Origin of the sequence: Kribbella sp. NPDC058693, from assembly GCF_042715335.1 — a bacterium.
Taxonomy (GTDB): Bacteria; Actinomycetota; Actinomycetes; order Propionibacteriales; family Kribbellaceae; genus Kribbella; species Kribbella jiaozuonensis.
Genome location: NZ_JBHXSQ010000002.1, coordinates 1,364,772 through 1,419,873, shown reverse-complemented (window position 1 = coordinate 1,419,873; position 55,102 = coordinate 1,364,772). Strand labels below are relative to the sequence as shown.

The window sequence follows — 55,102 nt, the reverse complement described above, 5'->3', positions numbered from 1 at the left end:
AGCTCACGGTCGAGAAGGTGCCGGATCTGTATGTGATGAACGCGTTCATGGCAGCTGTCCACGATGCCGACCAGCCGCTCACGTCGCTGGAGTTCGAGGCGGGGACGGGGGACTACGGCGAGGATCTGAGCTCGCTGACTTCGCCGGAGACGGCCGAGTTGAAGACTCGGTTGTGCGTTGCTCAGGGCAATCGGTTGGTCAACTATTACTTGTTTGCCGGCGGCCACAATCCGCCGTTGGATGCGGCTGTTGGTGATGGCAACGATCGGATTGCGTTCACCGGTGAGCGGCACGGGTTCGCGGCGCCGGTGGATCCGGAGGGGCGGCTGAGTACGACGTACGCCGGGACGGCCTCGGCGGTGCGTGCCGTGCGGGGCGCGGAGCATTTGCTGGCGGGGATGGACGAGGAGTACGACGACGTCGTTCTCGGCTACGTGCCGGATCATTACCTGACGGAGTACTGCCATCCGGCGGCGTCGGTACGCCGGGATCAGGTCGGCGAGCTGGAGCGGTACCGGGGGATGGGGCCGCGGGACATCCTCGCTCGTGCCCTGCTGCTGGGCGGGTATTCCTTCCGGGCGGTCGATCTGTCCGGTGCGCCGACCTCGGCCGGTGCTGAGTTGGATCCGGCTGGTCCGGTGGTCGCGCTGGCGACGCCGCCAGTGCTTGGCCGGGCGATCCAGGAGCGGTTGGCCGCCTTTGTCCGGGCCGGTGGTCGGCTGCTGTTGCACGGTCGGGTGCCGGTTGCAGACGACGACGGTACGCCGTGCACGGTGCTCGCCGACGAACTCGGCGTGAAGGTCGACGACACGGTGCAGGGAACGCCGCACTACTTCCCGTCGGTACGAGCCACCGCCTGGGCGGGGCCTCAGCCCGAGGTGCGGGTGGGGATGCTGGAACACCTGATCGCCCCAGACGCGGAAGTCCTGGCGGTCGATGTCGCCACCGGTGCCCCGGTCGCTGTCGCGACCGGCGCCGCGGACGCTGCCGCAGCCGCCGCGCCGGAGGCGGTCGACGGCGGTGCGTCGGAGCGCAGCGCGGGTGGGCGGGTAGTTGTGATGGCGTGCGACTATCCGTGTCATCTCGGCTTCTGGCGGCAGGTGTTCGAGCGGGTCGGCGTGCGGCGGCAGATTGTTGCTGAGGGCAACACGCCTGGGTTGGTCGTCACCAGCACAGCTGATGCGGACGGGCAGCGGTTGGTCCACCTGATCAACGTCGCACCTGTCGCGCAGCAGTTCACCTTGACGGTGGGCGGGGTGGTGCTGGAGCTCGGCCTCGGTGCCCGCGAGGGACGGATGCTGCCGTTCGACGTACGCCTCGATGACGCCATCCTGTGCTGGTCGACCGCCGAACTGGACGGCGCGGGCGACGGCTCGACCGTGCTATTCCGGCGCTCTTCGGCAGCGGGCAGCGCGCGGATCGAAACCACCCGGGAAGTTGCCGTGGATGGCGTCGCGACCGCCGCTCGCGACGAGCAGGGCTGGCTCATCAGCTGGCCCGCCGGCGCGACCACCGACCGTCTGACTGTGAGGCTCTCATGACTCTGAACATCGGCGTACTCGGACTCGGCAGCGTCTTCTCCGGTCCGTACGCGAGCCTGATCACCAAACTCGAGCAAGAAGGTCGCGTCCGCCTCACCGCCGGCTACGACCCCGATCCCGCGAAACGATCGACTGCCGCAGAACGCTTCGGCATCAACACGTCGTACGGCGCCCCCGAGGAACTGCTCGCTGTCGACGACCTCGACATCGTGCTGGTCCTGACGAGCATGAACCAGCACGGCTCGCTCGCCCGGGTGGCTCTCGAAGCCGGCAAGCACGTACTCGTCGAGAAGCCGATGGCGACCTCGTTGGAGGAAGCTCGTGCGCTGCTCGACGCGGCCGCGGAGGCGCCGGGGCTGCTGGTGTGTGCGCCGCACATCGTCCTGTCCCCGACGTACCAGGAGATGCACCGGCGGGTCCGTGCCGGCGAGATCGGCGACCTCCACCTGGCCCGCGCCCGCTACGGATGGTCCGGCCCGTGGTGGGGCCGCTGGTTCTACGAGTCCGGGGGAGGGGCGCTGTTCGACCTCGGCGTCTACAACCTGACGAGCTTGTGCGGGTTCTTCGGCCCGGTACGACGCGTCACCGCGATGGTCGGCACCGCCGTACCCAAGCGCGAGGTCAACGGCGAACTCGTCCCCGCCCGCGCCGACGACAACGCCCACATCGTCCTCGACTTCGGCCAGGCGAGGTTCGCCTCGATCGCCACCGGTTTCACCATGCAGCAGTACCGCTCACCCGCGATCGAGCTGTACGGCGCGACCGGCGTACTCCAACTCCTGGGCGACGACTGGGCCCCCGACGGCTTCGAACAATGGTCCAACGCCCGTGGCTCCTGGGAGCTCGTCGGCGAGCGAGCCCCCCACTGGCCCTGGACCGACGGCCTCCGCCACCTCGTCGACTCCATCGAGTCCGGCACCCCAACCATCACCCGCCCGGAGCACGCCTACCACGCCCTGGAGGTAATGCTCGCCGCCAAACAATCCTCCACCGAAGGCCGAGTAGTAGACATCACCAGCCCCTTCCCCGACCTCACCTACAACACCCCCACCCCCACCGAAGCCCCCCACCCCACCCACGACCCCCGCACCTCATAACCGGCTTCAGGGGATGAGGACGACCTTCCCGGTGGTTGCGCGTTCTTCCAGGGCCTGGTGGGCGGTTGCGGCGTCGGACAACGGGAAGGACGTGGTGAGTGCCTTCCAGCGGCCGGAGATCGTCTCCTGGAGGGCTGTGGACTCCAGTTCGCGGAGGCGGGTGGCTAGTTTGGCGCCGATGGCCCAGCCGGCGGTTAGGCCGCGGGACATGAGGTCGGTGTGGGTGAACTCGATCGGGCCGCCGCCCGACCAGCCGAACATGAAGAGCCGGCCGCCGACACCGAGCAACTCGAATGCCTGCTGCCCGTTCGCCCCGCCAACCCCGTCGAGCAGGACGCTGACCTCGCGATCGCCCAGCTCGGCCTTCAAGCCGGCGAGCCAGTCCGGATCGGTGTAGTCGACCGCGTACTGCGCACCCAGTGACCGCACCAGCTCCACCTTCGCCGGTCCACCTGCCAGCCCGACAACGGTCGCCCCGACGTTCCGCCCGGCCTGGACCAGATAGCTGCCGATCCCACCCGCAGCAGCAGTCACCAGTACGACGTCGTCGGCGGTCAGCCGTGCCTGCGACAGGATCCCGGCCGTCGTCCGTCCCGTACCGATCGCCGCTACGGCCTGCGCAGCGTCGACATGCGCGGGAAGTTCGTACAGCGACTCGACCTTCGCCACCGCTCGTTCGGCGTACCCGCCTGGCACCATGCCCAGATGGACCACGACGCGCTTACCGACCCAGGAAGCGTCCACGTCCGGCCCGACCGCACTCACCCGGCCCGCGACCTCCCGCCCAGGGATCGTCGGCAGCTCCGGAACCGGGATCGGACTCCCGCCGGTCGACCCCGCCCGGATCATCGTGTCGACGAGATGGACCCCGGCGGCCTCCACCTCGACCAGCACCATCCCCGCCGACAGCACCGGATCCGGCACGTCTTCGTACACCAGGTTCTCCGCCGGACCGAACGCATGCAATCTGATCGCCTTCATGCCCAGCAACGCTAGAACCTCAACAATGATTGAGGTCAACCTCTGCCACTTCCTTACGTTGTGTACTAAAGTGCGATCCGAGGGAGGGTGACGTGGCGAAGATTCTGAGAGGTGCGACCGCGCAGGAGACCCACAGCGCGATCCTGGACCTGATCCGCTCCAGCGGTACGGTCACCCGCGTCGACCTCGCCGACCGGTCCGGGCTGACCGGTGCGTCGATCTCGCGCGTGGTCAAGCGACTGCTCGCCGACGGCCTGATCATCGAGACCGGGTACGGCGACCCCACCGGCGGCAAACGCGCCACGCTCCTGCAGTTCAACCCCCGCGCCCGGCACGCGATCGGGATCGCGGTCGACACCCCGAGCACGACGTACGTCGTCACCGACATGAGCGGCCGGGTCATCGAGCAGGTGTCGTCGCGCGGGATCGGCAAGGATGCTCCGGCGACCGCGGTACGACGGATCACGGCCGAGCTCGAGGACCTGATCGTGAAGGCCGAGATCGAGCCGTCGACGCTGGTCGGCGTCGGCGTCGCACTGGCCGGACGGCAGGGCCGGGGCGGGACGCGGCTGCTGCGGACGGACTCGGAGAAGTACGCCTGGGAGCCGTTCGCCGTACGGGACACCCTCAAGGACGCGATCGACCACCCGATCGTGGTGGAGAACGACTCGACCTGCGCGGCGATCGGCGAGTTCTGGGCGGGCAAGATCCCGTCGGTGAACGACTTCGCCACCGTCTACATGGCGGCCGGGTTCGGCCTCGGCCTCGTGACCAACGGCGATGTGTACCGCGGCTCGTCGTCGAACGTCGGCGAGATCGGCCACATGGTGCTCGACGTCAACGGTCCGCTGTGCTGGTGCGGCGGTCAGGGCTGCCTGGAGAGCCTCGCCGCACCGGCGGCAGTCGTCGCACGTGCCGGTGAAGATGAGCAGCTGGCGGACAAGCTCGGCCTCCGCGGCCGTCGGCTGTCCACCCGGTCCGACTTCGCCAAGATCGCCCGCCTGGCGGCCGCCGGAGACCCGCGCTGTGTCGAGCTGATCGAGGAGTCCGCGACCTACCTGGCCAAGGCCTTGCTCTCGATCACCAACCTGCTCGACCTCAACCAGATCATCCTGGCCGGCCCCGGATTCAGCGAGGCCGGCGACATCTACGTCCGCATCGCGGCCCAGGAACTCAACCGTCTGTCCTTCGTCCGCGCCATGCATCCGACCCGCGTCGAGCTCTCCAAGCTGGGCCCGAGCGCGGCGGCCCTGGGAGCCGCCTCACTCGTTCTCCACACCCAACTAACGCCGCACCAGAACACCCGCTCCTAAGCGGTCAAGTGGTCCTTAAGCCAGCGCCCGCTCTTCTTCACGGTGCGGGCCTGGGTCGCGTAGTCGACGTACACGATGCCGAAGCGGCGGCTGTAGCCCCAGGCCCATTCGTAGTTGTCCATCAGCGACCAGACGAAGTACCCCTTGAGCGGGAAGCCCTCGGCGACCAGGTCCTCGCAGACGGCGATGTGCTGCTTGATGTAGTCGAGCCGTTCGTCGTCCTCGATCGCGCCATCGGCGGTGACCGAGTCCGGGTACGCCGCGCCGTTCTCCGTCACGTACAACGGCAGCTCGGGCGCGAGCTTGTTGATCGTGACCAGGATGTCGCGCAGCCCGGTGGCCTGGATCGGCCAGCCCATCTGCGTCCGGGGCAGACCGGTGTCGACGGCAACGACGTTCTCGCTCCCCGGCTGCGTCGAGGCGACCGGCGACGAGATCGGTCCGTCCGGCGCGGCGACCGTGGTCGGGCAGTAGTAGTTGACACCGATGAAGTCGAGCGGCGCCGCGATCACCGGAAGATCCGCCTCCTGCTCAGCGAACCACCCAGTCATCCCGGTGTCTTCCAGCACCTCCGAGGGATAGCGCCCCGACAGCAGCGGCTCGAGGAACATGCGGTTCCGCAGCCCGTCGACCCGGCGCGCGGCGTCGCGGTCGGCGGGGGAGTCACTCGCGGCGTGGATCGGCGCCGGGTTCAGCGCGATCCCGTACGACGAACCCTCCGACCGAATCGCGTCGAGCGTCAGACCGTGCCCGAGCAGCAGGTGGTGCACGGCCTTCAGCGCGTCAGCGCCCTCCGTCCGACCCGGCGCGTGCTCACCGTTCCCGTACCCCAGGAACGCCGAGCACCACGGCTCGTTCAGCGTCATCCAGTTCTTGATGACATCGGACAGCCCGTCGTGCGCCAGCACCGCATAGTCACGGAAGCGTTCGGCCGTGTCGCGGTTCAGCCAGCCGCCGGCGTCCTCCAGCGGCTGCGGCAGATCCCAGTGATAGAGCGTCGCGTACGGCGTGACGCCGTTCTCCAGACACGCCTCGGCCAGTCGCCGGTAGAAGTCCAGCCCGGCCGCGTTGGCAGCACCCGAACCGCCCGGCACGATCCGCGGCCACGCGATCGAGAACCGGTACGCGTTCAGCCCGAGGTCCGCCAACATCCGGATGTCCTCGCTGAACCGGTGGTAATGGTCGTCGGCCACGTCACCGTTGGTGCCGTCCGCGATCTTGCCCGGGGTGTGCGCGAACGTGTCCCAGATACTCGGGCCGCGCCCGTCGGTGGAGACCGCGCCCTCGACCTGGTACGACGCGGTCGCCGCGCCCCACGTGAATCCGCTCGTCACGTCGTCTCCTTCTCAACCCAGTACTGCCTGTCCGGAAGTAGGCTACCTAACCGGTTAAGTAGCTCGCCGGGCAGGTCCGCCGCCAGCGCTTCCTGCAAGGCGTCGACCCGGGCCGGCTTGGTGATGCCGACGACCGTGCCCGCGATCCCCGGCTCGTCCACCGAGTGCCGCACGGCCGCGGTCGCGAGATCGAGGCCGTACTCCTGGCAGGCCTTCTCCATCTCGGCCACCGCGTCCAGGACGGCCGCAGGCGCCTCCCGGTACCCGTACTTCGTCGTGGCCGCGGGATTGGCGAGGATCCCGCCGCCGTAGATCGCCGCGTTCACCACCGCGATGTCTTCGGAACGAGCCCGCTCGAAGATGCCGAGCGCCGAGTGGTCCACGAGGCTCCACCGGTTGTGCACGAGGAGCACCTCGAACCCACCGAGATCCAGATAGCGAGAGAGCTCACGAGTGTTCCCGCCCGCCAGCCCGACGTGCCCGATCTCCCCGTCCGCGCGCAGCTGCATCAAGGTGTCGACCGCGTCCCGCATCGAGTCGAAGTCGTGGAACTCCGGATCGTGCAGGTAGACCAGCGGCAGCTCGTCCAGCCCGAGCCGTTCCTTGCTCTCAGCCACGCTGGCCCGGACCCGCGCACCCGAGTAGTCGCCGTCGCGGGCGTCGACCTTGGTCGCGACCAGGAACCCGTCCGGCAGGCCGCCGTGCTCCCTGATGGCCAGACCGATGCGCAGTTCGCTCTCGCCGTCGCTGTACCCGTTCGAGGTGTCGATCCAGGTCAGCGGGCTGTCGAACACGCGCAGCACCAGGTCGATCGCTTCTTGTCGGGTCACGTCGTACCCGAACACCGCGGGCATGCCTCCGAGGCCACTGCCGCCGGCGCAGACGGCGGACACGGTCAGACCGGTGGAACCCAGGGGCCGCAGCCAGTTCTCTGTCATGCCTCGGAGCCTACGGCGAACGCGAACCCGTCGCTGTCGACGTAGACCTTGGTGCCGTCCGGCGCGGTCTCGGCGGGTAGATCCGCTGGGTCGCCGGCGAGTTCGGCGTACGCGAAACCGGCGACGTCGAGCTGCGGGGCGCGGGAGCTCTTCTCGACCTCGTACGTGAACACCTCGAGGACGGTGTCGCCGCCCTTCAGGTAGCCGATGTGGAACCCGCGCTTGTCGTGCGGCTGCTCGATCGTGCCGATGAACGAGAAGCCGTAGTTCCGGTCGTAGTACGCGCTGGTGGCGTCCCGGTCCTCGATCGTCACCGCGACATGGTCGAACCGCGGCCGCGCCGGTACGCCGAGTGCCCGCTCGCGCGCGACCCCGTCCGCGTCGAGGATCTCGGCGTACTGCAGGTCGCCCTGGATCATCTCCAGCAGCGTGCCGTCCGGGTCGTAGAAGAAGCAGATCCGGACGTTGCCCTCGGCATCGAGCGGGTCGAGCTTGAACTCGACCCCGGCGTCCTTGAGTACGCCGGCCCGCTCGTCGATCCGGTCGACCTTGAACCCGATGTGCCGGAACCCCTTCTGCAGGTCGTCCGGCGACCACGTGCTCTGCTCCCGGCCGTTGCCCACGGCCCGTAACTCGATCGTCGCGGTGACGGCGTCCAGCACGGCGCGCTGTGCGGTCGGCTCGCCGACCACCTCCAGCTCGAGGAACCTGGTGTAGAACTCGACCGAGCGGGCGACATCGGTGCAGTTGACCACGACGTTCTTGATCGGCATACGACCTCTTTCGAAGGAGTCAGTTCTTGACCGCGCCGAGCATCATCCCGGCGACGAACTGCCGCTGCATCCGGACGTAGACGATCACGACCGGTACGACGGACAGCGTGAGGCCGGCGGTGAGGGCCGGCCAGTTCGTGGAGTACTGGCCCATCAGCGTGAACAGCACCGGCTGCAGCGGGAGTGCGTCGGTGTTGCGCAGAACCGTGTTGGCGATCAGGAACTCGTTCCAGGTGGAGAGGAACTGGAAGATCACCACGGTCGCGATCCCGGGCCGGGTCAGCGGCAGGATCACCCGCCGGAAGATCGTCAGCTCGCTGCCGCCGTCCACCCGGGCCGCCTCGATCAGCTCGTCGGGCAGGGTCTGGAAGAACGCCCGCATCAGGAACATCGCGAACGGCGCCGACCCGGAGATGTACAGCACAAGCAGCCCGGCCTGACTGTCGAGCAGCCCGAGCGACTTGAGCTCCAGATACAGCGGGATGATCAACGCCGTCGACGGCATCATCAGCGTGGTCAGCAGCAGGACGAACAACGTGTTCCGGAACGGGAAGTCCAGCTTCGCGAAGGCGTAACCGCTCAGCGTCGCGAAGATCAGCACCCCGATCACGGTGACCGAAGTGATCCAGACGCTGTTCCAGAAATGCAACGGGAAATCGATCGACGTCCACGCGTCCTTGTAGGCGACGCCGGTGAACTTCCGCGGGATGATCGGCCCGTTGAAGATCGTGTTCTGCTCCCGCAGTGACGTCAGCAGCATCCACACGAACGGGAACGCCATCAGCAGGCAGAACGGCAGGAGCACGAAGGTCGCGAAGGACTTTCCGAGCCAGCGATTCATCGGTCCGCCCTCCGCGTCAGCCAGAGTTGTGCGATGACCGCGAGCGTGCAGAGCACCATCGTCACCACGCTGAACGCACTCGCGTAGCCGAGCTGCGGGATCGAGCCGGACGTCGAACCGAACGCCAGCGAGTACAAGTACGTGCCGAGTACTTCGCTGGCGTGGTTCGGCCCGCCGCCCGTCATCACGAAGATGATGTCGAACGCCTTGAACCCGTTCAGCAGGCCGAGGCTGACGATCAGCCCGGTGACGATCCGCAGACTCGGCACGGTGATGTGACGGAACTGCTGGACCGTGTTGGCGCCGTCCATCGCGGCGGCCTCGTACAGGTTCGGGTCGATGCTCTGCAGGCCCGCGAAGTAGATCAGCATGTTGAACCCGAGCCCGCCCCAGACCGTCACCACCACGATGGCCGGCAGCACGGTCTTGTGGTCGGCCAGCCACGGATGCTGCAGGCTGTCCAGACCGATTGCCCCGAGCAACCGGTTCAGCGTACCGATGTTCGGGTCGTAGATCAGCTTCCAGAGCACCGCCGACACGACGAACGACACGATGCCCGGGATGAACAGGATGGTCCGGACGACAACGCCGACCTTTGACCAGATCACGTTCACCAGCACGGCGGTGACCATTCCGAGGAACGTCAGGATCGCGGTCGTCACGCCGGTCAGCACCAGCGTGACGATCAGCGCCCGGCGCGCCACCGGGTCGTGCAGCATTCGGCTGTAGTTGTCGAAGTGCACGAACCGCGGCGACCCGAACCCGCCCCACGAGGTCAGGCTCAGGTACGCCGTGTAGAGGATCGGCCAGAGCACGAACGCCAGGAACAAGGCGAACGTCGGCAGCACGAACAGGTAGCCCGCAAGCCGTTGCGACTTCCGCAGCGGCGACCCGAACCGGTACGACGTTCGCCCGGCTGATCGTCGTACGACGTCTTGCCGGGAGAGCGTTGTCGCCATCCGATCAGCCGCCCTTGGCGTTCTGGACCGCCTGCTGCATCGCCTTCGCGACCGCGGCCGGTTCGCCGGTGCCGTCGAAGATCTTCGCCAGCGGATCGCCGGCCGCGACCGAGCCCGGCCCGAACGGGATGTGCGGGCACCCGTCGCCGTCGAGCAGCCAGGACGTCATCTGCTTCATGATCGGCAGCTCGATCCGCGCCGCGGCGCTCTTGGTGGCCGGCATCGAGTTCGAGTCGTTCATCGTGGGGGAGTACTGCTCGGCGGAGTACATGAACTTCAGGAACTCCAGCGCGGCGTCCTTGTTCTTGCTGTTCGCCGCGACCGCCCAGCCGGCGCCGGCCTGGTTCGCGGTCCAGTGCCGCTTGCCCGGCGCGATCGCCGGTGTCTTCATCACCTTGTAGAGCTTGTTGAACGCGGGCGTCGCGTCCTTGGTCAGGCCCTGCGGCGTCCAGCTGCCGTTGAACAGCATCGCGGACTTGCCGGTGTAGAAGATCTGCGGGGCCTGGTCGCCGCTGGTGCCGGTCGTACCGGGCTGGAAGACGCCGCCCTTGACGATCTTCTGCTGCAGCTCGATCGCCTGGATCACCTTCGGATCCTCGTACGTCGCACCGTCCTTGAGCTGGTCGAGCTTCAGGTAGTACGTCGGGTCGTCGGCGACCTGCGTGATCAGCGGCAGGAAGAAGTCGAGCGAACTCGTCGTCGGGTTGCAGCTCAGCGCCACCGGGAACTTGCCGGTGGCCTTGATCTTCTGCGCCGCCGCGATCAGGTCGTCCCAGGTCTCGATACCGTCTTCCTCGACGCCGGCCTTCTTCAGCATGTCCGGGTTGTAGAAGATCCCGAACGTCTGCGCCATCCAGCCGACCGCGTACTGCTTGCCGTCCAGGGTGTACTCCTGGTTGGCCGAGTCGAAGAAGTCCTTCAGGAAGTCGTCGCCGAGCTCCTGCTTCAGGTCCGCGGAGATCCCGCCGGTGCCGTAGGTCAACGCCCGCGTGTGCGGCGCGAAGATCTCCGGCACGTCGCCACCCGCGACCGCGGCCTGCAACGCGGGCAGGTACTGGTCCGGGGTGCCGAAGATCCGGTTCTCGATCTTGATGTTGCTGTGCGCGGCCTCGAACGCGCTGATCAGCTTGGGGAACTGGTCCTCCTGGTCGTTGTACCAGGACCACATCCGGACCACGGCCTTGCCGCCGCTGGTCGTCCCGCCGCCGCTGTCCCTGCCACCGCAGGCGGCCAGTGTGGATCCGAGCGCGGACCCGAGGCCGAGCGCACCCACCGCCCCTTTGAGAACTGTCCGCCGCCGCACGTGCTGTTCGCCCATCGGAGACTCCTCGTCGTTCGTCTACTCAACTTCCTAACTGAAAGTAAGAAAGCGGTCAAGGTCACAGCTGAGTTTCCAGAGATTTCCCTCGCTTAGGGTTGGGCCATGGTGATCCGGTTGAGCGAGCAATGGCCGGAGGTGAGCCCCGACCGCCTGCTGTCGGAGTGCGTCCCTCCGCCGCGCTTCGCCGACGCCCGCTTCACCACCTACCGCCCGAACCCCGACGAGCCCTCGCAGTCCGAGGCGCTCGAGGCCCTGACAGCTCGCGCCGCCAATCTCGCCAAGCCTCGGCAAACCCGATCGCTCTGGGCCAGGCTCCGCGGTCGCTCCCAGGTCGAGGGCAAACAGGGCATCTACCTCGACGGCGGATTCGGCGTCGGCAAGACCCACCTCCTCGCCTCGCTCTGGCACGAGTCGGCCGGACCGAAGATGTACTGCACGTTCGTCGAGCTCACCAACCTGGTCGGCGCGCTGGGCCTCCGGACAGCAGTCGACAAGCTCTCGCAGTACCGCCTGATCTGCATCGACGAGTTCGAGCTCGACGACCCCGGCGACACCATGCTGATCTCCCGGCTGATCGGTCAGTTGGTCGAGGCCGGCGTCGAGTTCGCCGCGACGTCCAACACGCTGCCCGACAAGCTCGGCGAAGGCCGTTTTCAGGCCGTCGACTTCCTCCGCGAGATCCAGGCGCTCGCAGCGCACTTCGACGTACGCCGGATCGACGGCCCCGACTACCGCCACCGCGGCCTCCCCGTCGCCCCCGACCCCTGGCCCGACGAGAAGGTCGAACAGGAAGCCGCGCAACGCCCCAACGCGTCCTACGACCATTTCGTCGACCTCCACCGCCACCTCGCCGAGCTGCACCCGAGCAGGTACGGCGCGCTCCTCGACGGGATCGAGACGGTGGCGATCACCGACGTACGCCCGCTGACCGACGAGAACGTCGCGCTCCGGCTGGTTGTGCTCGCCGACCGGATGTACGACCGCAACCTCCCGCTGCTGGCCGGCGGCGTACCGCTTGACGAACTGTTCTCGCCCGACATGCTCAAGGGCGGCTACCGCAAGAAGTACCTCCGCGCCCTGTCCCGCCTGATCGCTCTCGCCCGCGCGGCGTGATCCCCGGGCGTGCTTCCCTGGACGGATGAGTCGGCGTTCGATCTCACTGTTGCTGCTGACAGTTGCCCTCGGGCTGCTGGTCGCCGGCGGGTTCGTCCAGTTCGACGACACGTCTGGCTTCGGCGCCGAGCAATGGATCCTGCCGCTCGGAGGGCTGGCGTTCGTCCCGGCTCTGGCGTCCGTCGTGACCGCGTGGCCGGACCCGAAGGCACGCCTCTGGCTGGGCATCGTCCTGGCCGCCCTGACCGGGCTCCTGATCTGGGAGAGCATCTCCGACGACGGGTTCCGGTTCATCTGGAGCCGGAGCGAGGGTGAGCTCGCCCTGCTGGAGTTCGCGACCGGCCTGGTCGCTTTCGTGTTGATCGCGAACGGCGTACAGCCCGCGGCGGCTGATGCGACAGCGATGGAGCCGGGTGTTACTCAGCAGCCTGGGCCGGGGCGGTGGTTGGTCCGTACGGCGGCGTACCTGTGCGGGACGATCTTCGTGGTGCTGGTGGTGATCAAGGCCGGGGCGGACTACTACGCGCGGACCGAATGCCCTGAGGAGGGAGACTGCCTGGCGCCGATCGCCGGGTTCGTCTGGGGTGCGGTCGCCGTCCCGGTCTGCGGCCTCGCCGTGCTGGTGATCGAGATCGTGTTGTGGCGGCGTCGGCGGCGCAATACCGCTGAAGTCGGGGGTGGATGAGGCAGGATGTGGAGATGGCGAAGCAGAAGAAGGGCGAGAAGGCTGCCGCGGGGATCCGCGAACAGCTGCGGGTGCCGGCCGGGCCGGTTGACCTGACGACGTACGACACGCGTGCGACGCCGGGCTTCGACGGCTCCAAGGACGACGGCAAGGTCGCGCTGGAGGATCTCGGCGCCGAGGTCTCGGACTGGCAGGAGCGGCTGTTCGCCGAGGGGCGCAAGGGCGGCGAGCGCAGCGTGCTGCTGGTGCTGCAGGGCATGGACACCTCGGGCAAGGGCGGGGTGATCCGGCACGGTGCGGGGCTGATGGACCCGCAGGGCCTGAAGATCACCTCGTTCAAGGCGCCGACGCCGGCCGAGAAGCGGCGCGGGTTCCTGTGGCGGATCAAGCAGGCGCTGCCGGCGGAGGGGATGGTCGGGATCTTCGACCGGTCGCACTACGAGGACGTGCTGATCGCGCGGGTGCGCAACCTGGTCACGCCGAACGTGTGGGACCGGCGCTACGACCAGATCAACGACTTCGAGGCTGAGCTGGCCGCGAACGGTACGACGGTCCTCAAGTGCTACCTGCACATCTCGCCGGAGGAGCAGCGCGCCCGGCTCGACGCGCGGCTCGACGACCCGACCAAGCACTGGAAGTACAACCCGTCCGACGTCGACGAGCGGCAGCTCTGGCCGGACTACATGGACGCGTACCACGCGGCGATCGAGCGCTGTAACACGCCCGAGGCGCCGTGGTACGTCATCCCGAGCGACCGCAAGTGGTACCGCAACTGGGCCGTCACCACGCTCCTCCTGGAGACGCTGCGCGAGCTGAACCCGGAGTGGCCGGTCGCGGACTTCGACGTCGAGAAGGAGAAGAAGCGCCTGGCAGCAACCTGACGCCACGGGGTGGCCCGGCCCCCGGGCCACCTACGGTTACGCCCATGGCGTTGCTGCTGGCGGTTCTCGCCGTCCTGGGGATGGGCGGCTACTTCTGTGTCTTCGTTGCGTTCCACCTGCTGCCGACCGGGTACCACCCGGTTCGCCACGCCGTCAGCGATTACGGCGTCGGCCGCTACGCATGGCTGTTCCGTTGGGCGCTCGTTGCGTCCTCGGTCGGCATCCTTGCGTTGGCCGCCGGCCTCGCACTTGAGCCCGGTACGCCGACCGTGACCGTGCTGCAGCTGGTCTTTCTGTTCCTGATCCCGGTCGCGCGGGTCGGGATGCTGAAGTTCCCGACCGACCTGGAGGGGCAGCGGCTGACCCGCTCGGGTCGGCTGCACTACCTGTTTGCGGTCGCCGCGTTCGCGTTGACGTACTCCGCGATCGCCGGGATGACGCCTGAGCTCGGATCCGTCGGCGCCTGGGAGTCCGTCAGCGGCTTGCTCTCGGTACTGCGCCTCGTCGCGCTGGTGTCGCTCGTAGTGCTGGTGATCGCGCTCGTGCCGCGGCTGCGGGTCGTGTTCGGTCTGTTCGAGCGCGGCTTTCTGGTGAGCACCAACCTCTGGTTCCTGACGGTAGGCATCTGCCTGCTGGTAGAGGCCGCCTAGCTGTCTGGGTCGATGTCATGCTGGCGGAGCAGGTCGCGGAGTTTCGCGACCTGCTCGTGCAGGCGCTCGTTCTCGTCCAGCAGCGCGTTGAGCTCGTGGATCAGGTGGTGCCGGCGGCCGTACGTCGTCCAGTTCGCAGTGGCGCTCTCGGTGAGCATGCCGGCGACGAGTGACTCGGAACGCTCGCGCCAGTTCATCCGCTCCTCGAGCTTGCGGCGTACCTGATCGATGTCGGCGGCAAGCTTCGTGATGATCTGCCCGCCGACGCCGTCACGGTCGTTCAGTACGCCGAGCAGCAGGTGCTCCGGCCGGACCTGCTCCGCCCCGCGCGCCCGCGATTCGCCCCACGCGTACTCGAACGTGCTCTTGGCCCGCGGCGTGAACGGGATCGACGCCCCCGCCGTACCGGAGTTCCCGCGGCCGATGATCTCCACCACCAGGTCCTTCACGGCCGGCGCGGTGATCCCGACCCCGTTCAGGACCCGCGCGGCGATGCTCTGCCCCTCGGTGATCAGCCCCAGCAGCAGGTGTTCGGTGCCAACGTACGCGTGGTCGAAACCGCGAGCCTCCTCCTGCGCGAGGACGATGACCTGCCTCGCCGGGTCGCTGAACTGCTCGTACATCCGAACTCCCCTCCACCATTCCTGCTCGACATCGAACGTCAGCGTCTCCTCGCTGAGCAGCAGATCGAGCCGCAGATGCTCCTGCAGATCCTCAGGCGACACCGGCCGGTGCTCGAGCCGGCTCCGGATGAACGCCCCCGCCTCCCGATGGCTTGCCTCGCCGGCCGCGATCCGGTCGAGCAGCTCGTCGACGTCGGCCACCGGCTCGAGTTGCAACTCGGCCCGGTTCAGCGTCACGAACTGCAGTACGACGGCGACCGCGACCACCCGGTTCGCCCCGTCGAACGGCCGCGCCCGCACCAGCCCCGCGAGCAGCACGCCCGCCGACTCGGCCAGCCCGCTGGTCAACCGGACGCTGTCCAGCACGCGCTCGACCGCGTTCAGATCGGTCCGCTGGACCGCGTCCGCCGAGCTGCAGCACAGCACGCGGGCCGCGATCGTCAGCACGTCGTACGGGCCGAGGTAGCGCATCAGTCGTCGCCCTTGAGCCGGCGCAAGGACTCCTCGTGCCGGGCGAGATTCGCTTCGAGCAGCTCGCTGAACTGACTGTCCTGCCGCCGCTGATCGACGAGCGCTGCGATCGCCTCCCGCGCCACATCGGACACCGAGCGGCCCTCCACCGAAGCCACGGTCTGCAGCCGCTCGGCCAGCTCGGGGTCGAGCCGCAGCAGGATGTTCTTGGTCGCGTCCTTCGCCATAGATATCAAGATATCACGCTATCTGACCGCCTCGCTGTGAAAGGCTTGGAGCCATGCGGACAGACGTCGTGGTGGTGGGGCTGGGCGCGTTCGGGTCGGCGGCGTTGTGGCGGCTGGCGGCGCGTGGGGTGAACGTCGTCGGGATCGAGCGGCAGGCGATCGGGCATCCGTTCGGGTCGTCGCACGGGACGACGCGGTTGTTCCGGGTGGCGTGTATGGAGCATCCGGGGCTGACCGAGATCGCGCGGAAGTCGCTCGCGCTGTGGACCGAGCTGGGGGAGCGGACCGGCGAGACATACGTCCGACAGACCGGCTCGTTGAATGTCGGTGGTCCGGGGAGCCGGCCGGTGAAGGGTGCGCGGCAGGCTGCGATGGATGCGGGCGCGCCGACGACAGTCCTCAGCCACGACGAGCTGGCCAAGCGTTTCCCGCAATACGCGCTGGCGTCCGAGGATGTCGCGGTCTGGGATCCGGGCGCGGGGATCTGTTACGCCGAGCCGACCGTTCGGGCGCATGTCGCGGAGGCGCAGCGGCTGGGCGCGACGGTGTATCCGCACACGATGGCGACGGCGATCGAGGTCGGTCGCGACGAGGTGACGGTCCGGACCCCGACGACGACCATCACCGCGGACCAGGTTGTGATCAGCACCGGCGCGTGGTTGAGCAAACTCGTTCCGACGGTCAGCCTGTCACCCCGCCGTACGCCGTTGTTCTGGTTCCAGCCGAAGGACCCGGCGTCGGACGCGTTCCAGCTGACGAACTTCCCGGCGTTCATCTGGGAGTTTGCCGACGGCAAGGGACTGTGGGGACACGGCTCCGACGAGGACTTCCTGGTCAAGGTCGGCCTCGACGGCGCCGAGCGCGACCGGGACGTCGACCCGGACGAGCTGGACCGCTACATCCACCCGCGTAAGGACATAGCCGAGCTGTCCGCGACGATCGCGAAGTCCTTCCCGGAGCTCGACCCGGAGCCGGTCAAGCTGATGCCGTGCATGGTGACGGACTCGCCCGACGGACAGTTCCTGGTCGGGCGGTACGACGAGCGTCTGGTGATCGCCGGCGGTGACAGCGGCCACGGCTTCAAGCACTGCGCCGGAGTTGGCGAGCTCCTGGCTCAGGTCACGACGAAGGAGACGCCGTACGCCGACGTCTCCTTCATCGATCCGCTGCGGTTCTAGGCGGTACGGACCAGCTCCGGGCGGGCGATGACCGGACGCGGAGCAGGCTCGAGCGTGAGCAGGTCGAGGCCGGCCACGCCGTACCGGAGCAGGACCAGGCGTGCGACCTCGGCGCTCACACCCAGCGGCGCCGACACCGCGACCGCACCCGCACGGCGGGCCGTCGACTCGGCGCGGTCCGGGAGTACGCCGGGAGCGAGGAAGAGCGACCCCACCGCGACGTGCCGACGGCCCTCGAGACGCCACTTGAGCACGGCCTCGGCGGGCGACGGCGACGCGGCGCAGACGAACGCGGCCGTGACCGGCAGCTTGTGCCGCTGACCCCACAGGCGTGCGAGCCGCGTGACGCTCGCGTTCGCGTGTGAGTCGCTCGACCCGGCGCAGGCCAGCACCAGCGCGTCCAGTTCGCGGACCCGCCCGTCCTTGAGCTCGGCCCGCATCCGGCGGTCGAGTACGTCGAGCAGCGTGTCGTCGTACCCGAGGACGTCGGACGCGATGATCCGTAGGCTCGGGAACCGCGAACGCGCCTCGTCGACGACGGCCGGTACGTCGATCTTCGCGTGGTACGCCGACGACAGTAGCAGCGGCAGGACGACGACCTCTTCCACACCTTCGGCGGCGAGCTTGCCGATCACCTGGTACGGCGTCGGCGGGCAGTGGTCGAGGAAGGAGGCTTCGATCCGCAGGTCGGCACGCATCTCACGCAGGCACTTGATCAGGGCGTGGACGGTGGCGGCCGAACGCGGGTCGCGGCTGCCGTGGGCGAGGACTACGAGAGCTGGCGCAGTCATAGCAGTTCCCCTTCTTCGTCGTCGATCATTCCGGCTGCCAGCGTCCACCCGTCGTGGGCGTCGATCAGCAGGAACGATCCGGTGATGGTGTTGCTGGAGTACGGGTCGGCAGCCAGCGGTGCGGCGATCTTCAGTTGCACCTTGCCGATGTCGTTCAGTGCGAGCTCGGTGGCGTCGATGACTCCGAGCGTGTCGAGGTCCAGCGCGCCGGTGATCTTGGTGACAATCGCCTGCGCGGTGGTGGTGGTGTGCTTGATCAGCACCCTGGCCCCGACGGTCAGTGGCCGGTCGGACAACCAACTCACGGTGGCGGCCAGCTCCCGGCGGGTACCGGGGGAGGCCTCGGCGGCCACGATGACCGAGCCGCGGGCCACGTCGAGGTCGTCGGCGAGCCGGACCGTGACCGCTTCGCCGGCGACCGCGGACGGCCGCTCGACCACGGCGGTGGACGTGGCGGTGACGACGGCGCGGTCGATCCCGGCGACCGACGTACGCCGGCCGGCCGGCAGCACGATCACCTGGTCGCCGACCGAAACGGTGCCGGAGGCAACGGTTCCGGTGTAGCCGCGGTAGTCGCGGTACTCGTCGTCGGTCTGCGGCCGGATCACGTACTGCACCGGGAACCGCAGCGGCTGCTGGGAGTTGTCGATCCGCCCGGTGGCGTTCTCGAGGTACTCGAGCAGCGTCGGGCCGTCGTACCAGTCCGTCCGGCTCGAGTGGTCCACCACGTTGTCGCCGACGAGCGCGGAGACCGGGATGGCCTGGATGTCCGCGATGCCGAGCTGGTCGGCGACCTCGTTGACGTCCTTGGCGATCTTGGTGAACACGGCCTCGTCGTAGCCGACCAGGTCGACCTTGTTCACCGCGAGTACGACGTGCGGCACCCGGAGCAGACCGGCCACGGCCAGGTGCCGCCGGGTCTGCTCGAGTACGCCGTGCCGCGCGTCGACCAGGATGATCACCACGTCCGCGGTCGAGGCGCCGGTCACGGTGTTGCGGGTGTACTGCACGTGCCCGGGGCAGTCGGCCAGGATGAACGAGCGCTTGTCGGTGGCGAAGTACCGGTAGGCGACGTCGATCGTGATGCCCTGCTCGCGTTCGGCCCGCAGACCGTCGGTGAGCAGCGCGAAGTCGAAGTCACCGCCGCGGGCTTCGGAGACCGTCTTCACGTGCGCGATCTGGTCGGCGAGGATCGCCTTGCAGTCGTGCAGCAGCCGGCCGACCAGCGTGGACTTGCCGTCGTCGACCGATCCGGCAGTGGCGAGGCGGAGAAGCGTGCTCATCAGAAGTACCCCTCTCGCTTGCGGTCTTCCATCGCGGCCTCGCTGGCGCGGTCGTCGGCGCGGGTGGCGCCGCGCTCGGTGATCTCGCTGGCTGCGACCTCGACGACGACCTCGGCGGCACTCCTGGCTTCGGAAGCCACGGCCCCGGTGCAGGACATGTCCCCGACGGTCCGGTACCGAACGGTGCGCTGGGCAACGGTCTCGCCGTCGCGCGGCTGCGAGTACGGGCCGACGGCAAGCAACATGCCGTCGCGCTCGAACACGTCCCGGTCGTGCGCGTAGTAGATGCTCGGCAGCGGGATCTGCTCGCGTTCGATGTAGTTCCAGATGTCGAGCTCGGTCCAGTTCGACAGCGGGAACACCCGAACGTGCTCACCGGGCCGGTGCTTGCCGTTGTAGAGCGACCACAGCTCCGGCCGCTGGTTCCGCGGGTCCCACTGGCCGAACTCGTCGCGCAGGCTGAAGATCCGCTCCTTCGCCCGGGCCCGCTCCTCGTCCCGCCGGCCGCCGCCGAACACCGCGTCGAACCGGTGCCCGTTGATTGCGTCGAGCAACGGAATGGTCTGCAGCTGGTTCCGGGTCCCGTCGGTGCGCTCACGCAGCCGGCCGTCGGCGATGTAGTCCTCGACCTTGGCCACCTCGAGTCGTAGGCCCAACTGCTCGACCGTCGCATCGCGGTACGCCAGGACCTCGGGGAAGTTGTGCCCGGTGTCGACGTGCAGCAACGTGAACGGCACCCCGGCCGGCGAGAACGCCTTCCGCGCCAGGTGCAGCATCACGATCGAGTCCTTGCCGCCGGAGAACAGGATCACCGGCCGCTCGAACTCCGCTGCCACCTCACGGAACACGAAGATCGATTCGCTCTCGAGAGCATCGAGCTCGGTGACTGTGATGCTCATGTGTGCAACCCGCATTCGACCTTGCCGGTGCCGGCCCAGCGGCCGCTGCGCGGGTCCTCGCCGGGGGCGACGCGCTGCGTGCACGGCTCGCAGCCGATCGACGGGTAGCCGTCGTACTGCAGGAGATTCACGAGTACGCCGTTGTCCTGGATGTACGCGTCCAGGTCTTCCTGCGTCCACGGTGCGATCGGGTTGAGCTTGACCATGTCCCGCTTGGCGTCGTACTCGACGACCGGCGTGTTGGCGCGGGTTGGCGCCTCCTCGCGGCGGATGCCGGTGACCCAGGCCTTGTAGCCGGACAGGTACCGGTTCAGCGGCTCGACCTTGCGCAGCGCGCAGCACTTGTTCGGGTCGCGGTCGTGCAGCTTCTCGCCGTACTCCGCGTCCTGCTCCGCGACCGTCTGCTTCGGGGTGGCGTTGATCAGGTGGATCGGCAGCGTCGCGGCGACCGCGTCCCGGGTCCCGATCGTCTCGGCGAAGTGGTAACCGGTGTCGATGAACAGTACGTCGACCCCGGGCGCCGCCTCGGCCGCGAGATGGGGGAGTGCGCCGTCGGCCATCGAGGCGGTCACGACCAGCTCGTCACCGAAGGTCTCCCGCGCCCACGCGAGCACCTCGACCGCCGACGCGTCGGCGAGCCGTTCGTTCGCCTCCTCGGCGATCGTCTTCAAGTCACTCATTCCACCGTCACCCGCAACCCGATCATCTTGAGCTGGAACACCCGTGCACACGGCCGGCACTCCCACGCGCCATGGCCTTCTTCGGAGGGCCTGAGGTCCTCGTCCCCGCAGTACGGGCAGTACAGAGGTGCCGCACGCTCGCTCATTGCAAAGCCTCCTGATCCGCACGGGTGACCCACTGGGCGAACCGCTCGCCCTCGTTGCGCTCCTTCAGGTAGTTCTGGGTGACGCGCTCGACGTAGTCCGTCAGGTCGTCAGCGGTGACCTTGTGGCCACGCAGCTTGCGGCCGAAGCCGGCGTCCAGGCCGAGGCCACCGCCGAGGTGCACCTGGTAGCCGGGCACCTGGTTGCCATTGGCATCCATCACCAGCTGGCCCTTGAGCCCGATGTCGGCGACCTGGATCCGGGCGCACGAGTTCGGGCAGCCGTTCACGTTCACGGTGATCGGTACGTCGAGCTCCGGGATCCGCTCCTCGAGCTCGTCGATCAGCTGGGCCGCCTTCGCCTTGGTCTCGACGATCGCCAGCTTGCAGAACTCGATCCCGGTGCAGGCCATCGTGTTCCGCCGCCACGCCGACGGCCGGGCCTGGAAGCCGAGCGCGTCGAGTTCCGTCACCAGCGACTCGACCTGTGCCTCCTCGACGTCCAGCACGAGCAGCTTCTGCTGCGCGGTGGTCCGGATCCGGTCCGACCCGTGGGCCGCGACCACGTCCGCGACCTGCGCGAGCTTGGCGCCCGACACCCGGCCGACGACCGGAGCGACACCGACGAAGAACTTGCCGTCCTTCTGCTTGTGCACCCCGATGTGGTCACCCTGTACGGCGGGAACCTCTGGCGCGGGTCCGTCGATCAGCTTGCGCTTGAGGTACTTGTCCTCGAGCACCTCACGGAACTTCTCCACACCCCAGTCCGCGAGCAGGAACTTCAGCCGCGCCCGCGTCCGCAGCCGGCGGTAGCCGTAGTCGCGGAAGATGCTGGTCACGCCCCACCACGCCTCGGCGACCTCGTCCAGCGGGATCCAGGTGCCGAGCCGCTGCGCGAGCATCGGGTTCGTCGACAGGCCGCCGCCGACCCACAGGTCGAAGCCCGGGCCGTGCTCCGGGTGCACGACACCGACGAACGCGATGTCGTTCACCTCCGGTACGACGTCGTGCGACGGGTGGCCGGTCAGCGCGGTCTTGAACTTCCGCGGCAGGTTCGAGAACTCGTCCGAGCCGATGTACTTCGTGACGATCTCGTCGATGGCCGGCGTCGGGTCGATGATCTCGTCCGCGGCGATCCCGGCCACCGGGCTGGCGATCACCACGCGCGGGACGTCACCGCAGGCCTCGGTGGTGTAGAGCCCGACAGCCTCCAGCTTCTGCCAGATCGCGGGCACGTCCTCGATCCGGATCCAGTGCAGCTGGATGTTCTGCCGGTCGGTGATGTCGGCGGTGTCACGCGCGTACGTCGTGGAGATCTCCGCGATCACCCGCAGCTGCTCGGCGGTCAGCTGTCCGCCCTCGATCCGGATCCGCATCATGAAGTAGCGGTCGTCCAGCTCTTCGGGCTCCAGCGTCGCGGTCTTGCCGCCGTCGATCCCGGGCTTGCGCTGGGTGTACAGCCCCCACCAGCGGAACCGGCCGCGCAGGTCGGCGGGGTCGATCGAGTCGAAGCCGCGGTGCGCGTAGACGTTCTCGATCCGGGCCCGGACGTTCAGGCCGTCGTCGTTCTTCTTGTTCTCCTCGTTCTTGTTCAGCGGCTCGCGGTAGCCGAGCGCCCACTGCCCTTCGCCTTTGCCCTTACGCGGGCGGGCGGGTTTACGGGCAGCCGGAGAGGTGACGCCAGCAGTCATCGGGGACGTGTCCTTGTCCTAGTGACAGGTGCTCACCGAGGTGCGGCGGGATCGAAGCGTCGTCGGTTCGATGCGTTCCGCGCGGTGCGCACCCAGCGGTGATCGGGAGGGATCAGGGGGCCGTCGTTGGCCCGGGCATGGGTCGCTGTCAGAACATCGAAGGACAACAGATGGCGCTGCGCATCCGCCCGAGGTCGACATGAATGCGACCTACGAGGTGGGTGGATCGGGCAGCGAGCATGTCCACAAGCGTCAGCGCCAGCGCCCGACTTTGCAACTGTCAATCCTGAAGTTTGAGACCCGATCTCACGATGTGGCTATGTCCACCAGTCTGCTGGAGATTGATCCAGGCGTCGAACACGTCGTACAAGAACTCTTGCACAAGAGTTCTTGTGGAAGCTACGGTGCTGTCCATGACACCCGCCAACCGCCGGACCGTGACGCCGTCCGTGCTCGCCGCGATCCACCATCCGCTCCGCCGCCGGCTGCTCGACCTGATCCACCTCGACGGCCCCGCGACCGCCTCCCGGCTGGCCGAGGCGACCGGCGAGCTGGTCGGCAACATCAGTCATCACCTCAAGGTTCTGAGCGCGGCGGGGGTGATCGTCGAGGCTCCCGAGCTGGCCAAGAACCGCCGCGAGCGCTGGTGGAAGCTCGGCGACACCTCGGAGTACTCGTGGTCGATCGCGGACGCCCAGGGCGATCCGGCCGATGAGCTGGTCGCGGCCACCGCCGAGGACCAGAACCTGGCTCATCACGTCGGCAAGGTACGGCAGTGGTTCGACATCCGGTACGAGTTCGAGGAGCCCTGGGTGCGGGCGGCGTACGCGACCGAGAGATGGCTCACATTGACGCCCGAGCAGCTCGTCGAGCTGAGTGAGCGGATCGAGGAGCTGGTCCGCGAGTACCACGACAATCCGGCCGAAGGTGAGGACGCCCACCGGGTCTTCTTCTTCGCTCACGCCGTACCCGCCAGGCCATGAGCACCACGGTCTTCCCGCCGCTCCGGAGAGACCGTCGGGTGCACGGATGGATCATGTCGGCCGCGGTGTCGCAGGCCGGCGACATGGCCTGGTTCGTCGGTCTCGCGTGGAGCGCGGCCCAGGTCACGACCCCGGCCGGCGCCGGTCTGGTGATGGGCATCGGAGCGCTGCCGAAGGCCCTCGTCCTGCTGTACGGCGGCGCGCTCGCGGACCGGTTCGACGGCCGGCGCACGATGATCCTGGCCAACCTGGCCCGGATCGTCGTCCTGGTGGTCGCCTCGGTCGTGGTCGCGGTGTGGGGACTGTCCCTCGCCGTACTGCTCGCGGTGGCGGTCGTTTTCGGCGCCGTCGACGCGCTGTACACCCCCGCCTCGGGCACGTTGCCGCGGCGGATGGTCCGGTCCGAGGATCTGGTGAAGCTGTCGGCCGGCTCGCAGTTGGCACAGCGGCTGGCGATCTTCGCGGGCGCGCCGCTCGGCGGTCTGCTGGTCGCGCACGGCGGACTGGTCACGGTGATGATCGCCGACGCCGCGTCGTACGTCGTCATCGCGGTGGCGCTGGCGTTCCTGGTGAAGCCGCGCCTCCCGCAGCCGGTCTCGACCGGCCGGTCGATCCGCGCCGACCTGCGCGATGGGTTCGCCTATCTGAAGCGGGACGGGCGGGCGCGGACGCTGGTGATCGCGTTCTCCGGCCTGAATCTATTTGTCGGTCCGGTCCTGGCTGTTGGGCTGGTGCAGCGGACGCACGTCGCCGGGTGGGGTTCGGCCTGGTTCGGCTGGTTCGAGGCGTGCTCGGGGATCGCGGCGGCGGCCGGCGCGGTGGTGGCGATGCGCTGGAAGCCGGCTGATCTGGCGCGGTCGGGTCTACTTGTGCTGGTCGTCCAGGCGGCTGGTTGCGCGATGATCGGCGTGGTGCCGAAGTACGGGATCTTCGTCGCGATGGCGATGATCGGCTGCACGGCCGGGATCGCGTCCGCGCAGTTGTCGGCGGCGTTCCAGCAGTCCGTCGACCCGGCGTACCTCGGTCGCAGCTTCAGCATCGTGAACCTGTCCGACGAGGCGATCATGCCGCTCGCGATGACCGGCTTCGGCGCGCTGATCAGTGTGTCGAGCATCCCGGTCGCCTGTGTCCTGGTCGGGGTCCTGTTCGCCACGCTGGTGCTGTGGGCCGCGGTCCGGGTGAACCGCTGAACTCTGTACTCGCGGAGGCCGGTGCGCTACCGTCCCGATCACAATAGGAAACTTTCCTAACGATTGGGAGGGAGACAATCGTGAGGTCCTGGCGTCGGTTCGGAGCCCTCGTGGTGGCAGCGGGTTTGGTGGTGGGACCGGTGAGTACGGCGCAGGCTGCACCGGGTGGAGCGATACGGGTGAATCAGCTCGGGTACGGCGCCTTCGACGGCAAGGCGGCGTACGTGCTGAGTCGTTCGGTGGCGACTCGGTTCTCCGTGGTCGACCGGTTCGGGCGGCGGGTGTTGAGCGGCTCGGTCGGCAAGGATGTAGGGGAGTGGAATGCGGCGTACCCGCACGTCTATCAGCTGGATCTGTCCGCGCTGAAGGTGCCGGGGCATTACCGCGTCGAGGTGCCGGGGGTCGCGTCGGCTGGGTTCGACGTGCGCGCGTCGGCGGACCGCCTTCGTTCCTCCGCCAAGGACAAAGCCGTCGGTTTCTTCACGGCCCAACGAGACACCGTGCATCGCAATGATTCGAAGGCGCTCGTCTACGAGATCCCGGAGTTCGTGGATCCGGACAGTGATCAGACGGTCGGCGAGCTGAAGCGCATCGGTGGTCCGGTAGATGTCACCGGTGGGTGGTACGACGCGGGCGACTACCTGAAGTTCACCCACATCGCGGCGTACTCGGAATCGTTGCTGTGGGCATCGGTTCGGGACAGGCCGGACGGCAAGGTGCTGGCAGAGGCGCGGCACGGGCTGGACTGGCTGGACAAGATGTGGGACCAGCGGACGCGCACGCTGTACATCCAGGTCGGCGTCGGCGCGGGCAACGACACCGAGACGTATATCGGCGACCACGACATCTGGCGGCTGCCGGGCGTCGACGATCACCTGACGGATCCGTCCGAGCGGTTCCTGCGCAACCGGCCGGTGTTCCGGGCCGCGGCGCCGGGCAAGCCGATCAGCCCCAACCTGGCCGGACGTACGGCGGCGGCGTTCGCGCTGGCGGCACAGGTCGAGCCGAACCGTGCGGACGCGCGCCGGCATCTCGACACGGCCGCGCAGATCTTCGCGCAGGCTCAGACCAAGAATGTCGGGCAGCTGGTGACGTCGCTGCCGTTCGCGTTCTATCCGGAGACGGCGTGGCGGGATGACCTCGAGCTGGGCGCGACGGAGTTGGCGCTGGCTGCCAAGCGGTTGGGTGATCCGCGGGCCGGGGCGTGGCTGAAGCAGGCTGCGTACTGGGCTTCGCAGTACATCGCTCATGAGGCCGGCGGGGACACGTTGAACCTGTACGACGTGAGCGCGTTGGCGCACGCGGATCTGATCCGGGCGGCGCGGACCGATCGGCCGTTGGTTCGGGAGTTGGCCAGTGATCTGCGGGCGCAGTTGGAGATCGGGGCATCGCGGTCGGCGGCGGATCCGTTCCGGGCCGGGGCGCAGTACGCCGAGTTCGACGCCGTACCGCACACCTTCGGGCTGGCGACGACTGCTCGCCTGTATGCGCGGGCGACGGGCGACCATCGGTACGACGCCTTCGGTCAACACCAACTCGACTGGGCCTTCGGGGCGAATGCCTGGGGTGTCTCGTTCGTCATCGGCGTGGGCCAGACCTTCGAACGCTGCCCCCACCACCAGATCGCGAACATCACCGGCCACCAGCTGACCGGCGCGGTCGTCAACGGGCCGAACTCCGCCGACCTCTTCACGGACGGGCTCGACGACTACCTGGACGGGATGACTCACTGTCCGGCGGACGCGTCCGACCCGTACGCGCAGTACACCGGGCACGATTCGCGGTACGTGGACGACGTACGGTCGTGGCAGACGGCCGAACCGGCGGACGACTTCGCGGCGATCGCGGTCTACGCGCTGACGTAAACTCACGCGGGTGGCTGGCTGGGAGGACGTCCGGGATTTCACCCTCGGCAACGTGTCCCGCCGAGCCACCCGCATCGAGTTCGGCCCGAACGCCATTCGCGCTGTCCAAGGCCCGAACGACGACCGGGTGCTGGAGCCCTATGCGTACGTCGGCGCGAACCGCTCGCTCTACCTCGACGTCGAACTGACCCAACTCCTGTGCCGCGTCGTCGTCACCGGCGACCACACCTGGTCAGTCCAAGACGCCGACACCGCCGAGATCGGCACCATCACCCGCCTGCCGTCACCCCGCCGCTTCCTCCGCCCCAACTGGCAGATCACCCAACCCGGCCACCCCGACATCCTCGGCCGCACCGAATGGCTGACCGGCAGCCCAGCCCGCCTGGCCGCCAAGGCGGCGTCCCGCCTGATCGTCAGCGTCCTGGACGGGCTGACAGGCATCGGCGACGAGGGCGGCGACCAACCCACCAAGTCCCGCACCCTCGAATGGCGCACACCCTCCGAGCTGGTGATGATCACCTCAACCACAATCACCATCACGGCCGACTGGCTGGACCGCCGCCTCCCCTTCGCCTACACGCTCCTGGCCAAATGATCCGGCGTACCGCGATCGAGATCGCAGCTGCTGTTCGGTCCGGAGCAGTCGGCGCGTTGGACGTGGTCGAGGAGGCCATCGCGGCGGCTGGGCGGCTGGACCCGGTGCTGCATTTCCTGGATGAGTTGGATGCTGCGGGCGCGCGGGCGGCGGCGCAGCGGGTCAAGCCGGATGGGCTGCTGGCCGGCGTACCGTTCCTGATCAAGTCGCGTACGCCGCCGGACGCGCCGATCATCGCTCGATTGCTTGCGGCCGGGGCGATCCCGATCGGGTGGTCGACCCGGGCCCGGCCGGGCGCCACGTCGCTGACCTTCGGCTGGAACGGGACCGACTACACCCGGAACCCGTGGGACCTGTCCCGCTCACCCGGCGGTTCGACGGCCGGTGGTGCAGCAGCCGTCGCGGCCGGCGTCGTACCCCTGGCAACCGGTGGCGACAGCGGTGGTTCGCTTCGCATCCCCGCCTCGTTCTCCGGTGTCATCGGCTTCAAAGGGACGTACGGACGGATCCCGCGACCGGGCGGGCGTCCGCTCGGCGGGCTGACGACAGCTGGTGTGATCGGCGCCGACCTCGACGACGTCATCCTGGCAACGAGCATCGCCTCCGGCCCTCACCGCCTCGACCCCACCGCCCTCCCACCCTGGCCGGTCCCGGCTCGGTCGAGCGGGGGTCGAACTTGGCGGGCTGCCTATCGGTCGACGCTCGGGGCGTGTGCTGCTGACCCGGGTGTGGATCGGGTTGTGCGGGAACGGCTGGTGGCGGCTGGAGTGAAGGTGGTCGACGTACCGCTGGAGCTTGCGCCCACGGACGAGGCGTGGCAAGTGCTGTCCGACCTGGACAACGGGCGTGGGGTGGAGGAGTCGGCCGCGAAGCGGGCGCGGGAGGTGCGGCACTTCAACAACACGGCGCTCGCGGATCTGTTCGCCGAGGTGGATGTACTCGTCACGCCGACCACGCTGACTGTTGCCCACGGCTACGATCAGCACGAGGAGACGATCGTGACCGGCGATCCGTGCTGGGTGTTCAACGTGACCGGCCATCCCGCGGTGAGTGTTCCGGCCGGAAGGTCGCAGGGACTGCCGGTGGGCTTGCAGGTTGTTGCGCCGCATGGGGCGGACGAGGTTGCGCTCGCGGTGGCCCGCCTGCTGCTGGTCGAGCTTCCGCTGCCGCCGGTCCGCTGAGTGGCGGGTGAGCCCTCGCCGCGATGTCGGCAACTGGCGGTGGAAGGGCCTTCGCCACGGTGTTGGCGAGGTCGACAGCCGAGGCCTGCTTGCGGTCCGGCGTGGTTTCGCCGCGGGCAGTCGGGGAGCGCAGCAGCTCAGGCTTGGTGAAGTCGGAGAATGCGGCGACGACGGGTGGTGTGTAGAGCTCGTCGCGTACGGCGGTAGTCGGGGCGGTGGACGGGGCCGGTGAGTGGAGGGCTTCCTTCAGTTCGGTGCGGAAGAACTTGGTGAGTTCTTTTGCGCGGAGGATTCGGCTGCGGCGGAGGACGTGTTGTTCACCGGCGAGCGACGCCTTCTCGCGCCAGGTGATGTCGAACATGATGCGGCCGAGTCGGAAGCCGGGGTTGGTTTCGCCGCCGGGGTAGCCGCGGGCTCCGCCGTCGGTGAAGAACTCGCTGTAGAAGGCGCCCTCGTCCTCGAACTTGAGGACGTTCCAAGCCCGGAACGGATCCGTCGGCAGCTCGCCCCGCACCCACGCCTCGTCCATCAACGCATGTGACTCGGCGTTCAGCGGTCGATGCCCGACATAGCGGTACTGCGGACGCTCGCCCCGCCGGCGTCGTTCGTACTCCGCGATGATCTGCGGCCACTCGTCCGCCGAGATCGCCCGCGCCAGCCGTGACGCGAACGACGTCCGCGCCCGCAACTCGGCCCGCGAGGTGACCGGATGATCGGTCCGCCCGGTCATCGTCTCCAGCTTGTCCATCACGAAGGTCCGGCCGTGCGGCCCGACCCGCTCCCACTGGGTCACCTGCAGCGAAGGACCGCCGCCGGTCACAGCGTTCAGAGCCCGCAGCGCAGCGATTCCGACCCGGTAGAGCGGCACGCGACGGCGCATGATGCGCGTCTCCCAGCGGGTTCGCTCGTCGCTGTCCAACCACGCAGTACCAACGAGACGCGGGCTCATCCCGGATGGTCCGCGCGCCAGTTCTTGATCATTTGTTCCATGTCGGAGTGGATGAAGGCGAAGAAGTCCGCGGCCTCGGTCAGCCGGCGGGCGACGGGGGAGTCGGCGGCGAAGAGCGCGGCGCCCGAGCGGCTGGTCGACTCCCACTCGCTCAGCGCGAGGTTGCGGCGCTCGAGGATCGCGGCGAAGACGTCCTCGCGGATCCGGTAGTGGTCCTTGCGCGAACCGGGCAGCCGCTCGCGGGAGATGAACGACACCTGCAACAACTGCCGTACGGCGCCGGACACCGCAGGCTGGCTGATCTTCAGCGACTCGGCCAGCTCGGCGGCCGTCATCGTGCCGGTCGGGCTGACCAGCATCGCGCCCATCACCCGAGCCGACATCGTCGGTACGCCGCTGTTCGCCAGCACGCCCGCGAACCGCTCGACGAACTGGCTCACGGCCTCCGGGCTCGGTTCCTCCGCCATGGTTGAAGCTTACAGTAATCTGATCTATCGCAACTATCACAAACTTCTGATAATTTGAATCCATGACCACGACCACCGACACCGCAGCGCCGACGCTCACCGGCGGCCGCCGCTTCGGCGTACTCATCGCACTCTGTCTCGCCGTCCTCGTCCTCGGCCTGGACACGACCGTGCTCAACGTCGCGCTGCCGACGCTCGCCAAGGACCTGGACGCGTCGACCAGCCAGCTGCAATGGATGGCGAACAGCTACAACCTCGTCCTCGCTGCGTTGCTGCTGCCGGCCGGTCTGCTCGGCGACCGGTACGGGCGGCGCAAGATCATCGCGATCGCGCTCACGCTGTTCGGCCTTGCGTCGCTGGCGTGTGCCCTGTCCGACTCGGCCGGCCAGTTGATCGCCGCCCGCGCCTTCCTCGGGATCGGTGCGGCGATGATCGTCCCGGTCGCGCTGTCGCTGATCACCGTGCTGTTCCGCACCGAGGAGGACCGGAAGAAGGCGATCGGGTTCTTCGTCGTTGCCAACAGCATCGGTATGCCGCTCGGCCCGATCGTGGGCGGCCTGCTCCTCGACCACGCCGGCTGGCAGTGGATCTTCCTGATGAACGTCCCGATCGCCTTCATCGCCGCCCTCGCGGTCAGCTTGCTCGTCCCCGAGACGCGCAGCTCGAACCGCCCGGCGATCGACTGGCTCGGCATCGTGCTGTCGAGCACCGGCCTCGCGGCTCTGGTGTACGGCGTGACCAAGGCCGGCGAGTCGTCCTGGACCGACGGTGTCACGATCGTCTTCCTCGGACTCGCCGTCGTACTGATCGCCGGATTCCTCGTCTGGCAACGGCGTAACCGGGAGCCGTTGATCGAGCTGCGGTTGTTCAGCGAGCGGGTGTTCACCGGTGGCGCCGTACTGCTGACGGTGTCGGTGTTCGCGATCTTCGGGTTGCTGTTCACGATGCCGCAGTACTTCCAGGGCATCAACGGATCGGACGCGTTGCACACCGGGCTGAAGTTGCTGCCGTTCATCGGCGGGATGACGGTCGGTGCGAAGCTGGCGTCACCGGTCGAGTCGAAGGTCGGCACCCGGCTGGTGGTGATGACCGGGTTCGTCGTGATGGCGGTCGGGTTCGCGCTCGGCGCGTTCACCGATCTCGGGACCGGGTACGGGTACACGGCGATCTGGTTCGTCGTGGTCGGATTCGGCCTCGGCTGTTCGATGCCGCAGGCAATGAACGCGGCACTCGGCGTACTCGATCCGGAGCGGGCCGGGACGGGATCCGGGCTGCTGCAGGCGTTCCGTCAGGTCGGAGGTACGGTCGGCGTCGCCGTACTCGGGACCGTGCTGAACTCGGTCTACCGCCACAACGTCGACACGAACGGGCTCCCGGCGCAGGTCGCCGATGCGGTCGAGAAGAGCCTGGGCGGTGGACTCGCGGCCGCCGCCAAGGCCGGCTCGCCGGGGCTGCTCGCCAACGTGCGCGACGCGTTCATGACCAGCCTCAACACCACGATGTGGGTGTCGGCCGGGATCGCCGTTGCGGGTGCGATCCTCGCCGCGGTGCTGATGCCGAAGAAGAAAGCTGCCCGCCCCCAAGACTCTGGGAGCGGGCAGCGGGTGATCAGTTGAGCACGAGGCCCGGGTAGAGCGGGTGCTTGTCGAGGATCTCGGCCGAAGCTGCACGGGTCTTGTCGGCGACGCCGTCGGCGAGGACGTACTTCGCCTTCGACGGGGCGCCCGCGGACGTGGTCGTCGGGGTGGTCGCGGACAGCACGTCCACGATCAGCTCGGCGACCCGGTCGAACTCGTCCGCGCCGAACCCGCGCGTGGTCAGCGCCGGCGTACCGATCCGGACGCCCGAGGTGTACCAGGCGCCGTTCGGGTCGCGAGGTACGGCGTTCCGGTTGGTGACGATGCCCGCGTCGAGCAGCGCGGACTCAGCCTGCCGGCCGGTGATGCCGTACGACGAGACGTCGAGCAGGACCAGGTGGTTCTCGGTGCCGTCCGTCACGAGCTTCACGCCACGCTTCATCAGGCCCTCGGCGAGTACGACGGCGTTGTCCGCGACTGCCTGCGCGTAATCACGGAACGACGGCTGCCGCGCCTCGGCCAGCGCGACCGCCTTCGCGGCCATCGTCTGGCTCAGCGGACCGCCGAGCACCATCGGGCAACCGCGGTCGACGGACTCGGCGTACTCCGGCTGGCAGAGCACCATGCCGCCGCGCGGACCACGCAGCGACTTGTGCGTCGTCGTCGTGGTGACGTGCGCGTGCGGGACCGGGTCGAAGTCGCCGGTGAAGACCTTGCCCGCGACCAGGCCGGCGAAGTGCGCCATGTCGACCATCAGCGTCGCGCCGACCTCGTCGGCGATCTCGCGCATCTTGGCGAAGTTCACCTTGCGCGGGTACGCCGAGTAGCCGGCGATCAGGATCAGCGGCTTGAACTCGCGGGCCTTGCGGGCGACCTCGTCGTAGTCGAGCAGCCCGGTCTCCGGGTCGGTGCCGTACGAGTGCTGGTTGAACATCTTGCCGGAGATGTTCGGCCGGAAGCCGTGCGTCAGGTGACCGCCGGCGTCCAGCGACATGCCGAGCATCTTCTGGTCGCCGAGCGCCTTGCGGAGCTTGGACCAGTCGTCCTCGGACAGGTCGTTGACGTGCTTGGCACCCGCCTCGGCCAGCGCCGGGGACTCGATCCGCTGGGCCAGGATCGCCCAGAACGCGACCAGGTTCGCGTCGATGCCGGAGTGCGGCTGGACGTAGGCGTGCGGCGCGTCGAACAGCGCGGTCGCGTGGTCGGCGGCGGCCTGCTCGACGGTGTCGACGTTCTGGCAGCCGGCGTAGAAGCGATGGCCGATGGTGCCCTCGGCGTACTTGTCCGAGAGCCAGTTGCCCATCGTCAGCAAGGTGGCGGGGGAGGCGTAGTTCTCGCTCGCGATCAGCTTCAGCGAGGACCGCTGGTCGGCCAGCTCGGCCTTGATCGCGCCGGCGATGGTCGGTTCGACCGCGGCGATCACCTGCAGCGCGTTGTTGTACGCGGCCGACGCGGCGACCGCGTCGAAGGATGCGGTGTTGTCGATGGGTTGAGGCATCGTTGTCTCTCCTGCGGTTGCAGTGGGTCGAAGGCACCCAGGCGCACGGTGCCGACGGGTTTCGCTCCCCGGTGGTTATCCACCTCAGCGCGCCAGTCGCGACGCGCTCACCCTATCGCGCGCCGGACGATCTGATCGAACGGTGTCGTCCGCGGCAGCGTGCCGAACACGCCACCCCAGTCGTTGGCCAACCGGGACGCCACGAACGCGTCCGCGACGGCCGGGGTCGAATGCCTGACGAGTAGCGAACCCTGCAGGCAAAGGGCCATCTGGGCGGCCAGCCTCCGGGCGCCGGCTTCGGCGTTCTCGATGTCAGCAAGCGCTTGCAGGACGTCGTTCACCGCGGCGTCCAGCCGGGCATCGGCCCCTTGCACCGCAGCCATCTCACCCAGCCAGGCCTCGAGCGACTCCGGCCGGCGCAGCGCCCGGAGTACGTCGAGCGCGTTGACGTTGCCCGACCCTTCCCAGATCGAGTTGAGGGGCGACTCGCGGTAGAGCAGCGGGAGGCCCGACTCCTCGACGTACCCGTTCCCGCCGAGACACTCCAGCGCCTCGGCGACCATGAACGGCGTTCGCTTACACACCCAGAACTTCGCCAACGGCAGCGCGATGCGGCGGAAGGCTGCTTCCTTCGGGTCGGATGAGTCGACAGCGGCGGCGAGACGCATGGCCAGGGCGGTGGCGGCCTCGCTTTCGATCGCCAGGTCGGCCAGCACGTTCTGCATCGCCGGCTTGTCGGCGAGCAACCCACCGAAAGCCGAGCGGTGTTGCGTGTGCCAGATCGCCTCGACGAGGGCTTTCCGTTGCAACGCCGCCGAGCCCAGGACACAGTCGAGCCGGGTTGCCGCGACCATCTCGATGATCGTCCGCACCCCGGCGCCTTCATCGCCGAGCCGGTAGCCGATCGTGCCGTGGAACTCGACCTCAGACGACGCGTTCGACCGGTTCCCGAGCTTGTCCTTCAGCCGCTGCAGTGCGAACGGGTTCCGGTTGCCGTCGGCAAGCACCCGCGGTACGACGAAGCAGCTCAGCCCGTCCGGCGCTTGCGCCAGGACCAGGAACACGTCGACCTGCGGCGCCGAGCAGAACCACTTGTGCCCGTTCAGCTGATACTCACCGTCATCGCCCACCGGCGTCGCGGTCGTGAGATTCGCCCGCACGTCGGACCCGCCCTGCTTCTCGGTCATCCCCATCCCGGCGAGCACACCGCTCTTCGCCGCGACCGGCAACCGGCGTACGTCGTACTCCGTCGACGCCAGTTGCGGGACCCACTCCTTCGCGAGGCGCTCGTCTGCGCGCAGCGCCGGGACCGCGGCGTACGTCATCGAGATCGGGCAGCCGTGCCCCGGCTCGACCTGGGACCACAGGTAGAACCCGGCCGCCCGGGTCAGATGCGGCGACGGCCGATCGCTCGTCCACGGCGCGGCCTGGAGTCCGAACCCGACGGCCTGCTCCATCAGCCAGTGCCACGAGGGGTGGAACTCGACCTCGTCGATGCGGTTCCCGTACCGGTCGTGGGTGCGCAGTACGGGCAGGTTGTGGTTCGCCGGGAGGGCATGTGCGCGGGCCTCCTCGGAGCCCGCCAGCTCGCCGATCCGGCGTAGACCGGGGTCGTCGGCCAGGTCGGCGTACGGACGCAGAGCGTCACCGAGAGCCGCATCCTGGGTGAAGAAGTTCACGCCCCGCAGTGGGGGAGCCTGATTCGTTACCGCGAATGGGTCCGCCATGTCAGTACGGTAAGCGGTATGGCACGTATCGGGGCAGGACCCACTGGTGGGAGCTCCCTCTCATTGGCATGGGTTCGCCGGATCCCCGCGACGACCTGGAGTCTGCTGACGCAGACCGTCGGGGTGTGCTTGCGGTACCGCGTCACCGGGCTCGCGGCCGAGGGGGCGTTCTTCGCGATCCTCTCGCTGCCGCCGCTGATCTTCGGACTCGCCGGATCGCTCGGTTACATCGCGAGCAAATGGTTCGAGGTCGAGACGATCAACGACATCAAGCAGCAGATCGTCGATCTGGCCGCTCGTGCGCTGACCGACGACTCGATCAAGAGCGTCATCTCGCCGACCCTCGACCAAGTGCTGAACGGCGGCCGGCCGGACGTCATCTCGATCGGTTTCGTGCTGTCGCTGTGGTCCGGCAGCCGCGCGCTGAACGTGTTCGTCGACACGATCACGATCATGTACGGGATGGGCGGCAAGCGCGGCATCGTCCGGACCCGCGCGCTGTCGTTCAGCCTGTACTGCGCCGCGCTGATCATCGGTGTGATCGTCCTGCCGCTGGTGCTGGCCGGCCCGGACGCGGTCCAGGCGCTGCTGCCGCACCGGCTCGACTTCCTGAACCAGCTGTACTGGCCGGTCGTCACGATCCTGTCCGCGGGCTTCTTGAACACCCTGTACCACCTGTCGGTGCCGATCCGGACGCCGTGGGTCTCCGACCTGCCGGGCTCGTTCCTGGCGCTGTCGATCTGGATCCTGGGCAGCTTCGTCCTGCGCTGGGTCCTGCAGAGCACCGTCGGCGGTACGTCGATCTACGGTCCGCTGGCCGCGCCGATCGCCGTACTGATGTGGCTGTACATGACGGCTATCGCAGTACTGATAGGTGCGGCGTTGAATGCTGTCGTGGACCGGCTGTGGCCGCACAAGCAGCATGTCGCCGAGGTGAAGGCTGCGGCCGCCGACGAGGAAGAGATCGAGCCGGTGATGAAGGCGGAGCCGGAGCCGCATCACGACCACTCGCTGACGCCGGTGGAGTCGGACGAGCGGCCGGAGGCCGAGGTGGCGCGCAAGATCGAGGAACTCGCCGAGCGACCGCCTGCGCCCGCTGCTGCTGCGGTGCCTGAGGCTCCGGCGGCTCCTGTTGACGAGGAGCCCGCGGCTGAGGAGCCTGAGCGGAAGCCTGCGTCGGTCGGAAAATCCGGTGCGCAGGGTGACACCGACGACCTAGTCTGACCACATCAGAACGGTCCCTGGCTCGGGACCGACCGGACCGGAGGGAGGCAGCCGCCATGAGCTACTACCAGGCCCAACGGCCTGCTGTCTCCGACACCGTCCGTCCGCTGAGCTGAGCTCGCGGCCGGGCCCTCTGAAAGGTTCGCCGCATGTCAGCCACACTCCAGGCCCTGGGACTCGACAGTTCCACGGCCGAGTTCTTGCAATCCGTCCCGGAAGAGCTGGTCCCGGGACGCGTCGCCCGGGTCGACAAAGGCCTGGCGACAGTCTTCACCACCGACGGCCCGGTCCGCGCCAGCTGGTCCGGCGCACTGCTCACGGCGATCGCCGCCGACGCACAGGCCGGCCCATGTACAGGGGACTGGGTCGTACTGCGGTTCTGGCCCGACGACCGCATCACCGTCGAGTCCGTGCTGCCACGCCGTACTGCGATCGTCCGGGCGGAGGTCGGCGGGTCGTCGCGCGGGCAGGTGCTCGCGTCGAACGTCGACGTGATCGCCATCGTCGTCGGACTGGTCCCCGAGCCGAACATCGTCCGTATCGAGCGCTTCATGGCGCTGGCGTGGGAGAGCGGCGCGCGGCCGGTCGTCGTACTGACGAAATCCGACCTGGTCGGGGACGCCGATTCAGTAGCTGAGGACGTCGCCCTGGCTGCGCCCGGCGCCGACGTACTGGTGTGCAGTGCGACCACTGGCGCGGGGATGGACGACGTACGTGCGCTGGTGGCGGGAGATGCCACTCTGGCATTGCTGGGGTCGAGTGGTGCGGGCAAGTCGTCACTGGTGAACGCACTGGCCGGTGTGGAGCTCCTGGACGTGCAGGACATCCGTGAGGACGGCAAGGGCCGTCACACGTCGGTGCGGCGTGAGCTGATCGTGCTGCCCACCGGAGGGATCGTTATTGACACGCCTGGTCTGCGGGGGATCGGTCTGCAGGAGTCAGGGGAGGGGCTGGCAGCGGCGTTCCCGGACATCACGGCGCTGGCGGAGCGGTGCAAGTTCAAGGACTGCTCGCATGTGATGGAGCCCGACTGTGCGGTGCGAGCAGCTCTGGACGACGGCTCGTTGCCGTACCGGCGCTACGAGAGCTGGGTGAAGCTTCAGCGCGAGGCGGCGTACATGGCACGGCGGGCGGACATCCGGCTGCGCAACGAGATGAAGAAGGAGTGGGTCCGCGCCAGCAAGTCGTACCGCCGCGACCACAAGCCACGACCCTGATGAAAAGATCGTCTGCATGAACCGATCTGTGCTGGTGACAGGAGCATCCCGGGGGATCGGAGCGGCGACGGCCCGCGCCTTCGCCGCCGCAGGCGACCGAGTGGCAGTCCACTACAGCGCCTCAGCCGACGCAGCAGCCCAGGTCCTGAAGGAGCTACCCGGCACGGGCCACGTCATGGTTCAGGCAGACCTCGCAGACCCAGCAGCCATCGAATCGATGGTCGACGCGGCCGCGAGAGCCCTGGGCAGCATCGACGTACTGGTCAACAACGCCGGCCTCTACGTGCCACACCGCATCCGCGAAACGACGTACGCCGAGTGGCAGCAGGCGTGGGCGGAGACGCTCGCGGTGAACCTCGTCGGGCCATCCAACGTCACCTGGTGCGCGGTCCGGCACATGGGCCGCGGCGGGCGGATCGTGAACGTCTCGTCCCGCGGCGCCTTCCGCGGCGAGCCGAACCAGCCGGCGTACGGCGCTTCGAAGGCCGCGATCGTGTCGTTCACCCAGTCACTCGCTCGAGCCCTGGGCCCTGAAGGCATCGCCGTCACAGCCATCGCCCCTGGCTGGACGGTCACCGATATGGCCGCCGTGAACCTGTCCGGCGACGGCTACGACCGCCGCCGCCTCGAGAGCCCGTTGGAACGAGTAGCGGATCCCTCTGAGGTCGCGGCCGCCATCATGTATCTCGCTTCCGCGGAAGCCGAGTTCGGCACCGGCACCGTCCTGGACTTCAACGGCGGCTCGTACCTCCGCATGTAAAACCATTCGCCGCGCCTCCGTGGACTGGCTACTGTCCACCTCGTGCATCGCATCATCTGCCCGCCGGCCGCCGCTTAGCGGACGGCTTCCCAACGCTCAGGTCGCTCTGACCTGAGCTCCTTCGGCCTGTTCGCAGACGCCCCACCTTCACCGCGAACATCCCGGAGCAACCGATGCACTCCCGTCTCTCAACCAGACGTGCCCTCATGTACGTCGTCATCGCCGCCATCGCCTGGGGCACCGGCGGCCCGACCGGCGCACTCCTCACCCAACACGCCGGCCTGACTCCCACAGCGACGTCCTTCTGGCGCCTGGCCACAGCAGCCCTTTGGCTGGCCCTGGCCCGCCGCCTGTCAGGCCGAGGAGCCGCCCGACCGCATTTCACCGCAACCCCACTGCGCCATCTGGTCAGCGGAGCCGGCCTGGCCCTCTGCCAACTCGGCTACTTCATCGCCATCCCTCGAGTAGGCGTAGGCATAGCCACGGTCATAGCGCTCGGCGCCGCCCCCATCCTCATCACCCTCGCAACGAGAGAGCGCCTCACCAAGTCCATCCTCGTCGCCCTGATCGGCCTCACCCTCCTGACCTTCACCACCGGCCAAGCCAACCTCACAGGCGTAGCAGCAGCCCTGGCCTCAGCCGCCGGCTACTCAGCAACAACAATCCTCAACCGCAACACCCCAGACCCCCTGACCACCGCATTCGCAGGCTTCGTCACAGGCACAGCGTTCCTACTCCCCTTCGCCGCCCTACCGACCACCCCCGCCGGCTGGCTCCTGATCGCCTACTTCGGCCTGATCCCCACAGCCCTTGCCTACACCCTCTTCTACACAGGCCTGAGAGCCCTCAGAGCCTCCACCGCATCCCTAGTAGCCCTACTAGAACCAGTAGTAGCCACCGCTATAGGAGCAGCCCTCTTCCAAGAACACCTGTCAACGATGTCCCTGGTAGGCGGCGTACTGCTCCTGTTGGCCGTAACAACCCAAGCCAGGAGGTGAGGCGCAGCCTCACGAATGACGAAGGCGACCCGGCCGACGCTTTCCGTCGGTATGGGTCGCCCGTCGCTTTCGTGGACGATACTGGGATCGAACCAGTGACCTCTTCCGTGTCAGGGAAGCGCGCTACCGCTGCGCCAATCGTCCAGGAAACTCAACACTACTGAAGTTTCGAGGTGGAGACGGGATTCGAACCCGTGTACACGGCTTTGCAGGCCGTTGCCTCGCCTCTCGGCCACTCCACCAAAGAGACGTGCCACAAAGTTTGGGGCGAACCCTCTCCGAGCGGACGACCGGGTTCGAACCGGCGACCTCAACCTTGGCAAGGTTGCGCTCTACCAACTGAGCTACGTCCGCATCACCCCGAGCAGTTTCCCTCGGTGCGAGAGCAGAACAGTAGCGCACTTTCCGCCTGGACAAAAACCGGATTCCACGCCGTGAATCGGTCCCCATCCGTCACTCGAGTCACAGCGAACCTGTCCACTCGACACGCCGTCCGATCAGCCGTTCAACGACACCAGATCAACCGTTTGCAGGTACTCGGCATCGCCGCGGAGATCGATCGTCGCGACACGCCCGTCGACGACGGTGAAAGAGAACACAACGACCGGTTCACCGCGCTGCATCCACACCAGCCCGGGCATGCCGTCGACCAGCACGAGCTTCGCCGCCTGCGCCCGTCCGGTGAAGGCCCGCGCGACGCGGTCGTGCCCGGTGACCCGCGCCGCCATCCCGCGTTCCGCAGCGGTCGCGTCCGCACGCAGTACGACCTCGGGATCGAGTACTTCGAGCAGCGCCGAGAAGTCCGCGTTGCGCGCAGCGGCCAGGAACGCGCTGACGACTTCCTGCTGCCGAACCACATCCACGCTCGTCGGTTCCGGCGTACCGCGAACTCGCCGTCGCGCCCGGCTCGCGATCTGCCGCGCGGCAGCCGGCGACTTGCCGATGATGGGCGCGATGTCCTCGAACGGTACGGCGAACAGATCGTGCAGCACGAACGCGAGCCGCTCCGCCGGCGACAGCGTCTCGAGTACGACGAGCAGTGCGAGGCCGACCGAGTCCGCCTGCACCGCTTCGAGCTCGGGATCGGGTACGACGTCATCCGCGAGCACGGGGGAGTGCTCGCTGACCGGCAGCTCTGGCCGGCCGCGGCGGGTGCGCAGCATGTCGAGGCAGATCCGCCCGACAACTGTGGTCAACCAGCCGCCGAGGTTGTCGATCGTGGCGGTGTCGCTGCGGCTGAGCCGGATCCAGGTCTCCTGGACCGCGTCCTCGGCCTCCGGCTCAGAGCCTAGGATCCGGTAAGCGACAGCCCGCAGCCGGTCCCGGTTCTGCTCGAACCGTGTCGCCAGCCAGTCGTCCGCATCCATGTCCATCACCATTCCACCTGTCACACCACTCGGCCCAGCGCCGTCATCCCGATGACGAAGTACTCGGACCGCATGTGACAGCAGAACGAACAGGAGCCCGCCATGACGGCACCACCCCGCCCGCTGCCGGAGCGCAAGCAGGACATGCTGCGCCGGTTCGCCGAGGACGTCGACGCCTGGGTATCCACGGCGTCGCTCGACGGTACGCCGTACCTGATGCCGCTGTCGTTCCTGTGGACCGCCGACACCCTGCTGCTTTCCACCACCGTCACCAACCCGACCGCCCGCAACCTGCAGGCGAACCCGCTGGTCCAGCTCACCATCGGCGAGTTCCGCGACGTCATCCACATCACGGGCACGGCTGCAGTCACCGAGGCCACCGACGCGGAAGGCGAGTCCTTCGCCACCAAGGCCGGCTTCGACCCCCGCCCCCTGGCCAACTATCCGTTCTTCCGGATCACTCCCACCAAGATCCAAGCCTGGCGAGAGGCCAACGAACTCAAGGACCGCGTCCTCATGAACGACGGCGTCTGGCTCGTTTGACTTGACTTCGAGTGCGCTCCAGGAGGGAAGGTGGAGGGCATGTTGTCTCGAACTCTTGGGAACGGACGGAATGTCAGCGCGCTCTGCCTGGGGGCGATGAACTTCGGTACGTCGACGCCGGCTGATACCGCGATCGCGATCCTGGATCGGTTCGTGGAGGCGGGCGGGACGTTCGTCGACACGTCGAACAACTACAACCAGTGGCACGGGCACGGCGGTGACAGCGAGGAGCTGCTGGGCCGCTGGATGCGGGCCCGTGGCAACCGTGACGAGTTGTTCATCGCCACCAAATGCGGTGCACGGACCACGGTCCCCGGCGACCCCGATGACGCGCACTGGGAAGGGCTCAGCGCGTCTGCAGTAGGCGAGGCAGTCAAGGGCAGTCTCAGTCGGCTGGGCATCGAGCAAATCGATTTGTACTACGCGCATATCGACGACCGCAGTACTCCGCTGGACGAGACCGTCGCCGCGTTCGGGCGACTGGCAGCGGACGGGGTCGTTGACTTGCTCGGCTGCAGCAACACCGCCACGTGGCGGCTGGACCGCGCTCGGCAGACCGCAGCTGCCCAGGGCGTAGCGCAGTACTCCGTCATCCAGCAGCACTCGAGCTACCTCTGGCCGAACCCGCCTGCTCTGCAGGGCGTACGCCGTCACGGCACTCCGCACTACCAGCACGCGGGTGTCGAGCACTTCGACTACCTGGCCGAGCACCCGGACGTGACGCTCGTTGCGTACCAGGCTCTCCTCGGTGGTTCGTACGCGCGTGCGGACCGGCCGTTCCAGCCCCGTTACGCGCATCCGACGGCGTACGTTCGCTATGAGGCGCTTCGCCAGGCGGCCCACGACCTCGGCGTGACTCCGAATCAGGTCGTACTGGCCTGGCTCCTGCACCACAACGTCATCCCGCTGATCGGTGCGTCGTCGCTCGAACAGCTGGACGAGGCGTTGGCCGCGGTCGATATCCAGCTCGACGACGGCCTGGTAGATCAGCTGGACAACGCCTGATCGCGGATCCGGTAGCGGTAGCGCAGGGGTGACTCGCCGACCTCGCGTTTGAACGCCGTACTGAACGCACTCTCCGACGCGTACCCGAGCTCGGTCGCGAGTGATCCGACGCTGACGTCCGCGTCGCGGAGAGCGCGTTGGGCGAGCATCATCCGCCAGCGGTTGAGGTACGCGCGCGGCGGCATGCCGGCCACGTCGCGGAACCGCTCGGCGAACGACGTACGCGACATCGCCGCCGCGTGCGCCAGCTCGTTCAGTCCCCAGAGCTTGTCGGGCTGCGAGTGCATGAGGGTGAGGGCGGGGCGGAGGCGTTCGTCGGTCAGGACGCGCAACCATCCCGGTGGCAGCTCGGCTTGTTCGACGTACGTCCGGAGTACTTCGAGGAGCACCAGCTGGGCATGTTGCCGGATTGCGAACGCCGAGCCGATGCGGTGGCCGGCGACCTCGTCGAACAGCCGGTGAAGGCTGCCGCGCAGGTTCGCGCCGGTGGTGGGGGAGGCCCGCACGTGCGCGACCGGCGGCAATGCCTCGAGCAGCAGCGTCCGCCCGGCTTCGTTGAGGTCGATCCGGCCACCGAGGATGACGTCGTTCGTGCTCCAGCCCGTGAGCGACAGGCCGGTCTCGACGGGAACGACCTCGCGAACCGGTCCGTCGCCCGTGCCGCCGGAGAGCTCGAGTCGCGACCGGTTGTTGAGGATCGCGACGTCGCCGGGGAGAAGCTCGATCGGCGCGTCGATCCCGTCCGTGATCAGACGCGCCCGCCCGCTGACCACCGCGATGAACTTGAACGACTCGACCAGCGAGGCGCGTGACACCCATCGTCCGCTCACGTTGAACCCGCCGGACACCAACCCGCGGACCTCGACGAGCTCGAACACCTCGGACAACTGATCCATGCGCTGTACTCTCGCGAAGAAAATCTGAACTGATACTTATTCAGAGTACGCCGCCCGCGCGGCAGGCTGGGTGCATGACGAAACAGCACCCCATCGGCACGGGCTTCACCGCCGCCTCGACCGCGGACGACGTACTCGCAGGAATCGACCTGACCGGCAAGAACGCGATCGTCACCGGCGGCCATCGCGGCCTCGGCCTCGAGACCACCCGTGCCCTCAGCAAGGCCGGCGCCTCCGTGACAGTTGCCGTACGCAACCCCTCGAGCGCCGCCGCGGCGTTGGCGGGGATCGATCGCGTCGAGACCAGCGAGCTCGACCTACTGGACCCGAAGTCCATCGACGCGTTCGTCGATCGCTATCTCGCGACCGGCCGCCCGCTCCACATCCTGATCAACAACGCCGGCATCATGGCCGGCCCGCTCGTCCGCGACGCGCGCGGCTACGAGTCGCAGTTCGCGACCAATCACCTCGGTCACTTCCAGTTGACCCTCGGCCTACTTCCGGCCCTCCGAGCGGCTCATGGCGCCCGCGTGGTCAACGTGACGTCCGGGGGTCACCGCCTCTCCGACATCCGTTGGGACGACCCGCAGTTCGCCCACGACTACGATCCGCTCCTCGCGTACGGCCAGTCGAAGACTGCCAACGTCCTGTTCGCGGTGGAGCTCGAACGCCGGTGGTCGCAGTACGGCATCCACGCGTACGCCGTACATCCCGGCATTGTCATCACCACAAACCTCGGCCCGCACCTGGCCGAAGGCGAAACCCGCACGCCTTGGCTGACCACCGAGGACCTGCAGGCGATGGACCTGGTAGATGCCGCCGGCAACCAAATCGTCGACCCTGCCCGGGAGCGCAAGACTCCGTCACAGGGCGCCAGCACAGCCGTGTTCGCCGCGACCAACCCGCAGTTGGAGTCGTACGGCGGCACCTACCTGAGGGACAACGAGATCTCCCTGCTGGACGAGCCCACTCCGATCAACTTCACCGACCACGACGTCCGCTCGTACGTCGTTCCGCACGCGCTGGACGCCGAGTCGGCCGATCGCCTCTGGACCCTCAGCGAGGAGCTGATCAAGCGCTAAGCCACGGCTTGTGGGGCTGCGGCCGGGCTCCGGTTCCCGTTCCGATCCACGGCGCGGATGCCCATCTGCACGTTGTCCTTGGAGATGTCGAGCGTCACCGTGGTGACGTTCCCGACCGGAATCGCACTGGTCCAATCGGAATCCGTGGTCTCCCGCAACACCACCTCGTACCCGGTCAGGTTCGTTTCCGGGTTGGCGTCCCACGAAAGCGTGGTCAGGTTGGTGCCGGAGAGAGTGCCGGGCGGCGTCGTGTGGACCTGAGCGTTCTTGGGAGTGCCGGGTGAGGTGGCAAGCCCCCACAAGGCCGCCGCGTTCACCCGGGTCACCCGAGCGATGTAGTCGAAGTCCACGAAGTCGATCAGGTCGCCGAACTGCACGCCGTCGACCACCTGGACGTTCTGGTGCTCGTGGTTGAAGTTCTCCCGCGGCTCGGTGAACCTGGCGGCGGGATAGCCCAGGCTCTGGAACGAGACGTGGTCGCTGGAGCGCAGGAACCGGTCGCGCCGCCAGACCAGCCGGATGTCCATGCCGGTCAGGCTCTTCGGCGCGACCGAGTGAACGAAGCGACCGAGTTGACGGGCCTTCCCGTCGTTCTCCCCGCCGGCCGACTGCAACAGCGAGATCTGGGCAGCAGTCACGTTGGTCGGGATGCCCTCAAGGAACATCCGCACCGTGAACGGGTCAGGCTTGTGCCCGTCGAACGACCTGCTCGCCCCGATGATGTCGTTGCTGAACATCCCCTGTACGTCGTTGCCCGCGCCCGCCATCTGTTGCGCCATGAACGAGGAGCCGTACAGCCCTTGTTCCTCACCAGTGACCGTGGCGAAGACGATCGTGCCGGGGAACTGATGCGTCGCGAACACGCGGGCCAGCTCGAGCACACACGCAACCCCGGACCCGTCGTCATCAGCACCCGGCGCGTCGCTGGTGAAGTCCATGATGTCGGTCACCCGCGAGTCGAGGTGCCCGGTCACGACGTAGAACCGCTCGGGCGAGGCGGTCCCCTTCAACGTCGCGATGACGTTGGTGATCTGAGTCGGCACCGGGATCCGGCTGGAAACCGGCTGGATGAACGACTGACGCGCGACCGTCATCCTCCCGCCCGAAGTCGCTGCAATAGCGTCCATCTGCTGCCCGACCCACACCGTCGCCGCCCCGATACCGCGCACCGGATCGCTTTGGCTGGACAACGTATGCCGAGTCCCGAACTCCGTCAGCCGCTGAATCGTCGCGCCGATCCGCTTCGGATCCACGTTCCGCAACAACTTCCGCAACTCACCATCGATCTTCGCTGCCTGCAGCCCAACTGAACTTGCACCGGCCGCTTCGGCCGAGCCTCCAACCAGCGCGGCGCCAACAGCGCCGGCAGCCACGGCCCCCGAGCCGGCCAGGAACACCCGGCGACTGGAGCGCGACGAGGAGTCCGAAGAGTCCGAAGACGAAAATCGAGACGAACGGGAGCCAGACATGGCGCCTCCTGAGTGAGCGGACGGTATACGCCTCGCCCTCACTCTGGCACCGACCACCCACCCCGTCAGCCGCTCGCGAAAGAGGTTTTCCCTACCCTTTCTGCTCTTCAGACCCGAGGCGGCGCACCGGATAGCGCAGGTGAAGGACCCGGTCGCCCTGAATGATCTCGTCGGGATCCTCCAACAGGTGCTGCGCGTCGACCGAGCCGAAGTAGCGCTTGCCGGACCCGAGCACGACAGGTACGACGTCCATGCGCACCTCGTCGACCAGACCGGCGGCAAGCACCTGACCGCCGACGTTGCCGGCAGCGACCTCGACGATGCGGTCACCCGCAAGCTCCTGCGCCTTGGCCACGGCCGCCTCGACGCCGTCGACGAAGTAGAACGGCGCCTCGGGGTTCCAGCCCTCGGGCGCCGGCCGGTGTGTCACGACGACCACGTGGTCGATCCCGGCGGGAGGCTTCCCGTCCCAGCCGTCCGTGATGTCGAAGACGTGGCGGCCGGCGACTGTGACCCCGATCTGGTCCCAGTACGCCCGGGTGTAGTCGTAGGACACCTGCGACACCTTCACCAGGCCGCTGTCGTCCAAGGCGACGTCACCGCTGGACAACCAGTCGAACAGCGGTCCGGGCTGGTCGTTCTCGTCCGCGACGAAGCCGTCCACCGACACCGAGCTGTACATGACCACCTTGCCCACGGGGCTCTCCTTTGCTTCGGGGTGCCCTCAAATTAGCGTGTCGTGAGCTGTCGTTCTTGTAAGAAATCAATCGGCCGGCAGCGGCCACCCCTCCAGCGCATGGCCGGGATGTTCGCGCAGGAACCGCCGCCGTATTTCGACGTACCGGGTCGGCGTGAGACCGGTGAACGCACGGAACTCGTGACCGAAGTGGGCCTGGTCGAAGTATCCGGCGCCACCGGCGAGTTCGCCCCAGTCGACCGGACCGGCGGGGTCGATCGACAACACCGTCGCGGCGAAGCGGCAGGTGCGGGCCAGCCGCTTCGGCGTGACGCCGATGAGCTCCTTGAACCGCTGTGCCAGATGGGTGCTGCTGACACCGGCTGCCGCGCTCAGGTCACCGATCGCCACCGCCCCGCCGGTCGCCCAGATGAGACTGCTCGTATGGCTGACCAGCCCGAGGCCGGCGGTCTCGGACAGCCGTCGCATCAGCTCGTCCTCGAGCAGCGTCAGCATCTCGTCCGGTCCGTCCGCCGCGGCCAGCCGGTCTCGCAACTCGGCAACGGCCGCCCGGCCCCATACCTGCTCGATCGTCACCGGCCGGTCACACAGCTCGGCCGCCGGCATCGGCAGGAACGGCGCCAGTCCCCACGCCTTTACGTGGACGCCGACGGACCGTGTCGGAACCGGGTAGCCGAACTCGAACGCACGCGTGGGCATGGTGACCACGCACCCGTCGACGTACTCGGCCGTCTCGATATCCGCGCCGGCACGGATGCGGAACGGCGCCCCGAGATTGACGATGAGCAACGCCCCCGGCATCGGCGGCAACGTGAGCCGGGCGTACGGCGGCACACCCTCCAGGTAGTAAAGGTCGTCGATCAGCCCGTCCAGCGGCGGCCGCGGCACTCTGGACACGTACTCCATCTGCACAGCATCGCGCACCCAGTGGCGATGGCCCATACAAAAGGCCGGTCCCATGGGGACCGGCCTGGGGTGATTCCGGGGTGGGCGATACTGGGTTCGAACCAGTGACCTCTTCGGTGTGAACGAAGCGCGCTACCACTGCGCCAATCGCCCGGATGATGGTGCTGGTGTTTCTTGTGGGGTGGTGCGGGTGAAACCTTAGCGCATCATTGCAGCGACGATCTAATCGGGCCGGGCTACTCTTGCTGCAGGACGGAGATCCCGTCGCGTTGGAGACGTGATTGTGACTTTCTCGCACGACACCGAGCAGGCGCTCGGGACGCTGGTCCGGCTCGTCAACACCATGCCCGGACCGAACAGCCAGGTCGACTCGCTGGAGACACTCGAGGAACTGGAGAAGTTCGTCCAGGAGCGGGAGTTCAGCGCGGTCGACACGTTGACGGAGAAGGACCTGGCCGAGGTTCGCGATCTGCGGCCGTTGTTCGCGCCGGTGTTCACCACGGATTCCGACGCGTCCGCGGCAACGATGATCAACGCGATCATCGCCCGCGGTACGTCGACTCCGCGGCTCACCAACCACGACGGGCACCCGTGGCACATCCACTACTCCCGCGCCGGCGCGTCGCTGGCGTGCCGGATCACGGTGGAGTGCGGGATCGCGCTTGCCCAGGTGATCTCCGCCGGCGAACGCGAACGCCTCCGCCGCTGCGAGGCGCCGGATTGCGACGACGCCCTCATCGACCTGTCGCGGAACCGTTCCAAGCGGTACTGCGATGCCCGCACCTGCGGCAACCGGTTGCATGTGGCCGCCTACCGCGAGCGCCGCAAGGCATCCGGCGAGTGACGAACTGAGTTGGGGAGGATCTGCGAAGGTCCTCCCCAACGTCGTCAGGGGTTGGGTTCGTCGGCCGACCGGTCGGCGAAGATCTTCGCCACCTGCGCCGTGATCGTGCCCGGAGCGGTCAGCTCTCGGTCGTCGACGCGGTGGATGCCCTGGATGTCGCGAGTCGTGGATGTGAGGAAGATCTCCTCGGCCTCGAAGAGCTGCTCGAGCGGTACGTCGCGCTCGACGCCGCCGAACCATTCGAGGACCAGGCCGCGCGTCACGCCCGCCAGCGCGCCGGACTCCAGCGTCGGCGTGACGAGCTCACCGTCGTACACGCAGAAGATGTTCGAACCGGTGCCCTCGGCAAGGTTGCCGATCGTGTTGGCGAAGATCGCTTCGCTGCCGCCGCGTTCCTTCGCGTAGGCGAGCGCGCGGACGTTCTCGGCGTACGACGTGGTCTTCAGGCCGGCGACCGCGCTGCGCTCGTTGCGGATCCACGGGACCGTGACGATCGCGGAGGTGGCGGACGGGCGCTTGATCTCCTGGGTCGCGACCAGGATCGTCGGCCCCGACGTACCGCGATCGGACGACAACGGTGAGACACCACCCGTGTACGTGATCCGCAGCCGCCCGAACGGCATCCCGGGCTCGACCACGGCCTCGATACCGGCCTCGATCGCCGCGACATCCGGCGTCGGCAGGCCGAGCCCGACCGCGGAGCGAACGAGTCGCTCGAGATGCCGTCGTACGGCGAACGGGCGGCCGTTCTCGATCTTGATCGTCTCGAAGACGCCGTCGCCGGTGGTCAGCCCGTGGTCGAGCGGCGAGACGGTCGCCTCGTCGTCCAGCAAGGCGCCGTTGAGCCAGATACGCATGTGGTGCTCCTTCCGCGCAACACCTTAGTGCGCAGGGGATCCGGTACTGCGAGGTGACCGGCGGATGACGATACGTCGACCTGCCGGCGGACCCCGATTTTTGAAGTCGGCCCGGGATGGGCTAATGTTCTTTTCGCGCCGGGGGACACTCGAACCCGGTCGCACTGCGGACGTAGCTCAGTTGGTAGAGCGCAACCTTGCCAAGGTTGAGGTCGCCGGTTCGAACCCGGTCGTCCGCTCGGAGAGGGTTCGGCGGGCCTACTTCTCAGTGCCAGCTTTCTCAATGCCAGCTTACTCAGTGGTGGAGTGGCCGAGAGGCGAGGCAACGGCCTGCAAAGCCGTGTACACGGGTTCGAATCCCGTCTCCACCTCGAGAACCTCAGGTCAAACTGGGGATTTTTCGGACGATTGGCGCAGCGGTAGCGCGCTTCCCTGACACGGAAGAGGTCACTGGTTCGATCCCAGTATCGTCCACGAAGGCGATGGGCGACTCGTGCCGACGGAAAGCGTCGGCCGGGTCGCCTTCGTCATTTGTGCGGCTGCGCTTCGCTTGCCGCGTTGCGGGGGCTTCGCCACCCGCACCCCCTTGGGCCTTCGCTTCGCTCGGCGGTTCGGCTTGGGCTGGGTTTCGCAGTTCGCTCACCGGCTTGGCTCGGGTTGGGCGGTCAGTCACCAGCTTGGGTTGGGTTTGGGGCGGCTCGTTTGTGGTTGTGTTCGATGATCATCTAACTGATGTACGGTGATGGTCGAACATAACTGGAGGGTGCTGTCATGCGGGCTTTGGAGCAGGGGTCGGGGGATATGCGGTTGGTGGATGTTGGGGTGCCGGGGGTGGGGGATGGGGAAGTGTTGGTGCGGGTGGGGGCTGCGGGGGTGAACTTTGCTGATGTGATGCGGGCTCGGGGGACTTATGACGGTGGGCCGGTGGCGCCGTATCTGGCTGGGTTTGAGGCTGCTGGGGAGGTTGTTGCGGTCGGGCTTGGGGTGAGCGGCGTGGGGGTGGGGGATCACGTTGTGGGGACGGGGTATGGGGCGTTTGCGGAGTACATGGTGATGGGGGATTTTGTGCCTGTGCCGGTGGGGTGGCGGGATGAGGAGGCGCTGGGGTTGGTGTTGAACTGGGCGACGGCGCTTGGTGCGCTTCGGTCGCTTGGGCGGGTGAAGGCTGGTGACACGGTGTTGATCAATGCGGCTGCTGGTGGGGTTGGGCAGGCTGCGGTGCGGATCGCGAAGTATTACGGGGCGACTGTTATTGCGTCGGCGTCTGCTTCCAAGCACGACGTGGTGCGGCGGCTCGGTGCAGATCGGGTGGTCGGGACCGCGGATCTGGCAGCGGTCGCCTCGGGAAGTGTTGATGTCGTGCTTGAGTCGGTGGGTGGTGAAACGTTCCGTCGGAGTGTGGAGTTGGCTCGTCGGGTGACGGGGAAGGTCATCGTGATCGGGCTTGCTGCGGGGGAGGCTTCGATCAGTAACTGGGAGTTGAACTTCAGGCACCCGGTGCAGGTGATCGGGCATCACCTCACCACGTTCATTCAGCAGGCGCCGGAGTTGTTCGACGAGGTGATGGCTGAGTTGGGCAGGCTGATCGACGCGGGTGTGTATCCGCCTGGCACACCGACCGTTTACGACCTGGCTGATGGGCCGAAGGTGCTTGCCGAGCTCGAGGCCGGCGTGACGGTGGGGAAGCTTGCGCTCAGGCCGTGACAGATTGCGCGACGCGGAAGCCCAGGTCCTCGATCGCGAACGTCGGGTGCGATCGGCGGCGGACGGTCGAGCCGACGGAGCGTTCGGGGTCGTCGAAGCCGCCGCCGCGGAAGATGCGGTACGGGCCGTAGGTGTCGGGGTCGTACAGATCCCAGCACCACTCCCACACGTTCCCGAGCATGTCGTGCAGGCCCCACGCGTTGGCCGCCTTCTCGCCGACGGCATGCGCGTGCCCGCCGGAGTTCTCGGAGTACCAGGCGATCTCGTCCAGCTCTCCATAGCGGTACGCCGGTATGCCCGCCGTACACGCCCATTGCCACTCGGCCTCGGTCGGCAGGCGATACCCCGGAGAGGTCCAATCGCAGCTGACAGCGGAGCCGGAGATCTCGTAGGCGACGGGCAGTCCGGCATCGATCGACATCTGGTTGCATAGGGCAACGGCGTCGTGCCAGCTGATACCTGTGAGCGGTACGTAGTTCACCGTCACGGGATAACGCGCCAGCCGGAACGCGGGCAGGTTGACGTGCCAGCGGCGGCCCAGGCGATCGTCCCGAAGGAAGATGACGCCGGCCGGAACCTCAACCAGCATCAGTAGAACCGGCGGAGCTTCGGCCAGAGCGTGGACCATGGTTGCGCGGGTGACTCGCAGATGAACAGGGTGGCGCCGTCCTCGTCGTTCGAGACGATCGCGTGGATCGTCCCGACCTGCCTGCAGTCGCGGAACTCCGGCGTCGGCACGATGCCGACGAGGAGGACGGGGCCGGTGTTCGTGTCCGGCGGGCGTTCCCAGTCGGCGAAGCTCATGTGGCCGGAGTACGCCGTGGGCAGGCCGTGCGAAGGCCCGTAGCGGCGAAGCGCGCCGGCCTCGCCGTAGTTGCCGGTGAAGATCGTTGCCGTCGACCGCTCCGCCGGCGGGATCTGTCCCCACGCGGTCGCGACCGAGGCGGTGAAGGCGGGCCAGCCGATCTGTTCGCCTTGCTCCTTGTTGACCGGGATGACGAAGTCGGCAGCTGATGCAGGCAGGAGCGGCAACGTGAAGAGGGCCGAGGTCAATGCCGTGAGCACCAGACCGATGACGGCCTGGATCCGATGCCGGTCGACCCATCGGAGTGTCGGCTCGGCCCCGGCGGCGACGAGGACGAGCAGGAGCGGCAACGCGTAGTACGACTTCCCGCCGGCGATCAGGACTGCCACACAGAGGACGGGATAGGCCAGCGCGATCGAGCGCGCCCATGGAAGGTGCCGCCACAGCCGAAGGAATCCGGCGATCCAGATCGGGACGAGGAACGGAGACAGCTGCAGGATCTGCAGCGGGATGAACATGATCCGGTTCTCGGTGCCGTCGTCCTCACTGATCCCGCCGGCGACGGTGAGCTGCGGCCAGCCGTGCTGGAACTGCCACAGCACGTTCGGCAGCGCGACCACCCCGGCCACGCCTACGCCCGCGAGCAGCCACCACGAGCGCAGTACGCTGCGCGGTCCGACGATCAGGAGCGATACGAGCAGCGCGCCGACCGGCAGCACTACGAGGTACTTGTTCTCCAAGGCGATCCCGGCCGTCAGCCCGAGCGCCAGCCACCAGCGGCCGTCGCGCGTGCGCAGCAGCTTCACCGCGAACAGCGCGATCAGCATCCAGGCGAGCAGGTCGTACGTCGCCGTGGACACCATGTGCCCGACGCCCAGCACGAACCCGGACACGGCAGCGCAGATCGCGGCCAGCACCTGTCCACGCCGAGCGCTGCCGAACTCGCGCGCGAGCAGCGCGATGACGATGATCGTCGCGACGCTGCTCAGCGTCGACAGCACCCGCAGACCCACGACGGTGTCGCCGAAGATCGTCGTCGAGATACGCGCGATCAACGGCGTCAGCGGCGGCTGGTCGATGTACCCCCAGCTCAGGTGCCGACCGGCGACCATGAAGTACAGCTCGTCGCGGTGGTAGCCGTACCGCCCCGAGAGCGCAGTCAGCACAACACCAACGAGCAACGCCACGCCAACCACCGGTCGCGCGGCGAAAGGGTGGACCGGAGGGCGACTCATGGCGGCATGTTGTCAGTCGGAGGGGGTCCCCGCTACCAATTCAGGATCGACTCCGCGATTCAGCACCAGCACCCGGCCCGCGAGGGTCTCGTCCTCTACGAAACGAGCACACGCCTTGGCCGCGCTGTACTCCGGTGAGACGTGAGGCCCGAATCCCAACCCAGCAGTCGATCCCACGTTCACCACGACGCCGCCGCCTGCGTTGTTGACGAGGATCTGCGGGTTGGCATGCCATCAGCTCGGTGACCGCGTCATCGTCCCGCATGTCCACCTGCACGAACCGCGCCGACGGCCCGATCAGCTCCGCCGTACGCTCCCCACCAGAAGCGTCGATGTCCGCGACCACCACCGACGCGCCCGCCGCGGCGAGCCGTTGGGCGATCGCGCGGCCGATGCCGATCGCGGCTCCGGTAACTATTGCGACCTTCCCGGTGATGTCCATGCTCGAAGGCTGCCACCGCCCACCGACAGTCCGGGATGATTGGATATGTCAACCAGACAACGGGCGAGGAGACACGCAGGTGGCACTGCTGTACGAGCGGATCTGCGCTCACGTCCTGGAGCAGCTCCGGCGCGGCGCTCTGAGGCCGGGGGACCGGGTGCCGTCCGAGATGGAGCTGGCGGCCCAGTTCGGGGTCAGCAGGATCACCTCCAAGCGCGCCCTGGAGGTACTGCGCGAGGCCGGTCTGGTCGAGCGGATCCGCGGCAAGGGCACCTTCGTCGTACGGCGACTGCCCGACCTCACCGATCTGACCGTCCCGCTGCGTCCGACCCCGCGGCGCGAGGCTCGTTCGATCGCGCTCATCGTCCCGGACATGTCCGAGGCGTACGGACTCGACCTGCTCAACGCGATCGAGGAGCGCTGCGCGGAGTACAACGCCCACCTCGTCGTACGGCGAACCCATGGGCGCCAGTCTGACGAGGAGAAGGCGGTCGACTCGCTCGTAGCCACCGTGGACGGCCTGATCGTGTTCCCGGTGCACGGCGACTTCTACAACGCCAGCCTGCTCCGGCAGGTCCTCGACGGGTTCCCCGTGGTTCTGGTGGATCGGCATCTGGCCGGCATCCCGGTGGCCGCCGTACACACGGACAACGTGGCAGCCGCCCGCGCGCTCACGACCCGTCTGCTCGACCAGGGCCATGAACACATTGCTTTCGTATCGCCACCACCAGTGAACACGTCCTCCATCGAGGACCGGCTGGACGGCTTTCGCGCGGCGTTCACCGGCCGCGGGCACGCGTACGAGCTGACCGACCTCCGCAGCACGCTGCCCGGTTCGACGACGACTGAAAGCGTGCGCGCGGACCTGGACGTGATCCGCGCGTTCCGCGACCGCATGCCTCAGGTGACGGCGTACTTCGCCTGTGAGTACAACCTGGCCCGCATGGTGGACCGGGTCCTGGGCGACCGGGTCGTCGCGTGTTTCGACTCGCCAGGCGACTCCATCGGCGGACCGCCGTACCTGCATATCCGGCAGAACCAGACCGAGATGGGACGTCGTGCCGTCGACCTCCTGCTCGCCCAGCTCCGCGGCGAAGAGGTGCCGAACCTGTCGCTGGTCCCGTTCGAGATCGTCGAGGCAGCACCTGACTTTCGGCAGTAGGGCGACGTTCGCGCGACTGTGTAGCGTCTACGGCATGAAGTGGCGGCGCCTGGGGGACGTGGGTCTGTGGGCCGCGCTGAGCTTCCTCGTGCTCGCCGAGAGCGGCGCACGGCAGGATCCGTACTGGTTCCGGGCGGCCTGCATCGCCGTACTGGCGTTCGCCGTCTACGGCCGGCGCCAGTGGCCGCTGGCGGCCTTGGCCGTGGTGGCGTGGACAGAGATCGTCATCCTGGCGTTGGCGCTCGGTACGACGAACGGCATCCAGATCGCGCTCGTACCGGCGATCAGCCTGCTGAGCTACCTGGCCGGTCGGCGCGAGACACAGCTCAAGCACTTCGTCCTGCTGTGCAGCTGGTCGCTACTCGGGATGCTCATCCTCGCTCTGACCGTACGCCGGAGTGCGCAGGCCACCGAGGCCGTTCTGACCTGGCTGTTGATGCTCCTGCTCGCACTGCTGCTAGTGGTACTGCCCTGGTTGATCGGGCGGTATCGCGCGCAGCAGGCGTTGCTGGCGACGGCCGGCTGGGAGCGGGCCGAGCGGATCGAGCGCGAGCAGCAGATGGAGATCGACCAGGAGCGGCTGCGCGAACGGTCCCGGATCGCCGAGGACATGCACGACTCGGTCGGCCACGAGCTCAGCCTGATCGCACTGCGGGCCGCGGCGCTCGAGCTCGACCCGTCGCTCCCGGACGAGCACCGGCGGGCCGCGGGGGAGTTGCGGGAGTCAGCAGCCACTGCGACCGAGCGGCTGGGCGAGATCGTCGGCGTACTGCGTGACCAGGACGCACCGACGATGCCGCACGACGAAACCGTGCAGGCATTGGTGGAGCGCGCCGCAGCTTCCGGACTGGCGGTCCAGCTGACCGAGGACGTCGACGGCGAGCTGGCGCCGATGGTGGACCGCGCAGTACACCGCGTGGTCCAGGAATCGTTGACGAACGCGAGCAAGCACGCACCCGGCGCATCCGTGACAGTCAGCGTGAGCACAGAAGAGCAAGACGTACGCGTGCAGGTCGTAGACACCGGATCCGTCAGACCGGTAGCCGCACCGTCCGGCGGGCGAGGACTGGACGGTCTGCGGGAGCGAGTCCGCCTTGCCGGTGGATCGCTGACGGCCGGTCCGCAAGCAGGTGGTGGGTTTGCAGTCACCGCGACCATGCCCCGAGCCGGTGGCCGGCCGGAGCCGCCGACAGCTGCGGTCGAGCGAGCCACGGTCCGACGGAGTGCACAGCGCGGACTGATCACCGCCATTGCCGCACCGCTGCTGCTCGGTGCAGTAGTAGGTGTGGTTGCCCTTGGCTACTACCTCGTCGCGGGTTACAGCGCGATCCTGCGACCCGCGCAGTACGACGAACTGGCCATCGGCCAGTCCGAGGCCGAGGTGGCGAAGGTGCTGCCACGGATGCAGATGATCGACGCGCCGACCGAGGGATACGACCCACCT

At 67.9% G+C, this 55,102-nt stretch carries 51 protein-coding genes, 7 tRNA genes and 1 riboswitch (2 of these 59 only partly in view); of the genes, 28 read left to right on the top strand and 30 right to left on the bottom strand.

The window, feature by feature from the left end:
* A protein-coding gene (locus tag ACFWUU_RS16375) for a beta-galactosidase (protein ID WP_380176428.1) crosses the window boundary here: on the top strand, positions 1-1,541 show its 3' portion. It extends 961 nt beyond the left edge of the window; only the last 1,541 of its 2,502 coding nucleotides appear in the window; the start codon falls outside the window, past its left edge; its stop codon occupies positions 1,539-1,541.
* Complete coding sequence (locus ACFWUU_RS16370) at positions 1,538-2,638, top strand: Gfo/Idh/MocA family protein (protein ID WP_380176426.1); 1,101 nt, start codon at positions 1,538-1,540, stop codon at positions 2,636-2,638. Before ACFWUU_RS16375 ends, ACFWUU_RS16370 begins: the two co-directional genes overlap by 4 nt.
* 6 nt (positions 2,639-2,644) lie before the next feature.
* On the opposite strand, the gene ACFWUU_RS16365 is transcribed toward ACFWUU_RS16370, so the two are convergent.
* Positions 2,645-3,619: a zinc-binding dehydrogenase gene (locus tag ACFWUU_RS16365; protein ID WP_380176424.1), complete on the bottom strand. Its 975-nt coding sequence runs from the start codon at positions 3,617-3,619 to the stop codon at positions 2,645-2,647.
* 92 nt (positions 3,620-3,711) lie between these two features.
* Here ACFWUU_RS16365 and ACFWUU_RS16360 point away from each other — a divergent pair, with 92 nt between their 5' ends.
* A complete protein-coding gene (locus ACFWUU_RS16360; RefSeq protein WP_380176423.1) occupies positions 3,712-4,932 on the top strand; it encodes an ROK family protein in 1,221 nt (406 codons plus the stop codon).
* Here ACFWUU_RS16360 and ACFWUU_RS16355 read toward each other — a convergent pair.
* From ACFWUU_RS16355 to ACFWUU_RS16330, 6 genes are read right to left on the bottom strand one after another with little or no spacing between them, the layout of a single operon-like run.
* Positions 4,929-6,266, bottom strand: a complete 1,338-nt coding sequence (locus tag ACFWUU_RS16355; protein ID WP_380176420.1) for a GH1 family beta-glucosidase — start codon at positions 6,264-6,266, stop codon at positions 4,929-4,931. The two genes, ACFWUU_RS16360 and ACFWUU_RS16355, sit on opposite strands and share 4 nt — an antisense overlap.
* The gene (locus tag ACFWUU_RS16350; protein ID WP_380176417.1) at positions 6,263-7,204 is read right to left on the bottom strand and encodes an aldo/keto reductase; all 942 of its coding nucleotides are present in this window, start codon (positions 7,202-7,204) and stop codon (positions 6,263-6,265) included. Before ACFWUU_RS16350 ends, ACFWUU_RS16355 begins: the two co-directional genes overlap by 4 nt.
* Positions 7,201-7,977 carry a VOC family protein gene (locus ACFWUU_RS16345; protein WP_380176415.1) on the bottom strand — a complete coding sequence of 259 codons (777 nt, stop codon included), beginning with the start codon at positions 7,975-7,977 and terminating at the stop codon, positions 7,201-7,203. The genes ACFWUU_RS16350 and ACFWUU_RS16345 overlap by 4 nt, the downstream gene beginning before the upstream one ends.
* Positions 7,978-7,996: 19 nt before the next feature.
* Positions 7,997-8,818 (bottom strand): carbohydrate ABC transporter permease, encoded by an 822-nt coding sequence (locus tag ACFWUU_RS16340; RefSeq protein ID WP_137254982.1) that lies wholly within the window; start codon positions 8,816-8,818, stop codon positions 7,997-7,999.
* Positions 8,815-9,777, bottom strand: coding sequence for a carbohydrate ABC transporter permease (locus ACFWUU_RS16335; RefSeq protein WP_137254983.1), 963 nt, complete (start codon positions 9,775-9,777; stop codon positions 8,815-8,817). The genes ACFWUU_RS16340 and ACFWUU_RS16335 overlap by 4 nt, the downstream gene beginning before the upstream one ends.
* A 4-nt stretch (positions 9,778-9,781) precedes the next feature.
* Positions 9,782-11,095 carry an ABC transporter substrate-binding protein gene (locus ACFWUU_RS16330; protein ID WP_380176413.1) on the bottom strand — a complete coding sequence of 438 codons (1,314 nt, stop codon included), beginning with the start codon at positions 11,093-11,095 and terminating at the stop codon, positions 9,782-9,784.
* Positions 11,096-11,200: 105 nt separating this feature from the next.
* Between ACFWUU_RS16330 and zapE the strand changes: the two genes are divergently transcribed.
* The 4 genes from zapE to ACFWUU_RS16310 are packed head-to-tail and all read left to right on the top strand — an operon-like array spanning position 11,201 to position 14,427.
* The gene (gene zapE / locus ACFWUU_RS16325) at positions 11,201-12,211 is read left to right on the top strand and encodes a cell division protein ZapE (protein WP_380176411.1); all 1,011 of its coding nucleotides are present in this window, start codon (positions 11,201-11,203) and stop codon (positions 12,209-12,211) included.
* A 25-nt stretch (positions 12,212-12,236) separates the two neighbouring features.
* A complete protein-coding gene (locus ACFWUU_RS16320; RefSeq protein WP_380176409.1) occupies positions 12,237-12,896 on the top strand; it encodes a hypothetical protein in 660 nt (219 codons plus the stop codon).
* 14 nt (positions 12,897-12,910) lie between these two features.
* Positions 12,911-13,777, top strand: a complete 867-nt coding sequence (locus ACFWUU_RS16315) for a PPK2 family polyphosphate kinase (protein WP_380176407.1) — start codon at positions 12,911-12,913, stop codon at positions 13,775-13,777.
* 44 nt (positions 13,778-13,821) lie between these two features.
* Positions 13,822-14,427 (top strand): DUF998 domain-containing protein, encoded by a 606-nt coding sequence (locus ACFWUU_RS16310; RefSeq protein ID WP_380176405.1) that lies wholly within the window; start codon positions 13,822-13,824, stop codon positions 14,425-14,427.
* On the opposite strand, the gene ACFWUU_RS16305 is transcribed toward ACFWUU_RS16310, so the two are convergent.
* Both ACFWUU_RS16305 and ACFWUU_RS16300 read right to left on the bottom strand, forming a co-directional pair.
* Positions 14,424-15,521 carry a Clp protease N-terminal domain-containing protein gene (locus tag ACFWUU_RS16305; RefSeq protein ID WP_380176403.1) on the bottom strand — a complete coding sequence of 366 codons (1,098 nt, stop codon included), beginning with the start codon at positions 15,519-15,521 and terminating at the stop codon, positions 14,424-14,426. The two genes, ACFWUU_RS16310 and ACFWUU_RS16305, sit on opposite strands and share 4 nt — an antisense overlap.
* Positions 15,521-15,748, bottom strand: coding sequence for a ribbon-helix-helix protein, CopG family (locus ACFWUU_RS16300; protein WP_170989714.1), 228 nt, complete (start codon positions 15,746-15,748; stop codon positions 15,521-15,523). Before ACFWUU_RS16300 ends, ACFWUU_RS16305 begins: the two co-directional genes overlap by 1 nt.
* A 53-nt stretch (positions 15,749-15,801) precedes the next feature.
* Here ACFWUU_RS16300 and solA point away from each other — a divergent pair, with 53 nt between their 5' ends.
* Positions 15,802-16,926 carry an N-methyl-L-tryptophan oxidase gene (gene solA / locus ACFWUU_RS16295; protein ID WP_380176401.1) on the top strand — a complete coding sequence of 375 codons (1,125 nt, stop codon included), beginning with the start codon at positions 15,802-15,804 and terminating at the stop codon, positions 16,924-16,926.
* On the opposite strand, the gene ACFWUU_RS16290 is transcribed toward solA, so the two are convergent.
* The 5 genes from ACFWUU_RS16290 to ACFWUU_RS16270 all read right to left on the bottom strand — a co-directional run bounded on the left by ACFWUU_RS16290 (position 16,923) and on the right by ACFWUU_RS16270 (position 22,413).
* Positions 16,923-17,717 (bottom strand): sirohydrochlorin chelatase, encoded by a 795-nt coding sequence (locus tag ACFWUU_RS16290; protein ID WP_137254991.1) that lies wholly within the window; start codon positions 17,715-17,717, stop codon positions 16,923-16,925. The two genes, solA and ACFWUU_RS16290, sit on opposite strands and share 4 nt — an antisense overlap.
* Positions 17,714-19,000 (bottom strand): sulfate adenylyltransferase subunit 1, encoded by a 1,287-nt coding sequence (locus tag ACFWUU_RS16285; protein WP_380176399.1) that lies wholly within the window; start codon positions 18,998-19,000, stop codon positions 17,714-17,716. Before ACFWUU_RS16285 ends, ACFWUU_RS16290 begins: the two co-directional genes overlap by 4 nt.
* Positions 19,000-19,899 (bottom strand): sulfate adenylyltransferase subunit CysD, encoded by a 900-nt coding sequence (gene cysD / locus ACFWUU_RS16280; protein WP_380176396.1) that lies wholly within the window; start codon positions 19,897-19,899, stop codon positions 19,000-19,002. The genes ACFWUU_RS16285 and cysD overlap by 1 nt, the downstream gene beginning before the upstream one ends.
* Entirely contained in the window at positions 19,896-20,579 is a 684-nt protein-coding gene (locus ACFWUU_RS16275; RefSeq protein WP_380176393.1) for a phosphoadenylyl-sulfate reductase, read from the bottom strand. Before ACFWUU_RS16275 ends, cysD begins: the two co-directional genes overlap by 4 nt.
* Positions 20,580-20,721: 142 nt before the next feature.
* A complete protein-coding gene (locus ACFWUU_RS16270; RefSeq protein WP_137254995.1) occupies positions 20,722-22,413 on the bottom strand; it encodes a nitrite/sulfite reductase in 1,692 nt (563 codons plus the stop codon).
* A 413-nt stretch (positions 22,414-22,826) separates the two neighbouring features.
* On the opposite strand from ACFWUU_RS16270, the gene ACFWUU_RS16265 reads away from it, so the two are divergent.
* The 5 genes from ACFWUU_RS16265 (at position 22,827) to ACFWUU_RS16245 (ending at position 28,227) form a co-directional block, all read left to right on the top strand.
* A complete protein-coding gene (locus ACFWUU_RS16265) occupies positions 22,827-23,396 on the top strand; it encodes an ArsR/SmtB family transcription factor (protein WP_380176391.1) in 570 nt (189 codons plus the stop codon).
* A complete protein-coding gene (locus ACFWUU_RS16260; RefSeq protein ID WP_380176389.1) occupies positions 23,393-24,586 on the top strand; it encodes an MFS transporter in 1,194 nt (397 codons plus the stop codon). Before ACFWUU_RS16265 ends, ACFWUU_RS16260 begins: the two co-directional genes overlap by 4 nt.
* Before the next feature lie 80 nt (positions 24,587-24,666).
* Positions 24,667-26,451, top strand: a complete 1,785-nt coding sequence (locus ACFWUU_RS16255) for a glycoside hydrolase family 9 protein (RefSeq protein WP_380176387.1) — start codon at positions 24,667-24,669, stop codon at positions 26,449-26,451.
* Between the two features lie 10 nt (positions 26,452-26,461).
* Entirely contained in the window at positions 26,462-27,046 is a 585-nt protein-coding gene (locus ACFWUU_RS16250; protein ID WP_380176385.1) for a hypothetical protein, read from the top strand.
* Positions 27,043-28,227 carry an amidase gene (locus ACFWUU_RS16245; protein WP_380176383.1) on the top strand — a complete coding sequence of 395 codons (1,185 nt, stop codon included), beginning with the start codon at positions 27,043-27,045 and terminating at the stop codon, positions 28,225-28,227. The genes ACFWUU_RS16250 and ACFWUU_RS16245 overlap by 4 nt, the downstream gene beginning before the upstream one ends.
* Before the next feature lie 945 nt (positions 28,228-29,172).
* Here the strand turns inward: ACFWUU_RS16245 and ACFWUU_RS16240 are convergent.
* A complete protein-coding gene (locus ACFWUU_RS16240) occupies positions 29,173-29,643 on the bottom strand; it encodes a GbsR/MarR family transcriptional regulator (RefSeq protein WP_137255001.1) in 471 nt (156 codons plus the stop codon).
* A 62-nt stretch (positions 29,644-29,705) separates the two neighbouring features.
* Here ACFWUU_RS16240 and ACFWUU_RS16235 point away from each other — a divergent pair, with 62 nt between their 5' ends.
* Entirely contained in the window at positions 29,706-31,259 is a 1,554-nt protein-coding gene (locus tag ACFWUU_RS16235) for a DHA2 family efflux MFS transporter permease subunit (RefSeq protein WP_380176381.1), read from the top strand.
* Here ACFWUU_RS16235 and ACFWUU_RS16230 read toward each other — a convergent pair.
* Together ACFWUU_RS16230 and ACFWUU_RS16225 are read right to left on the bottom strand one after the other, a co-directional pair.
* Positions 31,252-32,718 (bottom strand): glycine hydroxymethyltransferase, encoded by a 1,467-nt coding sequence (locus ACFWUU_RS16230; protein ID WP_380176379.1) that lies wholly within the window; start codon positions 32,716-32,718, stop codon positions 31,252-31,254. The genes ACFWUU_RS16235 and ACFWUU_RS16230 overlap by 8 nt on opposite strands.
* A gap of 28 nt (positions 32,719-32,746) precedes the next feature.
* A riboswitch (ZMP/ZTP riboswitch) is annotated at positions 32,747-32,828 on the bottom strand.
* Positions 32,826-34,445 (bottom strand): acyl-CoA dehydrogenase family protein, encoded by a 1,620-nt coding sequence (locus ACFWUU_RS16225; RefSeq protein ID WP_380176377.1) that lies wholly within the window; start codon positions 34,443-34,445, stop codon positions 32,826-32,828. Its footprint overlaps the riboswitch before it by 3 nt.
* An 18-nt stretch (positions 34,446-34,463) precedes the next feature.
* Here ACFWUU_RS16225 and ACFWUU_RS16220 point away from each other — a divergent pair, with 18 nt between their 5' ends.
* The 4 genes from ACFWUU_RS16220 (at position 34,464) to ACFWUU_RS16205 (ending at position 38,644) form a co-directional block, all read left to right on the top strand.
* The gene (locus tag ACFWUU_RS16220; protein ID WP_380176375.1) at positions 34,464-35,669 is read left to right on the top strand and encodes a YihY/virulence factor BrkB family protein; all 1,206 of its coding nucleotides are present in this window, start codon (positions 34,464-34,466) and stop codon (positions 35,667-35,669) included.
* Between the two features lie 149 nt (positions 35,670-35,818).
* The gene (gene rsgA / locus ACFWUU_RS16215; protein ID WP_380176373.1) at positions 35,819-36,886 is read left to right on the top strand and encodes a ribosome small subunit-dependent GTPase A; all 1,068 of its coding nucleotides are present in this window, start codon (positions 35,819-35,821) and stop codon (positions 36,884-36,886) included.
* Positions 36,887-36,902: 16 nt separating this feature from the next.
* The gene (locus ACFWUU_RS16210) at positions 36,903-37,646 is read left to right on the top strand and encodes an SDR family NAD(P)-dependent oxidoreductase (protein WP_380176371.1); all 744 of its coding nucleotides are present in this window, start codon (positions 36,903-36,905) and stop codon (positions 37,644-37,646) included.
* A 206-nt stretch (positions 37,647-37,852) separates the two neighbouring features.
* The gene (locus tag ACFWUU_RS16205; protein WP_380176369.1) at positions 37,853-38,644 is read left to right on the top strand and encodes a DMT family transporter; all 792 of its coding nucleotides are present in this window, start codon (positions 37,853-37,855) and stop codon (positions 38,642-38,644) included.
* A 72-nt stretch (positions 38,645-38,716) separates the two neighbouring features.
* Here ACFWUU_RS16205 and ACFWUU_RS16200 read toward each other — a convergent pair.
* The 4 genes from ACFWUU_RS16200 to ACFWUU_RS16185 form a co-directional block, all read right to left on the bottom strand.
* Positions 38,717-38,788: transfer RNA gene (locus ACFWUU_RS16200), tRNA-Val, on the bottom strand.
* A gap of 27 nt (positions 38,789-38,815) precedes the next feature.
* Positions 38,816-38,886: transfer RNA gene (locus tag ACFWUU_RS16195), tRNA-Cys, on the bottom strand.
* Positions 38,887-38,925: 39 nt separating this feature from the next.
* Positions 38,926-38,998 (bottom strand) — tRNA-Gly (locus ACFWUU_RS16190).
* Positions 38,999-39,141: 143 nt separating this feature from the next.
* Positions 39,142-40,017 (bottom strand): sigma-70 family RNA polymerase sigma factor, encoded by an 876-nt coding sequence (locus ACFWUU_RS16185; protein WP_380176367.1) that lies wholly within the window; start codon positions 40,015-40,017, stop codon positions 39,142-39,144.
* Between the two features lie 96 nt (positions 40,018-40,113).
* On the opposite strand from ACFWUU_RS16185, the gene ACFWUU_RS16180 reads away from it, so the two are divergent.
* Together ACFWUU_RS16180 and ACFWUU_RS16175 are read left to right on the top strand one after the other, a co-directional pair.
* A complete protein-coding gene (locus ACFWUU_RS16180) occupies positions 40,114-40,554 on the top strand; it encodes a pyridoxamine 5'-phosphate oxidase family protein (RefSeq protein WP_380176365.1) in 441 nt (146 codons plus the stop codon).
* A gap of 39 nt (positions 40,555-40,593) precedes the next feature.
* Positions 40,594-41,559, top strand: coding sequence for an aldo/keto reductase (locus tag ACFWUU_RS16175; RefSeq protein WP_380176363.1), 966 nt, complete (start codon positions 40,594-40,596; stop codon positions 41,557-41,559).
* Here the strand turns inward: ACFWUU_RS16175 and ACFWUU_RS16170 are convergent.
* Positions 41,541-42,455 carry an AraC family transcriptional regulator gene (locus tag ACFWUU_RS16170; protein WP_380176361.1) on the bottom strand — a complete coding sequence of 305 codons (915 nt, stop codon included), beginning with the start codon at positions 42,453-42,455 and terminating at the stop codon, positions 41,541-41,543. The genes ACFWUU_RS16175 and ACFWUU_RS16170 overlap by 19 nt on opposite strands.
* Before the next feature lie 74 nt (positions 42,456-42,529).
* Between ACFWUU_RS16170 and ACFWUU_RS16165 the strand changes: the two genes are divergently transcribed.
* On the top strand, positions 42,530-43,537 hold the full coding sequence (locus ACFWUU_RS16165) for an SDR family NAD(P)-dependent oxidoreductase (protein WP_380176359.1): 1,008 nt from the start codon (positions 42,530-42,532) through the stop codon (positions 43,535-43,537).
* Here the strand turns inward: ACFWUU_RS16165 and ACFWUU_RS16160 are convergent.
* The 4 genes from ACFWUU_RS16160 to ACFWUU_RS16145 form a co-directional block, all read right to left on the bottom strand.
* Positions 43,534-44,934 (bottom strand): M20/M25/M40 family metallo-hydrolase, encoded by a 1,401-nt coding sequence (locus ACFWUU_RS16160; RefSeq protein WP_380176357.1) that lies wholly within the window; start codon positions 44,932-44,934, stop codon positions 43,534-43,536. The two genes, ACFWUU_RS16165 and ACFWUU_RS16160, sit on opposite strands and share 4 nt — an antisense overlap.
* A gap of 163 nt (positions 44,935-45,097) precedes the next feature.
* Positions 45,098-45,703, bottom strand: a complete 606-nt coding sequence (locus ACFWUU_RS16155; protein ID WP_380176355.1) for a dihydrofolate reductase family protein — start codon at positions 45,701-45,703, stop codon at positions 45,098-45,100.
* A 66-nt stretch (positions 45,704-45,769) separates the two neighbouring features.
* Complete coding sequence (locus ACFWUU_RS16150) at positions 45,770-46,609, bottom strand: helix-turn-helix domain-containing protein (protein ID WP_380176353.1); 840 nt, start codon at positions 46,607-46,609, stop codon at positions 45,770-45,772.
* A gap of 81 nt (positions 46,610-46,690) precedes the next feature.
* Positions 46,691-46,762, bottom strand: a tRNA-Val gene (locus tag ACFWUU_RS16145).
* A gap of 130 nt (positions 46,763-46,892) precedes the next feature.
* Between ACFWUU_RS16145 and ACFWUU_RS16140 the strand changes: the two genes are divergently transcribed.
* Positions 46,893-47,453, top strand: a complete 561-nt coding sequence (locus ACFWUU_RS16140; protein ID WP_137255016.1) for a CGNR zinc finger domain-containing protein — start codon at positions 46,893-46,895, stop codon at positions 47,451-47,453.
* Positions 47,454-47,497: 44 nt separating this feature from the next.
* On the opposite strand, the gene ACFWUU_RS16135 is transcribed toward ACFWUU_RS16140, so the two are convergent.
* A complete protein-coding gene (locus ACFWUU_RS16135) occupies positions 47,498-48,310 on the bottom strand; it encodes an aminotransferase class IV (RefSeq protein ID WP_380176351.1) in 813 nt (270 codons plus the stop codon).
* A 166-nt stretch (positions 48,311-48,476) separates the two neighbouring features.
* Between ACFWUU_RS16135 and ACFWUU_RS16130 the strand changes: the two genes are divergently transcribed.
* From ACFWUU_RS16130 to ACFWUU_RS16115, 4 genes are all read left to right on the top strand, one after another.
* A tRNA-Gly gene (locus ACFWUU_RS16130) sits at positions 48,477-48,549 on the top strand.
* Positions 48,550-48,610: 61 nt separating this feature from the next.
* Positions 48,611-48,681, top strand: a tRNA-Cys gene (locus tag ACFWUU_RS16125).
* A 31-nt stretch (positions 48,682-48,712) separates the two neighbouring features.
* Positions 48,713-48,784: transfer RNA gene (locus ACFWUU_RS16120), tRNA-Val, on the top strand.
* Between the two features lie 297 nt (positions 48,785-49,081).
* Positions 49,082-50,014, top strand: a complete 933-nt coding sequence (locus ACFWUU_RS16115) for a zinc-binding dehydrogenase (protein WP_380176349.1) — start codon at positions 49,082-49,084, stop codon at positions 50,012-50,014.
* Here the strand turns inward: ACFWUU_RS16115 and ACFWUU_RS16110 are convergent.
* The 3 genes from ACFWUU_RS16110 to ACFWUU_RS16100 are packed head-to-tail and all read right to left on the bottom strand — an operon-like array spanning position 50,004 to position 52,496.
* Positions 50,004-50,603: a formylglycine-generating enzyme family protein gene (locus ACFWUU_RS16110; protein WP_380176347.1), complete on the bottom strand. Its 600-nt coding sequence runs from the start codon at positions 50,601-50,603 to the stop codon at positions 50,004-50,006. The genes ACFWUU_RS16115 and ACFWUU_RS16110 overlap by 11 nt on opposite strands.
* Positions 50,603-52,054, bottom strand: coding sequence for an ArnT family glycosyltransferase (locus ACFWUU_RS16105; protein ID WP_380176345.1), 1,452 nt, complete (start codon positions 52,052-52,054; stop codon positions 50,603-50,605). Before ACFWUU_RS16105 ends, ACFWUU_RS16110 begins: the two co-directional genes overlap by 1 nt.
* Before the next feature lie 40 nt (positions 52,055-52,094).
* On the bottom strand, positions 52,095-52,496 hold the full coding sequence (locus ACFWUU_RS16100; RefSeq protein WP_380176343.1) for an SDR family NAD(P)-dependent oxidoreductase: 402 nt from the start codon (positions 52,494-52,496) through the stop codon (positions 52,095-52,097).
* Between the two features lie 79 nt (positions 52,497-52,575).
* Between ACFWUU_RS16100 and ACFWUU_RS16095 the strand changes: the two genes are divergently transcribed.
* Positions 52,576-53,658 (top strand): GntR family transcriptional regulator, encoded by a 1,083-nt coding sequence (locus ACFWUU_RS16095; protein WP_380176341.1) that lies wholly within the window; start codon positions 52,576-52,578, stop codon positions 53,656-53,658.
* A gap of 34 nt (positions 53,659-53,692) precedes the next feature.
* Positions 53,693-55,102, top strand: partial view of a sensor histidine kinase gene (locus tag ACFWUU_RS16090; RefSeq protein WP_380176339.1) — the 5' portion only. 147 nt of this gene lie beyond the right edge of the window; 1,410 of the gene's 1,557 nt are visible here — the first part of the coding sequence; it begins with the start codon at positions 53,693-53,695; its stop codon lies beyond the right edge, outside the window.

Bases quoted from the DNA above. Each gene is read 5' to 3' on its own strand.
- ACFWUU_RS16370 (WP_380176426.1), top strand. From the start codon at position 1,538: ATGACTCTGAACATCGGCGTACTCGGACTCGGCAGCGTCTTCTCCGGT.
- ACFWUU_RS16365 (WP_380176424.1), bottom strand. From the start codon at position 3,619: ATGAAGGCGATCAGATTGCATGCGTTCGGTCCGGCGGAGAACCTGGTG.
- ACFWUU_RS16350 (WP_380176417.1), bottom strand. From the start codon at position 7,204: ATGACAGAGAACTGGCTGCGGCCCCTGGGTTCCACCGGTCTGACCGTG.
- ACFWUU_RS16345 (WP_380176415.1), bottom strand. From the start codon at position 7,977: ATGCCGATCAAGAACGTCGTGGTCAACTGCACCGATGTCGCCCGCTCG.
- ACFWUU_RS16340 (WP_137254982.1), bottom strand. From the start codon at position 8,818: ATGAATCGCTGGCTCGGAAAGTCCTTCGCGACCTTCGTGCTCCTGCCG.
- ACFWUU_RS16335 (WP_137254983.1), bottom strand. From the start codon at position 9,777: ATGGCGACAACGCTCTCCCGGCAAGACGTCGTACGACGATCAGCCGGG.
- ACFWUU_RS16330 (WP_380176413.1), bottom strand. From the start codon at position 11,095: ATGGGCGAACAGCACGTGCGGCGGCGGACAGTTCTCAAAGGGGCGGTG.
- zapE (WP_380176411.1), top strand. From the start codon at position 11,201: ATGGTGATCCGGTTGAGCGAGCAATGGCCGGAGGTGAGCCCCGACCGC.
- ACFWUU_RS16320 (WP_380176409.1), top strand. From the start codon at position 12,237: ATGAGTCGGCGTTCGATCTCACTGTTGCTGCTGACAGTTGCCCTCGGG.
- ACFWUU_RS16315 (WP_380176407.1), top strand. From the start codon at position 12,911: ATGGCGAAGCAGAAGAAGGGCGAGAAGGCTGCCGCGGGGATCCGCGAA.
- ACFWUU_RS16310 (WP_380176405.1), top strand. From the start codon at position 13,822: ATGGCGTTGCTGCTGGCGGTTCTCGCCGTCCTGGGGATGGGCGGCTAC.
- ACFWUU_RS16305 (WP_380176403.1), bottom strand. From the start codon at position 15,521: ATGCGCTACCTCGGCCCGTACGACGTGCTGACGATCGCGGCCCGCGTG.
- ACFWUU_RS16300 (WP_170989714.1), bottom strand. From the start codon at position 15,748: ATGGCGAAGGACGCGACCAAGAACATCCTGCTGCGGCTCGACCCCGAG.
- solA (WP_380176401.1), top strand. From the start codon at position 15,802: ATGCGGACAGACGTCGTGGTGGTGGGGCTGGGCGCGTTCGGGTCGGCG.
- ACFWUU_RS16290 (WP_137254991.1), bottom strand. From the start codon at position 17,717: ATGACTGCGCCAGCTCTCGTAGTCCTCGCCCACGGCAGCCGCGACCCG.
- ACFWUU_RS16285 (WP_380176399.1), bottom strand. From the start codon at position 19,000: ATGAGCACGCTTCTCCGCCTCGCCACTGCCGGATCGGTCGACGACGGC.
- cysD (WP_380176396.1), bottom strand. From the start codon at position 19,899: ATGAGCATCACAGTCACCGAGCTCGATGCTCTCGAGAGCGAATCGATC.
- ACFWUU_RS16275 (WP_380176393.1), bottom strand. From the start codon at position 20,579: ATGAGTGACTTGAAGACGATCGCCGAGGAGGCGAACGAACGGCTCGCC.
- ACFWUU_RS16270 (WP_137254995.1), bottom strand. From the start codon at position 22,413: ATGACTGCTGGCGTCACCTCTCCGGCTGCCCGTAAACCCGCCCGCCCG.
- ACFWUU_RS16265 (WP_380176391.1), top strand. From the start codon at position 22,827: ATGACACCCGCCAACCGCCGGACCGTGACGCCGTCCGTGCTCGCCGCG.
- ACFWUU_RS16260 (WP_380176389.1), top strand. From the start codon at position 23,393: ATGAGCACCACGGTCTTCCCGCCGCTCCGGAGAGACCGTCGGGTGCAC.
- ACFWUU_RS16245 (WP_380176383.1), top strand. From the start codon at position 27,043: ATGATCCGGCGTACCGCGATCGAGATCGCAGCTGCTGTTCGGTCCGGA.
- ACFWUU_RS16240 (WP_137255001.1), bottom strand. From the start codon at position 29,643: ATGGCGGAGGAACCGAGCCCGGAGGCCGTGAGCCAGTTCGTCGAGCGG.
- ACFWUU_RS16235 (WP_380176381.1), top strand. From the start codon at position 29,706: ATGACCACGACCACCGACACCGCAGCGCCGACGCTCACCGGCGGCCGC.
- ACFWUU_RS16230 (WP_380176379.1), bottom strand. From the start codon at position 32,718: ATGCCTCAACCCATCGACAACACCGCATCCTTCGACGCGGTCGCCGCG.
- ACFWUU_RS16225 (WP_380176377.1), bottom strand. From the start codon at position 34,445: ATGGCGGACCCATTCGCGGTAACGAATCAGGCTCCCCCACTGCGGGGC.
- ACFWUU_RS16220 (WP_380176375.1), top strand. From the start codon at position 34,464: ATGGCACGTATCGGGGCAGGACCCACTGGTGGGAGCTCCCTCTCATTG.
- rsgA (WP_380176373.1), top strand. From the start codon at position 35,819: ATGTCAGCCACACTCCAGGCCCTGGGACTCGACAGTTCCACGGCCGAG.
- ACFWUU_RS16210 (WP_380176371.1), top strand. From the start codon at position 36,903: ATGAACCGATCTGTGCTGGTGACAGGAGCATCCCGGGGGATCGGAGCG.
- ACFWUU_RS16205 (WP_380176369.1), top strand. From the start codon at position 37,853: ATGTACGTCGTCATCGCCGCCATCGCCTGGGGCACCGGCGGCCCGACC.
- ACFWUU_RS16185 (WP_380176367.1), bottom strand. From the start codon at position 40,017: ATGGACATGGATGCGGACGACTGGCTGGCGACACGGTTCGAGCAGAAC.
- ACFWUU_RS16180 (WP_380176365.1), top strand. From the start codon at position 40,114: ATGACGGCACCACCCCGCCCGCTGCCGGAGCGCAAGCAGGACATGCTG.
- ACFWUU_RS16175 (WP_380176363.1), top strand. From the start codon at position 40,594: ATGTTGTCTCGAACTCTTGGGAACGGACGGAATGTCAGCGCGCTCTGC.
- ACFWUU_RS16170 (WP_380176361.1), bottom strand. From the start codon at position 42,455: ATGGATCAGTTGTCCGAGGTGTTCGAGCTCGTCGAGGTCCGCGGGTTG.
- ACFWUU_RS16165 (WP_380176359.1), top strand. From the start codon at position 42,530: ATGACGAAACAGCACCCCATCGGCACGGGCTTCACCGCCGCCTCGACC.
- ACFWUU_RS16150 (WP_380176353.1), bottom strand. From the start codon at position 46,609: ATGGAGTACGTGTCCAGAGTGCCGCGGCCGCCGCTGGACGGGCTGATC.
- ACFWUU_RS16135 (WP_380176351.1), bottom strand. From the start codon at position 48,310: ATGCGTATCTGGCTCAACGGCGCCTTGCTGGACGACGAGGCGACCGTC.
- ACFWUU_RS16115 (WP_380176349.1), top strand. From the start codon at position 49,082: ATGCGGGCTTTGGAGCAGGGGTCGGGGGATATGCGGTTGGTGGATGTT.
- ACFWUU_RS16110 (WP_380176347.1), bottom strand. From the start codon at position 50,603: ATGCTGGTTGAGGTTCCGGCCGGCGTCATCTTCCTTCGGGACGATCGC.
- ACFWUU_RS16105 (WP_380176345.1), bottom strand. From the start codon at position 52,054: ATGAGTCGCCCTCCGGTCCACCCTTTCGCCGCGCGACCGGTGGTTGGC.
- ACFWUU_RS16100 (WP_380176343.1), bottom strand. From the start codon at position 52,496: ATGGACATCACCGGGAAGGTCGCAATAGTTACCGGAGCCGCGATCGGC.